The sequence below is a fragment of the Azospirillum sp. TSH64 genome, from assembly GCF_003116035.1.
GTDB lineage: Bacteria > Pseudomonadota > Alphaproteobacteria > Azospirillales > Azospirillaceae > Azospirillum.
On sequence record NZ_LGQW01000015.1, the window covers coordinates 6,654,599 to 6,712,269 of the forward strand.

The window sequence follows — 57,671 nt, forward strand, 5'->3', positions numbered from 1 at the left end:
TCGACCCAACCCCGCAAGAACTTTCTTCACTGGATGCCAAAAAAGTTTGGCGCCCTCAATGCGGGCTGCGGCCGTGCGTCCGGAAGAATCCGTTGAGCGCGTCGAACGGCTCGGCATCGGCCAGCGCATCGAAACGGCCGTGATCGGCCAGCATCCGCGCCGCCCGGAGGAAGCCGCCCCACGCGGCACGGCTCAGCGCGCTTCCAAGGCTGATCCGCCGCACGCCCAGCTCGGCAATCTGCGGCACCGACAAACCGATCGGCGAGGAAACCAGCAGGTTGAGCGGCTTGGGGCTTACCGCATCGACCGCCGCCTTGATCTCGTCCGGCGTCCGCAGGCCCGGCGCGTAGAGGACGTCGGCGCCCGCCGCCGCATAGGCCGGCAGCCGGCGCAACACCTCCTCGACAGCCGCCGGCCGATCGACGAGCACGGCTTCGCAGCGGGCCGTCAGGAGAATGCCCGTTCCCCGCAATGCTTCCGCCGCCGCCGCGATCCGCTCGACCGCGTGGTCGAAATCATACAGGGGCTTCGACGGATCGCCGGTGGCGTCTTCCACCGACAGCCCGGCCACGCCGGTGTCGGCACAGAGCCGCACATTCCGGGTCAGCCCTTCGACGTCATGGGCATAGCCGGACTCGAAGTCCGCGTTCACCGGCAGATCGGTTGCCCGGACGATGTCGGCGATATGGGACAGCATGTCCGCGCACGGCACCGCCCAGTCGGCATCGGGCAACCCGCGCGAGAAGGCGAACCCCGCCGAGGTGGACGCCAGCGCGCGGAACCCGAGAGACTTCAGCATCAGGGCGCTGCCGGCATCCCACGGATTGGGGATGACGAAGCAGCCGTCCTTGTGAAGGTCGGAAAAGGCAGCACGGGCATTGAGGTGGTCGGCCATCACGATCTCTTTCTGGGGCGGCTGCCCGGCCCTGGCGGACCGTCCCTCTCAAGGTATGGCAGAGCCCCCGCCCAGTCCATGGTCCGAAGTCCATCGTCCGACCGGGCGGGAGCCGCCGGTCAGACCATCGAGTCCAGTTCGCGGCGGCGGGCGTCCGTCAGGCCGAGGCGGGAGGCGAGGTAGGCCAGATACTGGCGGTCGACCTCGCTGCCGCCGCGCACGGCCAGTTCGGACGCGAGATAGACCTGTTCGGCGGTTTCGGGATCGTGGACGTCGCGGACGATCTGGTCCAGCGGCCGCGGGGACCGCAGTTCGGCCTCGACGATGCGCCGGTCCTCCGGCTCGGCCTGGGCGGCATCGAGGCTGTCGAGGATGCGCCGCTGCTCGTCGGGCGAGATGTGGCCGTCGGCATTGGCCGCCGCGATCATGGCGCGGATCAGCAGCAGCGCCTTGGCGTCGCCGAGATCGGGTTCCGGCTGGCCGCCACGCAGCACCCCGGCCAGACGGTCGCCCAGACCGCCGGCAACACCGGCCGCGCCGGCCCCTCCCAGCACACCGCCCAGCACGCTGCCGAGCGCACCGCCCCCGGAACCGGCAATCGGTCCGCCGCCGGCCACACCGCCAAGGCCGAGCCGGTCGAGAATCCCTCCCAGCGGTCCACCCGCAGCGGGAGCCGAGGTCGGAGCCGGTCCCGACGGCGGATGGCCGGGCGCAGCGGGTGCCTTGCCGTCCTGGTAAGCCCGGTAGGCGAGATAGGCGAGCGAGGCGAGGCCCGCCTTCTGCAGCAACCCCGAACCGGCGGCCGGGACATGGGGCATGCCATGGCCGTGGCCGTGATAGCCCTTCATCTTTTTTTTGCCCTTCTTGCCGAGGAGCAGGGGCATGGCGGCGGCGAAGGCCGGCCCGCGACCGGTGCGGCCGGCCAGACCGTTGGCCAGGATGACGCCGAGGACTTTGCTCAGGTTGCTCATCGTTCCCTTCCCTACCGGCTGCGGATGACACGCCCCGGCTGCGGCCTGGAACTGCGGCCTTGAGCCGCGGCCGGGAGCCGTAGACATGGGGACGGTGCCGGCCATTGAAACCGGCGTTACCCGCAAGAGCGGCGGGAAGGCCAAGGGCCGCCGTCCGGACAGCCCGTGGCATCACCATTCTTTGCCGGGCGTCACTTGACGAGCGGGCAGCCGCTGTCCTTCGGGTCGATGTAGGCCTGCGCGCCGGGAACGGTCTTCAGGATCTTGAAGTAGTCCCAGGCGTATTTCGACTCCGCCGGCGTCTTCACCTGCGCCAGATACATGTCGTCGAAGACCCGGCCGTTGGCGGCGATCTTCACCTCCTTCATCATCATGTCGGTGACCGGCATGGCGCGCATCTTCGCCGCCACCTTGTCGGGATCGTCGGTGCCCAGCTCCTGCACCGCCTTCAGGTAATGGCGGACCGACGAATAGACACCGGCCTGGTTCATCGACGGCTTGCGGCCGGTCCGCTCCTCGAACTTCTTCGACCAGCCGCGGGTTTCCTCGGTCATGTCCCAGTAGAAGGAGTTCGCCAGCATCAGGCCCTGCGAGGTCTCCAGCCCGAGCGCCTGGATGTCGTTGATGTTCAGCAGCAGCCCCGCCAGCGTCTGGCCGCCCTGGGGAATGCCGAATTCGGCCGCCTGCTTGACGCCGTTGATGGTGTCGCCGCCGGCATTGGCGAAGGCGACCACCTCGGCCCCCGATGCCTGCGCCTGCAACAGGTAGGAGGAGAAGTCGGACGCCCCCAGCGGATGGCGCACGCTGCCCTTGATGGTGCCGCCCAGTTGCTTGACCGTGTTGGCCGCCTCGGCTTCCAGCGAATGGCCGAAGGCGTAGTCGGCGGTGATGAAGAACCAGCTCTTGCGGCCCTGCTCGACCAGGGCGCGGGCGGTGGCGGAGGCCACGGCGTGGTTGTCCCAGGTCCACTGGAAGCCGTAGGGGCTGCATTCCTTGCCGGTGAGGTCGGTCGAGCCGGGGCCGGACATCAGGAACAGGCGCTTCTTGTCGCGCGTGATCGCCTGCACCGCCAGCGCCGCAGCGGAGTTCGGCACGTCGGCGACGACATCGACCTTTTCGGTGTCGATCCACTGGCGGGCCAGGTTGGCGGCGATGTCCGCCTTGTTCTGGTGGTCGCCGACGATGATCTCGATCTTCGTGCCATTTATGGCATTGCCGAATTCCTCGGCGGCCATCCGGGCCGCCACCGCCGATCCCTCGCCGTTGATGTCGGCATAGATGCCGGAGCGGTCGGACAGCATGCCGATCTTGATGACGCTGTCGGACATCTGGGCCTGGGCGGCGCCGGAGGCCAGGATGGTGCCGGCGAGAAGTCCGGCAACAAGCGGTTTACGCATGGTTCGCTCCCCAATATGACGGTTTTTGGTGTTTTGGTTCTGCTGTTTTGGACCCCGGCCGGCGGGCCGGGAGGCGGAAATCAGTGGGTGGTATAGCCGCCATCGACGGGAAGGGCCGCTCCGGTGATCGACCCCGCGGCGTCGGAACACAGGAAGGCGATGGCGGACGCGACCTCCTCCGGCGCGATCAGCCGGCCGGTCGGCATTCTCTCCAGGAACACCGCCCGCAGCACCTGATCCTCCGGCAGGCCGGTGACCTGCGCCTGCTGGGCGATCTGGCGCTCGATGATCGGCGTCAGCACCGTTCCCGGGCAGATCGCGTTGCAGGTGATGCCGTGGGGCGCCACCTCGATCGACACCGACTTGGTCAGGCCGATGAGGCCGTGCTTGGCGGCGACATAGGCCGGCTTGTGCGGCGCGCCGACCATGCCGAGCACCGACGCGGTGTTGACGATGCGCCCCCAGCCCCGCTCCCGCATCGACGGCACCGCCGCCTTGATGGCGTGGAAGGCGGCGCTGAGGTTGACCGCCAGCAGCAGGTCCCACTTGTCGTCGGGGAACTCGTCGAGTGCCGCGACATGCTGGACGCCGGCATTGTTCACCAGGATGTCGACCGGTCCCAGCCGGTCGGCGACGTCGGCCATCATGGCGCGCACCTCCTCCGGCCGGCTGAGGTCGGCGGCGGAATAGACGATGCGGCTGCCGCTCTGTTCCGCGATCGCGGCGCAGTTGCGGTCGATCTCCGCGCGGTCGCCGAAGCCATTGACCATCACGTCGCAGCCCCGGTCGGCAAGCGCCCGCACCGTCGCCAGCCCGATGCCGCTGGTGGAGCCGGTGACGACAGCAATTCTGTTCTGCATGTCTCTTCGTTCCTCGGTCGGATGATTGCGCGTCAGAACGCCACCTGATCGGCACCCTTGAGGTCGAGCATGGCGCGCGCCTCTTCCGGGGTGGCAACCTCCAGCGACAGCTCCTCCAGGATGCGGCGGATCTTCGCCACCTGCTCGGCGCTGTTGCGGGCCAGCCGGCCCTTGGCGAGATAGAGGCTGTCCTCCAGCCCGACGCGGACGTTGCCGCCCATCACCGCGGCCATGGTGGTGAAGGGGATCTGGTGGCGGCCGGCGGCCAGCACCGACCATTCGTAATCCTTGCCGAACAGGCGGTCGGCGGTCTCGCGCATGAAGACGAGGTTGCGCTCCTCCGCCCCGATGCCGCCGAGGATCCCGAAGATGGTCTGGATGAACAGCGGCGTCTTCACCAGCCCGCGGTCGAGGAAATGCGCGAGATTGTAGAGGTGCCCGACATCGTAGCACTCGAACTCGAAACGGGTGCCGCAGCCCTCGCCGAGATGTTCGAGGATATAGGCGATGTCGCGGAAGGTGTTGCGGAAGATGAAGTCGTCGGTGCTGCGCAGATAGGGCTCCTCCCAATCGTGCTTCCAGTTCTTGTAGCGGTCGGCCAGCGGGAAGATGCCGAAATTCATCGACCCCATGTTGAGCGAGCACATCTCCGGCTTGGCCAGCAGCGGGGCGGCGAGGCGTTCCTGCACCGTCATGTTGAGCGAACCGCCGGTGGTGATGTTCAGCACCGCGTCGGTCGACTGCTTCAGCCGCGGCAGGAACTCCATGAACACCGCCGGGTCGGGCGTCGGCTGGCCGGTGCGGGGGTCGCGGGCGTGCAGATGCAGGATCGCCGCCCCGGCCTCCGCCGCGCCGACGCCCTGCTCGACGATCTCGTCGGGCGTGACCGGCAGGGCGTCCGACATGGTGGGGGTGTGGATCGATCCGGTCAGCGCGCAGCTGATGATGACCTTTTTCTTCGATGCGGCCATGCAAGGCCCTCCTGTGCTGGTCCGGGCGGGAAGGCCCGGACGGTTCGGGTTTGGCTTGGCGGCTATCCGCGTTCGGGGAGGTCGAGGCGCCGGAGATGGGCGGCGAGGCGGGCGGCGACCTCCTCCCGCTGCCCTTCGCTCCAGACCCGGAAGCCGGCGCCGGACTTCATGCCGAGCCGCCCGGAGGCGACCAGTTCGCTGAGAAGGGGCTGCGGGCCCGGCGTGCGGTCGAGATCGGGCAGGACATGGCCGTGGACCGCCAGCGTCAGGTCGGTGCCGACCAGATCGGCGTTCTCCAGCGGCCCCAGCACGGCGAGCCGCCGGCCGAAGCTGGCCTTGACCACGGTGTCGACCGTCTCCGCGTCGCACACGCCGGCCTGGACCAGCGCGATGGCCTCGCGCCACAGCGCATGCTGCAGGCGGTTGCCGATGAAGCCGGGCACATCCTTGCGGACCTCCACCGGCAGCTTGCCGACGGACCTCAGCAGGCCGGTCATCGCGGCGACCGCCGCATCGGCGGTATCGCGCGTCCGCACGACCTCGACCAGCGGGATCAGGTGGGCCGGATTCCACCAGTGGGTGCCGAGCGCACGGGTGCGGTCGCGCAGCGGCTCCATGATCCGGGTGATCGGGATGACCGACGTGTTGCTGGCAAGGAGCGCATGGGACGGCGCCGCCGCTTCCGCCGCCGCCAGGACGCGCTGCTTGAGGGCGAGATCCTCCGGCACCGCCTCGATGACGATGTCGGCGGCGGCGACGGCCTCCTCCAGCGTCTCTTGCGGCCGGATGCGGTCGACGATGGCGATGTCCTTGCCCGGATCGCCGAGGGCCTGTTCGCCGAGGGTTTGGCGGATGCGGTCGAGGATGCCGGCCCGGCGAACGGCATCGGGCTCCTGGATCTCGACGCGATGGCCGGCGGCGGCGAAAGCCTGCGCGATCCCCTGCCCCATCATCCCAGCGCCGATGATGGCGATGCGCTGCTGTGTCATGGTCTGTGCATTCCCTCGTCCCGCGTGACCGGAGCCCATTGAGCGTTGCTCTGATTGTTCGTTATGGACGCTGTTTGGAAAGCTTGGTAAGCAACGGCTGTGCCAGACAGCCAAGCGCTTGTTAAGTCACGATTTTATTGAAAGCCTGCTCAAGCATGCTGGCCCGGTGTTTGCGAGTGCGCACAGTCCGGCCCGCCGGGAAGCCCGGTTTCCCAGGAAATCAGCCCTTCCATCGTGTTCATTTTTCTGACAGATAATGTGCGTAATATTGACAGTCCGTATTGGGGAGGACTGGGAATGCCGACGGATCGACGCGAGCAGTTCGCGGCGGCGTGCGCGCTGATGGCGATGGTCGACGAGATGATCGACGGTGCGCTGCTGGTCGACCGTGACGCCCGCATCGTCTGGTCGAACGACAAGCATGTCTGGTTCACTGAAAAGCTGATGGCGCAGCTGGGGCTCCAGTCGCGGGCGGACGCCATCGGCCAGCCGGTGGAGCGCGTCATCCCGCACAGCCGGATGCGCGAGGTGGTGGAAACCGGCCGGTCGATGCCGCTCGACATCATGCGCTATGGCGAACACACGCTGCTGGTCAGCCGCTTGCCGCTGCGCGACGAGACCGGCGAGGTCATCGGCGCCCTCGCCTTCGCCCTGAAGAACAGCCTGACCTATCTGCGGCCCATCGCCGACCGCTTCAACAAGCTGCAATCCCGGCTGACCCGGGTCGAGCAGGAGCTGGCCGCCAGCCGGGCATCGAAATACACGGTCGAGAACCTGATCGGCTTCAGCCCGGCGATGCTCCAGGTCAAGCGGCTGGTGCGCCGCGCCGGCCAGATCAATTCGGCGGTGCTGCTGCTGGGCGAGACCGGGACCGGCAAGGAGCTGGTGGCGCAGTCGATCCATGCCTGCTCCGACCGCGCCCACCGCCCCTTCGTCGGCGTCAACACCGCCGCCATTCCTGAAAACCTGCTGGAGGCGGAGTTCTTCGGCGTGGCCCCCGGCGCCTACACCGGCGCCGGCCGCCAGCCACGCCCCGGCAAGTTCCAACTGGCCGACGGCGGCACCCTGTTCCTCGACGAGATCGGCGACATGCCGCTGCCGTTGCAGGCCAAGCTGCTGCGCGCCCTGCAGGAACGCGAGGTCGAGCCGCTGGGATCCAACCAGGTGGTCAAGGTCGATGTCCGCATCATCGCGGCGACCAGCCGGCCGCTGGCCGAAATGGTGCGCAACGGTGCCTTCCGGCCGGACCTCTATTACCGGCTGAACGTCTTCCCGATCCAGCTGCCGGCGCTGCGCGACCGCCGGGACGATCTGGAGATCCTCGCCTCGCTGTTTTCGGAGAAGGTCGCGCTCAGCCTCGACCAGCCGATGCGCGACCTCACGCCCTCGGCGCTCGACGCGCTGCGGCGCCATGACTGGCCCGGCAACATCCGCGAACTGGCGAATGTCATCGAACAGGTCTATGTGCGCACCGAAGGCGACCGCATCCTCGCCGACGATTTCGCCGACATCCTGCCGGACGCTCCCCTCGACCGTCCCGCTGCGGTGGAGGGGAAACGCCCGCTGGCCGCGGCGATGGACGATCTGGAACGGTCGCTGATCCAGGAGGCGCTCGCCGACTGCCGGGGCAACAAGCTGGAGGCCGCCCGCAGCCTCGGCCTGTCGCGCACCAACCTCTATGCGAAACTGCGCAAGCACGGCATTCCGGTGCAGCCGGACGACTGAGGCCGGCGGTCCGGGCGACGGCAGTCTGGCACCCAGGCCACGAAGCCCTTACACTCGCCCCGCGACCGAGCGGCCGGAGGAACAGTGGCGGGGGAGCGGAGGCGGGCGACCGCAGTGGATGTGGCGCGGCTGGCGGGGGTATCGCAGTCCGCCGTGTCACGGTGCTTTACCGAGGGGGCCAGCGTTTCGGCGGAAACGCGCAGCCGCGTGCTGGAGGCGGCACGGCGGCTGTCCTACCGCCCGAACGCCATCGCGCGCAGCCTGACCACCCGGCGCACCAACCTGATCGGCGTCGTCATGGGCGATCTGGACGGGCCATTCCAGCCCTATCTGTTCGAGACGCTCACCCGCGGCCTGGCCTCGCGCGGCAGGCAGCCGCTGCTGGTACGCGGCGACCCGGCTGATGCGCTGGACGGCACGGCGATGGCCGCTCTCGACTATCAGGTGGATGCGGTGGTGGTGACGGCCGGCAGCGTGTCCCCGGCGGCGGTCCGCGGCCTGATGGCGCTCGGCGTTCCCTTGCTCCTCTACGGCCGGGCGGTGGAGGCGGACGGGGTGGACAGCATCTGCTGCGACAACCCGCTCGGCGCAAGGCTGGTGGCGCAGGCGCTGGTCGCGGCCGGCCATCGCCGCATCGCCTATCTCGGCGGACGCCCCACCGCCTTTTCCGAGCAGGAACGCGGCAGCGCCTTCCGGGCGGCTTTGGCGGAACTGGGGATGCCGCTGGCCGCCGTGGGAGAGGGCGACTACAGCTACGACAGCGGCCATCGCGAGGCGCTGCGGCTGCTGGCCGGTCCCGACCGTCCGGACGCCCTGTTCTGCGGCAACGACGCCATGGCCTTCGGCGCGCTCGACGCCGCCCGCACCGCCCTCGGCCTTCGGGTGCCGGACGAGCTGTCCATCGTCGGCTTCGACGATGTGCCGATGGCCGGCTGGCCGAGCTTCTCCCTGACCACCATCCGCAATCCGGTCGACGAGATCGTGGCGACCCTGCTCGACATGCTGGAGCGCCGGCTGGCGGATCCCGACGCCCCGCCGGTCCTGCACCGCCCGCCCCCGCTGCTGGTCAGGCGCGGATCGGCCTGCCTCTGACAGTCGGCGGAGCCGCATTCACCCCAAGCGGCAGAGCCGCATTCACCAAAGCATCACAATTCCATCATTCGGGCTTCACGCTTCCCGCCTAAACCCTGGGTCAGCGGCTTTGCATACGCATGCAACGACGCTGACCATTTCGGGAAATGCGGGAAGTCTGCGGCGATGTCGGAATTGCATGTCGAGAATCTGACCGTCGCCTATGGCGGCTCGCGCGTGCTGAACGGCGTCAGCCTGCATGTCCGCCCCGGCGAGTTCGTGGCGCTGCTGGGCTCGTCGGGCTGCGGCAAGACCACGCTGCTGCGGGCGGTGTCGGGCTTCGTGCCGGTGGATGGCGGGCGCATCGCCATCGCCGGGCGCGACGTGACCAAGGCGCCGCCGGAGCGCCGCGACACCGCGATGGTCTTCCAGTCCTATGCGCTGTGGCCGCACATGACCACCGCCCAGAACATCGGCTACGGGCTGAAGCTGCGGCGCTGGACCCGCCCGCGCATCGCCGAGCGGGTGGCCGAGATGCTGCGGCTGCTGAAGCTCGACGGGCTGGCCGACCGCAACGTCACCCAGCTGTCGGGCGGCCAGCGCCAGCGCGTGGCGCTCGGCCGGGCGCTGGCGATCGATCCCGACATCCTGCTGCTGGACGAACCGCTGTCCAATCTGGACGCCCGCATCCGTCTCGAACTGCGCCACGAAATCCGCGCGCTGCAACAGCGGCTCGGCATCACCGCCGTCCATGTGACGCATGACCGCGAGGAGGCGATGGTGATGGCCGACCGCATCGTCATCCTGAACGCCGGCGTCATTGCCCAGATCGGCACGCCCGAGGAGATCTACCGCCGTCCGGCCAGCGCCTTCGTCGCCAGCTTCCTCGGCGCCGACAATGTGGTGCCCTTGCAGGCGACACGGACGGAGCGGACGCTGGAGATCGCCGCCGGCCCGGACCACGACGCCGTCAGCCTGCCGCTCGGCGGCGATGGCGCACAGGACGGCGCACAGGTCGAGATGCCCGGCAGCGGCCCGGTCGCCGCGCATTTCCGCACCGAATCCGTGCGGCTGGCGTCAGCCGGCCACACCCCGCCCGACGCGCTGGTCCTGCGCGGCCGCATCACGCAGGCCGCCTATCCCGGCGGCCGCTGGCGCTACGGCGTCGCGGTCGGCGGCACGGTCTTTCTGGTCGACGACGACGACCGCCGCACGGTCGGCGACGCCGTCGCCATCGTCATCCCGCCTTCGGCCCTGCATTGCTTCCCGCTCCGCCGGGAGGCGGCGGGAACGGCCTGAGGCGATCTCAACCATCCGGTCCACCATCGGGAAAGAAGGGGGATTTTTCCATGACGCTCACGACGCTGAGGACGCTGCTCGCCGGGGCCGCCGGTCTGGCGCTCGCCGCCGGTCTTTCCGCCGCGCCGCTGAAGGCCGAGACGGTGCTGACCGTGCTCACCGCCGGCGACCAGAACATGGTCGATTACGTCAACGAGTATCTGGCGCCCAAGTTCGAGGCGCAGAATCCGGGCGTCAAGGTGCGCGCCGCCGGCACCGGGCCGGGCGACGGCGGATCGCAGAAGATCTACGAGAAGCTGAGCGCCGAGGCCGCCGCCGGGGCCGCGAGGTGGGACGTCGACGTCGCCGTCATCCACCAGAAGATGGCCGGCCAGATGGTGCAGGAGAAGATGCTCTCGGCCTATGTCGGCGACGTCAAGACCGGCACGCTCGCCAGCCGCGACAGCGCCCGCAACGCGCTCGGTACCGACGTCACCGGCTATGTCCTGCCGATGTTCCACAGCCAGATCGCGCTGGCCTACAACCCGGAGCTGGTGAAGGCGCCGCCCAGGACCTACGCCGAGCTGGCGGAGTGGGTGAAGGCCAACCCGAAATCCTTCGGCTACAACGGCATCAAGGGCGGCATGTCGGGCGTCGGCTTTGTCACCGGCTGGACCGCCGCCAACATCGGCGACGCCGCCCGGCTGGAGAAGGGCCCCTACGACGCGGCGATGAAGCCGGCGATCGAGAAGGCGCTGTCGGGCCTGAAGGAGTTCAACAGGAGCGTCACGCTGACTCCCGGCAATGCCGGCACGCTCGACATGCTGAACCGCGGCGAGATCGCCATGGGTCCGGTGTGGGTCGACATGTTCTACAGCTGGCAGGCCGACGGCCGCCTCAACCCGGCGATGAAGCTCCAGCTGATCGGTCCGGGCATGCCCGGCCAGCCGATGTACTACACGGTCCCGGCCAAGGCCGCCAACCAGGACGCCGCCCGCAGGTTCATCGAACTGGCGACCAGCCCCGAGGTGCAGGCCGACGGCATCGTCAAGCGCTTCAACTGGTATCCGGGCATCGACGCCGCCTATGTGCAGCCGAAGCTGGATGCCCAGACCTGGGCCAGGCTGTTCACCGACGTGAAGCCGGACGAGCTGGCGAGCAAGGGCAAGCCCTTCCCGCTGTCGGGCTATTTCACCGACATCATGGAAGCCTATGAGCGCACCGTTGCCAACTGAGGCCAACCGGCCAGCCCCCTTCCTCCGCAAAGGCGGGGGAAGGGACGCCACCGCCCTGCCCGTCACCGCGGCCTTGCCCGACTGGGTCTGGGGCGTGCTTCTGGTCCTGCCGGCGCTGGCGATGGTGGCGCTGTTCTTCCTCTATCCGCTCGGCCTGTCGGCGGTCAGCGCCTTCCAGGGCCGCGACGGCGGCTGGACGCTGGCGAACATCGCCAAGGCGTTCGAGCTGTACAGCCTCGACATGGCCTTCACGCTGGCCATCGTGCTGCTGTCCTCGGCGCTGGTGGCGGTGCTGTCGGTCGCCATCGGCGGCTATCTGACGCTCGGCGAGAACCGGCTGGCGGTCACAATGCTGCGCTGGCTCTACCGCTGGCCGCTGTTCATCCCCTTCATCGTCGCCGCCCAGATGATGCGCTCCTTCCTCGCCAAGAACGGGTTGATGAACAATTTGCTGATCGGCGGCGGCATCATCGAGCCGTTGCAGGCGGCGAGCCTGCTCGACTGGCGCGGCGTGGTGGTGACCTTCGTCTGGAAGCAGACGCCCTTCGTGGCGCTGATGGTGGCGGGCGCCATGGCCTCGCTCGACCGCTCGACCATCGAGGCGGCGCGCGACCTCGGCGCCGGCCGGCTGCGCATCCTGGCCGAGATCGTCGTTCCCCAGGTCCGGCCGACGCTGGTCGTCGGGCTGATCCTCAGCTTCGTGACCATGCTGTCGGTGATGTCGGTGCCGATGATGATCAACCCCAACAGCCCGACGATGATCACCGTGGACATGGCCTACCGCATCAACGCCCATGGCGACTACGGCGTCGCCAATGCTCTCGGCTTCGTCTCCTACGCCATGGCCGGTCTGGTCGGCTGGGTCTACCTGCGGCACGGCGTGCGCCAGGGCGGTGCGCGATGATCACCACTCTTGCACCGGCGCGGGCCCTCGCCTGGATTCCGCGCGGACTGGCCCTTGGGCTGCTGGCCTTCGTCATCTTCGGGCCGCTGACCAATCTCGGCCTGTGGGCGGTGGCGGAGAAATGGTACTTCCCCCACACCCTGCCGCTGCAATACGGCTTCTCCTTCTGGGAGCGGGTGTTCGCCCCGCGCTCCAACGCCATGGCGTCGCTGGCGACCAGCGTCACCATCGCGCTGCTGACGGTGGCGGCCTGCCTCGCCGTGTCGGTTCCCGCCGGCTATGCGCTGGCCAGGCTGCGGCTGCCCTGGCGGGGCGCGATCCTGCTGGCCTTCCTGCTGCCCCAGGCCTTTCCCAGCGTCGCCGTCTACATCAACGTGGCGCGCATCTTCTACACGCTGGGGCTGAACGGCACGGTGGCCGGCGTGGTGCTGGTCCACACCGTCCATGGGCTGGTCTTCTCCGTCTGGATCACCGCCGCCGCCTTCGCCGCCGTCGACCGCTCGCTGGAGGAGGCGGCGCGCGACATGGGTGCCGGTCCCTTGCGCACCTTCTTCGGCATCACCCTGCCGCTGGCGGCGCCGGGGGTGATGGCAAGCTCCATCTTCGTCTTCCTGGAATCGCTGGACGAGTTCACCGGCACCTATTTCGTCGGGGTGCCCGACATCTCCACCCTGCCGCTGCTCATGTTCAACGCCGGCATGGGCGGCAATTTCCAGATCGCCGCCATCACCGCCCTGATCCTGCTGGTTCCCTCGGTGGGCTTCATGCTGGTGATCGAACGTTTCCTCAAGGCCGACGTGCTGGCCAAAGTCGGACATTGACCCTCATGGACATCCAGGTTCTGGGCGTCGGCGAAGCGGCCGACCCCTCCTTCGCCAATTCCTCGCTGATCGTCGCCGCCAACGGCTTCCGCCTGATGATCGACTGCGGCCATTCGGTGCCGCCGGTGCTGTGGCGCGAAATGCCGGACCCCGACGCCATCGACGCGCTCTATTTCACCCACCATCACCCCGACCATTGCTTCGGCCTGATCCCCACGCTGATCCGCTGGACCGACGACCGCCGCAGCAAGCCGCTGGACATCGTCACCACCGTCGGCGGGTGGAAGCAGCTGGCCCTGCTGTTCCAGGCCGGCGCCACCGATCCCGAGCGGTCACTCTCCTTTCCGCTGCGCTGGATCGAAACCCCGGAAGACGGCACGCTCGGCCCCTTCCGCCTGCGCACCGCGCTGACCCGCCATTCCATGCCCAACCGCGCCATCCGGCTGGAGGCGGGCGGCGTCGCCTTCGCCCATTCCGGCGACGGCCGTGCCACGGCGGACTCCGAAGCGCTGTTCCGCGGCGCCGACCTGCTGTTCCACGAGTGCCTGACGGTGGAGCCGGATCCGCTCCAGCCCTTCCACGCCGCCTTCAGCCAGCTGTCCGATTTCCCCGAGCGGCTCGGCGTCGGCGAGATGCGCCTCTACCATGTCCGCATGGGCGAACGCGACCGGCTGGCCGCCGCCTGCGCCGCCGACACACGCATGCGTCTCGCCCAGCCGGGGGAGCGGATCGTCCTCCAACCCCAGTCACCTGCAGCCTGAGCATCCGCCTTGCCGGGCGGTCCGCGGCAAGGCCGGTCAGGCCAGCTGCGGAATCGCTCCCGCCTGCCAGCGGCGGCGGATGACCGCGGTGCGCTTCTTGCCGCTGGAGGTCTTCTCGATGGTTCCCTTGGGCACGACGGCGATGTCGGTCGGCACGAAGCCGAAGCCGTCGAGGATGCAGCGCCGGATCGCCGTCAGCCGTCCACTGACGACCGGCGGCGGCGACGCGGCGTTGCCCTCGACCAGCAGCACCTGACGCGGCCCGCCGGGCTCGTCGGCACCGAACAGCACCGCGCGTCCGGGACCGACGAACGGCAGGGATTCGACCTCCAGCTCGACATCGGCGGGGATGACGTTGCGGCCGCCCACCACCAGCATCTCGTCCTTGCGGGCGACGAAGAACAGCTCGCCATCGTGCAGGAAGCCCAGATCGCCGGAGCGCATCCATCCCCGGCCAAGTGCCCGCTGCGTCATCGCCTCGTCCCGCCAGTAGCCGGGGGTGAGGCAGGGGCCGGCGACCGTGATCTCGCCCAGCCTCATCTCGCCGAGCGGACATCCCGCCTCGTCGCGCACGATGAGGTCGCAGGCGTCGTTGGGCTTGCCGACCGAGACGAGTTCCAGCGCTTCGCCGTCCCCGTCTTCGGTCAGAACCCGGCCCCCTGGAGCGATGCGCACGCGCAGCCGGCGCAGCCCCGGTTGGCGGCTGTGGGTGCAGCCCAGCGTGTATTCCGCCATGCCATAGCCGGCGCGCAGCTGCGACGGCGGCATCCCCAGCGGCGCCAGCACCGCCGCCGCCTCGTCCAGCACCGCCGGGCTGATCTTCTCGGCGGCGACATAGAGGATCAGCGCCGACAGGTCGCAGCCGCGGCCATGCAGGCGGCGCACCCCGCGCAGCGTCGCCGCCAGCACCGAACTGGTGGAGAAAGTCAGATCGCTGCCCCGCGCGGCCATCGCGGCGAACCAGCGTGCCGGATTGCGCATGTACCAGGCGGGGGGTGCGGCCATGGCATCGGCGCCGGTGAACAGCGGCAGCAGGATGCCGATGAACAGCCCCATGTCGTGATAGAAGGGCAGCCAGGACGCAATCGAGCGCGGCGGCCGGCCGCTGCCGGCGGCCGCATAATTGTCGGCAAGCTGGCGGAGCTGCGCCATCACCATGGCGTGGGTAACCATCACGCCCTTGGGCTGCCCGGTGCTGCCCGAACTGAACTGGATCAGCGCCAGCCCGTCGGCCCTGCACTCGCCATCGCCGCCGGCCGGAGGCGACCGCTCGAGCGGCGCCTCCAGCGCCTCCACACTGGTCAGCAAAGGGTCGAGCTGCGGAACGGCGGCGGGACGGTCGGTCACCACCAGCCGGGCATCGCTTCGCCGCGTCACCTCCAGCAGGAAGCGCAGGAAGCCGCCCGCCCGGTCGCTGCCGCCGACCGCATCTGAAGCCGTTCCCGAAGCCGTTCCCGACCAGGGCCGCAGCGGCACCGGCACGGCTTGCAGCCGCCACAGCGCCAGCAGCAGGCAGACCGCGGCCGATCCGGTGTCGAGCAGCATCACCACGCGGTCGCCCGGCCGGATGCCGCGGGCCGCCAGCCCGGCGGCGATGGCGCCGGAGCGGGTCCGCAGCTCCGAAAGCCGCCGCTCCATCCCTTCGGCGGGAAAATGCCACAGCGGGTCGCCTGCCGCCCCGCCATGGTCGAGCCAGTTCAGAAGCCCCGCCATCGCCGCCTCACACCGCCCGCACGGCGATGGCCGCATTGACGCCGCCGAAGGCGAAGGATTGCGAGACGGCGGCGCCGAAGCGATGGGCGCGCGCCTCGTTCGGCACGCAGTCGATGTCGCAGTCGGGGTCGGCCCCCTGGTAATTGACGGTCGGCGGCGCCACGCCGCGGGTGAGGCCGAGGATGGTGGCGATCAGCTCCAGCGCGCCGGCGGCGCCGAAGGTGTGGCCGATCTGCGATTTGGTGGAGGACATCATCAGCCGCGCCGCATGGGGACCGAACACCGCATGGGCCACCTGCGTTTCCACCCGGTCGTTCAGCGGCGTCCCGGTGCCGTGGGCATTGAGATAGCCGATCTCGTCGGTGCGCAGTCCGGCATCGGCCAGGGCCTGCATCACCGCCCGGACCGGGCCGCGGATCGTCGGCTGGACGGTGTCGGTGGCGTCGCTCGACATGCCGAAGCCGGCGATCTCGGCCAGCACCGGGGCGCCGCGCCGATCGGCGGACTCCATCGTCTCGATGACCAGGATGCCGGAGCCCTCGCCCAGCGCCAGCCCGGAGCGGCCGGAGGAGAAGGGGCGGCAGGTGTCGGAGGCGATGGTCCGGGCCGCGTCGAAGCAGCGCATCACCGCATAGATGACGTTGGCCTCGGTCCCGCCGGTCAGCGCGCGTTCGGCATAGCCGTGGCGCACCATCATCGCCGCCTGCGAGATGGCGTGCGACCCGGAGGCGCAGCCGGTGGCGACGACGAAGGACGGCCCGAGGATGCCGTGCTCGATGGCGATCATGCCGCAGGCGGCCTGGTGGTTGGTGCGCGGCACCGTGGTCGGATGGGCGCGCGGCCGGCGGTTGGCGAACAGGTGGATGGCCGTCTCCTGGCGCGACAGTTCGCCGCCGCCGCCGCAGCCGAGCACGATGGCCGCATCGGTCAGGTCGGCGGAGGTCAGGCCGGCGGCGGCGATGGCCTCCCGTGCCGCCAGCAGCGCATACTGCACGAAGGGTTCGCAGGTCAGCAGCTGCGCCTCGCTGAAATGATCCAGCGGCCGGTAGCCGGCGACGGTCGCGGCGGGACGGATCACCTCCATCCCCTCGAAGGTCCGGCGGGTGGGCTGGATGGCCGTGCGCGCCTCGGTCACGCCCTGCCAGAAGGCGGGAAGGCCGACGCCGAAGCCGGTGACGGCGCCCACGCCGGTCACCACCACCCGGTGCGAGCCGTCGGGGCGGCGGTACCGACCGCCTGTCATGCCGTCACCTCTCTGGTGGCGGCCAGACGCCGGACCAGCACCTCCAGCTCGCCGCAGGTCTCGAAGACGTCCAGCCCCTCGTCGACGATGCCGACGCCGAACATCTCCTCGATCTCGAAGGTGATGGTGATGACCTGGATCGACGCCAGCCCCAGCCGGTCGAAACGGGTGTCGGGCGTGAACTCGGTCTCGCGCAGGCTGGGCACGACCTTGACGATACAGTCCTTGATACCGCCCCAGACCGGGCTGTCGGCGAAGGGGGTGGAGTCGGGCATCGGCGTTCCTTCGGTTGAGGTCGATTGGGTGGCGGGACGGCGGCGGCGCGGGGCCGGGTCAGCCGGTGGTGACCGGCAGGTCCAGCTCGCTGGAGACCGGCGCCTGCCCGTTACCGGAGATGGTCAATGTTAGCACAGTCGATGCCGATGGCGCTGTAATGGTTGCCTGTCCCGTCTGTTTTGTCGTGTCGAGTGGAACAGATATCGCGGTTTGGTTGCCAACTGCCAGGGTCGCCGACGTCGCGTTCAATGTCTGGTAGCTGACCGTCACGCTGGCGCCCGGAGCGGCGGGGCTCGGCGTCGCGCTGAGGAGCTGGACCTGGAGATACGGCCCCGGACCGAGATGGGCGACCAGCGGCCCGCTTCCCGCACCCGGACCATAGGCGGTCAGCGTGTAGTCCTGGCCGCTGGTGCTCAGGGTCGGCGATCCCGGAGAGGGATTGGCCACATTGTAGCTGACCTGGGTCAGGGTGGAGTCGGTGTAGCGGAACCAGCGGATCCGCACCGGATTGAAGGTGACCGTCGCCGTCCGGTCGACCGGCCCCTGATAGCCCAGCGCCTGCAACGAAAAGGTCACGCTGGATTGGTTGCCGGTCAGGTAGCTGCCGGGCACCACGGTCTGCTGCCCCTGGGCGCCGACGCGCTGCGCGCCGCTGGGGCTGGACAGATAGAGCGGGGTGACGGCGTAGCTGCTGCTCCAGCTCAACACCGCGCTGGCGTCGGTGTCGATCGGGCCGGTCGGATCGCAGGACAGCGTGGCGCTGACCGGCCCGAGATAGGCGGTGGCGACGGCCTGCTTGAACTGACGGTCGTCGGTGTAGAGCTGGAGCGTGTAGATCGTCTGCGCCTGCGACACCGGCATTTGCAGGCTGTCGGTGAAGCTGCTGCCCTGCACCGGGCGCTTGATGCCGCCGGGCTGGATCAGCACGTAGCTGCCGCCCGAAACCGTCCAGTTCAGCGTCGTCGACTGTCCCTGCGCGACGGTGATCGGGTTGGCGTAGAATTGCTGGATCGCCAGCGGCTGGTTGGTCTTGACGATGGTGACGGCCGTGGTTCCGCCGCTTGTGAAGCTCTCCTGGATCGGGAAGGCGGCGGTTCCGACCGTATCGTTGACCACCAGGCTGTTGAAGTAGAGCGACAGGCTGCCACCCGCCGCCAGGGCCGGGCCGGTCAGCTTGATGTAGGGCGGGTTGGTGCTGAAGAAGGGCAGTGCCAGCCACGTCGGCGTGCTGGTGGTCACCGAAACCCCGCCCAGGCTGGTGGCGATGGCGTCGGCGCCGGTGCCGACCGGAATCTTGACGTAGATGGTCTGGGTGCCCGTCAGCGCGGACGACGCGTTGGGGTTGGTGATCGTCAGCGTCGGCGCGGTCGTCGCGCCGATGATCAGGCTGTTGGGGTCGAACCGGTACTGGTAATAGGCCGGCGTGGTCGCCGTCGGGGCCGCTGCTGCCATGGTCTTGTACCTCTCATGGAACTGCATGTGGGCGAGCGTCCGGTCGGCGACGGGCCGGGCCGCCGCGAGCGGGCCGCCGGATTGGCCGCTGGATGGGGTGGGCACCAGCCCCAGCCAGCCTTCGCGCGCCGACGGTATGGCCGTCGGCAGGAGCGCCTGGGGCTGGCTGCTCTTCAGGTTCGCGACCGTCTCCCACAGGGTGACGCCGGTCCTGGCGATCCACGACCAGGTGCCGGAGACGTTGCCGGGCAGCGGCATCTGCACCTCGCGCGGGTCGATCAGGAGCGGGCCGACGCGGAAGGTGGCCAGCAGGGTGTTCATCGCCGAAACGACCCCCGGCGGCAGCGAGACCGTCTCCACCGGCAGGATGCCCGAGACGGCGGGGATGGAGCCGCGCGGGTCCATCAGCACCGTCAGCCGGTGGACCGGCCCGTCGGGCAGCAGGGTGAAGGACGGGTCGGGGTTCAGATAGCCCGAGGCGGTGGCCGGGCTGTCCCCCGCCAGCAGGGCCGGCAGCCGCGCCATCGCCCGGCCGAGGTTGCCGCGCGGGTTGCCGGTCCGCGACGACAGGGCGCGGCGCACGGTGCCGAAGGCGGTGTCGAAGCCGCGCAACGGGTTCAGCAGCGAGTAATCGTCGTCGAGGAAGAAGCCGAGCGCGCCGTTGCCGTCATAGGCGATGTCGCCGACATAGACGGGGAAGGGCATGGCGGTGACGCCGCCGTCGTCGTTCTGGCCGGTGGCCGCCCAGGACTGGTCGTAGGCCGGGTCGCCGTCGAGATGAAGCGCGATGTCCGCCCGCACCACCGCCACCGGCTGCCCGATCAGCACCGCGAGATTGTCGCCGTCCGGCTGCGGCGTCGCCGTGGTGCGCCACAGCGTGACGTCGATGACGTCCAGCAGATCCTGCAAGGCCTGATCGCCGGAGACCGGCCCCTGGGCCAGCAGCCCTTGCACGAAGCCGAGAAGATGGGCGTTGCCGATGGCCGGCGGCGACCCCAGCGGCAGGTTCAGCCCCGGCGCCGGATCCCAGCGGATGCCGCGGCCGGTGTCGGTCTCCACCGGCAGGATCTCGCCCAGCGGCGTCCCGTCGGCGGCGAACACCTGCACGCTGTTGTCCAGATGGTTGGGCAGCAGCCAGCCGGCGACCGGGCTGGTCAGGTTGGACGAGTTGGTGGGGATCTCGTCGTCCTCGGCGTCCAGCAGGCTCAGCGCCACGCGGGCGGGCTGCTGGATGCGCGGCGCCACCTGGACGAAGCGCTTGTTGTCCTGGCCGCCGGCGTCGGGAGTGGTGACGCTCTTGGAGCGGATCGGCAGCACGTCCTGGCCGGGGTTGGTGGTGCGCAGGATCTGTCCGAAGGCGTCCACCACCCAAAGCTGGTTGATGACGTAATGGCCGGACCGCACCGGGTAGAAGCCCGGCGCACTGCCGTCGGTCCCGCTGCCCGGCAGCGGCACGACGGACGGCGCCAGCTCCAGCCAGTTCTCGATGGCCGGATCGTCGCTGGTCAGCTCCGTCATCTGGCCCTGCTGCATCAGCATGAAGCCGCCGAAGCCGCTCAGCGCCTCGGTGACGATGTCATACTCGGCGATGTCGGCGGCGGCCTGGGTCAGGGCGTCCTGCTGGTACTGCGGCAACTCGTCGAAGTTGGGGTTGAGCGTGACCAGATCGTTCAGCTTCTCCGCCAGCCCGGCGGCGATCTGGGTTCCCACCAGCGACCGGCCGCTGATGACCTCGCTCTTGGCGCCGATGGCTGTGCCGGTCCAGCTGTAGTCGAATCCCTCCAGCGTCCAGCCGTCGAGCATGCCGGATGCGGTGTCCGCGGTCGGATACCAGGTGACCTGCCAGTCGATGTAGAGCGGCGTCCAGGGCGGCGACCAGGGCAGCACCGACCGCTTCAGCGGCACGACGCCGGTGAAGCCGACGGCGGCGCCCACCGTCTCCTCGTTGTAGGGGGTGGCGGGGGTGGCGTTCCACGGTGCGGTCTGCTGGGCGGCGATGGTGGCGGCCAGCGTGTCCAGCTGCGCGGATGTCGGCGTGACCCCGGCCTTCTGATAGGCGATGGCGGCCAGGAAGCGGGCGTTCGACGTGTCGAACAGCATCACCTCGACCAGATAGTCGGTCATCTCCTTCGGCACGCCGGAGTTGGCCGGCGGCAGGGTGGGGACGCGGCTGGTGAGGTCAGTGGCGTCGATGGTCTGGGTGGTGCCGCCGACCGGCTCGATCACCGTCAGCGCCGACACCGTCTGGCCGGTGAAGCGGCTGAACAGGCTGTCCTCGGGGCCGCCGTCGGTTCCGGGCGGCAGCAGGCGGGTGTCCTGCTGGGCGCCGGCCACCATGACCGTCGTCGCCGCCGGGGCGTGGAACCGCGTGTCGCCGTTGCTGGACAGCACGAACGCGGTGCCGAGCAGGCCCAGCAGGGCCGTCTTGTCGGTCTCGACGGCGGCGGCCTGGGCGGTGCGTTGGGCATCGAGCGTCGTCAGGGTGGCCATGACCGCGTCGATGGCGTCCTGGACCGCCTGGCTATCCGGCGAGAAGGGACCGAGCTGCTGGAGCTTGTAGACCAGCGCGAAGAGCTGCCAGACATTCGAGGCGATCAGCTGGCTGGTGCCGTCGAGCGCCGCCTGATCGTCGTTCAGCGCGGTCAGCGCCTGGGTCTGGGCCGGAGACAAATCCACCGTCTGCAAGGTCCGGCCGCGGTCGGAGGGATCGTAGTCGGGCCGCGCCACCAGCCAGACGGTGCCGCCGTCGGCCTTGGCGAAGCGCGCCTCCAGCGTCCGGGTGGCGAACACCGACGGCTGCTGGAGATAGTCGAACACCAGATCCTGCTGCACCGCGAGGATCAAATCCTCCAGATCGGGCTGCTTCAGGATATTCGCCATCCAGGCGGCGATCGCCTCGACGCCGGTGCCGCCGACGGCGACCGACACCGGATTCTGGCCGTTCAGCACCGGGTCGCGCGGGTAGCTCTGCTGCGGTCCGTTCCACGCCATGCCGAACACCATGCCGTGGCACAGCGTCTGGCTGGCGAGCTGCATCTGGATCGCCGGGATGGTCGCACCCCCGCTGATCGGATTGGCTGCCTGCCAGTCCTGCCAAGCCGCCTCCGCCGCCGCCAGCCCGGACTCGCCATGGACGTTGAGCAGCAGGGTGTTCAGGATCGACTGCCACTCGTCCTGGGTGGTGAAGCCCTGCGGGTCGGCGTCGGTGACGCCCAGCAGCGGATCGAAGCCCGAGGGGTTGTACCAGCCGAGCATGGCATAGGTGACGGTGCCCGCGGACACGTCCGACAGGCTGTCGTAGAAGCTCAGCACGTTCAGCGTGTTGTCGTAGGTGACCACCCAGCTGACGGAGCCCGGCCCGACCGACCGCAGCAGCGGCTGCGCCGGACCGGCGGGATTGGTCCAGGCCTCGAACGCGAAGGCGCGCCCGACCCACTGGGTGTTGCCGGTCTGGACGGGATCGGGGTAGGTGTTGCTGCCCTCCCCCATGTCGCCCAGGAAATCGCCCTGCAACACCCACACGGTGAACACCGGAGCGGCGCCGGGCGTGGCGACCACCGAGCGGGCCACCAGCCAGCGGTTCGGGATCGGCGGGAACAGGACCGAGCCGTCGGGCTGCTGGTGCCCCTGGCGGTAACCCATCGGCAGGGTCGCCTGCAAATGGGCGCCGGTGCCGGGCGGGGCGTTGGCGGGACGGAGCTGGAAGGGCTGCGGCTCGGGATCGACGTTCGCCGGAACCTTGCGGTAGTCGATGGCGAGGTCGGCCCAGCTGCCCTGCTGGTTGGGAACGCCGACCAGCAAACATTCGATACTGATCGGCACGAACAGGCAGGGACCGGGCCACAGCGGGTCGACGATGGTGTCGGACGCGGCGGAGGCGGTGTTGGGTTGGGTATCCGTCATGGTCTGCGCTCCGATCAACCCGCGATCCGGCCCACAACGGGGGCGGTGGATTCAGCCGGGGCGCTGGCGCCCCATTGGCCCGTCGGGGCGGTAACGCCCCACTGGAAGGACTGCATGCCGGCCGCCCGCACCATCTGCACGGCGAACTCGGCGGCGGTGAAGGTACCGGCGCTGTCCAGCGCGCCCAGCGTCTTCATGGCCGTCTGAAGCGACGTGGCCGAGGCGGCGACGTCGAGCACGCCGGCCGCAGCACCGCTCCGCATGGCGACCGCCGCCTGCTGGCCCTGGATCTGCTGGCCGGCGGGATAGCCGCCATAGCCGAGGCCGCGCAGGAAACTCATGTAGCCGCTGGCGAAGCTGGTGGTCGGGCGGACGCCGAAATGCAGGCTTTCCGGCGGCTGGAGGAAGTTCACCACCCGGGGCAGCCCGTCGAACAGGGCGATCAGCACATCGTCCGACAGGCGGTCGAGCCGAAGGAGCGGCAGCTTCTGGGTGGCGGCATCGTCGGCATAGGCGCTGACCTCCACCCCCGGCCAGCCGGAAACCGCGGCCGAGCGGATCAGCAGCCCGGTGATCGGGCCGGTCGCCGTTCCGCCCGCGGCAGTGGATTGGGCCGCCGCGGCCTTCAGCGCGGCACCGGCGCGGCTGTGGCCGCTGGTCGCCTTGGCGCGCAAGGACGGGCGCACCGTCGAGCTGTGCGACAGCGCCTGATCGACCAGCTGTTCGATGGTCGCCATCATCTGCACGGAATCGGCGCTGGTCGACAGCCCGATGCTCACCGCGCCCTCCAGCAGCCGGTGGATCCAGTTGAGGTCGACGTAGAAGAAGCGGATCGACTCCTTGGGCAGCATCCGCCCGTCGGGCGTGATGTACTCGAACGGCACGCCGTAGAGCAGCGCCGCGCGGGCCAGCCAGTCGATGACGGCGGGCGGCGGGGCCGGCAGCTCGACGGTGGGCTGCGTGGCCGCCGCACCGGAGGCGGCGGGAGCGACGGCGGCCGGCAGGGCGACGCGGGCATGCGCCGGGCCGGAGCGCAGCGCGGCCAGCGCCGGGGCGGTCGCCGTGTCGATGAGCGCCTGCAAGGTGGCGGCGCGGTTGCTGATGGCACGGTCCATGACGATCACTCCGCGGAAGGGCCGAATACGTGGTCGAGCAGCGCCTCCAGCGGATCGGCGGCGGCCTGGCTGTCGGTACTCCGCAGGCCGGCACTCCGCAGGCCGGGAGCCGCCGCGACCGGCGGCCGGTCCTCGCGGCGGATCCGGCGGGGAATGCCGGACAGGCTTCCGCCATCGGCGGCAGGGACCGTGGCCTCCCGCCCCGCCAGCCCGGCGAACGCCTCGGCCAGCGCCACGGCGGCGGTCTGGTGCGAGAGGGCCAGCGTGCGCCCGCCGCTCCCCGGCCCGGCGGCCGGCAGAGCCCGCATCGTCTCCGCCGTGACCGGCAGCGCATCGGCGATCTGCCCGAGCACCACATTGGCGGCGACCGCCTGGTGGAACTCCTTGCGCCACAGGAACATCAGCCGGGCGAAGGTGGAGTCCGACAGGGCGAGCAGCCGGCCGATCTGCCAGGCGGCGGCCTGCGACACGTCGAACAGCGCCGTGGTCGGGTCGTAGCGGATCGCCTGGTCGCTGAAGACGAACGGTCCCAGCCCATCGGCCTTGGTCGGCACGGCACTGGCCGGGCCGCGATACCAGGCCGTCGCCTGTTCACCCACCCGCATGCGGTAGGTCAGCGGCACATAGCCCATCCCGAGCCCCATGGCGGCGATGGCGGACGGTTCGCTGGTGTCCCCGGAGCCGTTGCCGGAAGCCGGGATCGGCAGGTGGGGCATCTGCACCAGATCGACGCCGCCATTGTCGGGCAGGGCCTGCATGATCTCGATGAAGTCGCCCTTCGACACATCGGCCTGCACCTTCCACCACGCCAGCGATGCGAAGCGGATGGTGGTGTAGGAGGCGGGAATGGTGCTGCCCGCCAGATGGTCCTGGTGCCCCTCCAGCGAGACCAGGAACAGGTAGTTCACCGCCCCCGGCTGAAGCGTCCGGTTGCCGACGACGATGGAGAAGGTGCCGTCCTCGTCGAGCCCCAGGATCTCCTTGTGATCGGTGTTGACCTCGCGCACATGGGCCAGCCAGGACAGGTCGGCCAGCGTCGGCGCCACCGACTGGAACAGCGTCACCGGCAAGTCCAGCAGCAGCAGCCCCGTCTGCATGTCGGCCTGCGAGACGCCCGACAGCTGCGGTCCCAGCACCGCCGGGTTCGTCGGCTGGACCAGATCGGACACCGTTCCGCTGTGTACGGGCGAGGGTGCGGCGACCGCGCCGGCCTCGCCGCCCAGTTCGGCGGCGGTCACCGTGAGCAGGCCGATCCACGGCGCCGGAACGCTGTCCGCGGGCGGGACGCTGCCGTCCAGCGTGCGCTCCCACGGCAGCGTGCGCCGGCGCAGCACCACATTGGGCAGCGTGTTCTCCCAGGAGCCCGTCTGGTTGGCCGGCGGCATCACCGATTGCAGGTCGCCGGGCGCCAGGGCGAAGCGCGGCCCCTGGATCTGCAACGTCTGCACCGCCGTGTAGGTGGGGGGCGTGTCCTGATCCTTGATGCCATCCACGGTCTGGGTGGCGCTCAGCCGATAGGTCCCGGCGGGCAGCGGCGGCAGGGCCGCCTGGCTGAACCGGATCTGGCCGGGTTGCAGCGCGTCGCCGTCACCGGCCAGCGCGATCGCGTTCGACATGTGGGATCCCCTTCCTCACGAACCTGTCCTGCCAATCGCCCCCACCCCGCCGGGGCGGGGGCACCCGCACCGCTACGCCGCCTCGCTGCGGACGAACCGCAACAGGGTCGGGCCGCCGGCCTTCACCGATGCAACCCGTCCCAGGCCCTGGCCCGGACGCGGCGTCACGCTGCGCCCCAGCGCCGGGAGCGACAGCCCGTCCCAGCCGGCCTCGACCTCGGCCGGCGTGCCGGCCAGCCCGTAGACGCCGGCCAGCCCCTCGACGCCGCGCACCAGGACGGCATGCCGCTCCCCGTCACCGGCGACTTCGGCGGCCCCCGTCGCGGCCAGAGCCGCGGCGTCGTAGAGCAGGATGGTGCCGTCACCGGCGGCGATCCGGGCCGCCGGGGTCGCCGCGACGCCGTACTCGACCGTCCAGGGGGAACCGGTCGCGGCGATCTTCACCGTCGCCGCGTCGGCGTCCGCCCCGCGGTCCAGCACCACCGCGACGGTTCCGACGGTGTGGCCGAAGACCGTCTCCACCCAGCCCGGCGCGGTGCTGCCGACGCCGGTCTGGACGCGGTTGCGGGTCAGCATCGCCGCACCTTCCACCGGCCCCCGTGTCCCGATGGGCGCTGCAACCGGTGCCGCATCGCGCGAGCCGCGCTGCGGGCGCGGTCCGGCCTGGGGCCGCACGGTGCAGCCGCTGCCGAGCAGGGTGTAGCGGCCGACCTGGACCAGCGTGCTGTGCCGGTTCCAGCCCGCGACCGGCGCCGTCCCGGCACTGTCCATCCCGACCAGCGTCACCTGGGCGGTGTCGGTCGGCAGAGGTTCGGCAGCGCTGCCGGCCGGCGAGACCAGACGGCTGGACAGGATGCGGCCGGCCTTGTCGAAGGCATGCACCATCACCGGGGTTCCGCCCGTCAGTTCCAGCATCGGCGCCCCCGCACCCCGTCCGGCATCGAACACCGCGACGGATCCGGGCTGGAGGCTCAGGCCAGCCTCGATCGCGGACGGCGCAGTTCCCGCACCGGCGAGCGTCCGGGCACCGCCGCGCGTCGGGCGGACGTCGGCGTCGGCCCAGCGCATCGCCACCCGCGGCGCCGGCAGCAGCACCGATGCCTTACCGGCCGCAGCGCCGGCCAACTGGATGCGCCGGGGCGCCGTTGCGGGCAGCGCATAGGCCTGCGAGGAACCGAGCAGCCGCGGAGCGAGCGGCCCCTCAACCGCCGCAACCCTGGCGGCGCGCTTGGGCTGCGGCGCCGCCAGCGCCTGCGGACCGGAGGTCGCAAGGTCGAAGCCGAGCTTGGCGAGGCTGGGGGCGGCCTGGAAGATCTGGTCGGCGAAGCTGGCCATCACCGACAGGTTCTGGTCGACGATGACCGCGACCTGGGCGTCCTCCAGCGCCTGCATCACCTGGCCCCGCAGGGTCGAGGGCGTCGGCGCCATGATGCTTCCCATCAGCACGGCGAAACGGCCGTCCTGCGACAGCGCCGCCGGTGCGGTGTAGACGGGGGTGACGGCGAAGGGCAGCGGCAGCGGGTCGGCCTGCTCGTAGCCGAAGGAGGTGAGCAGGTCCATCGGCGCCAGCGTGTCGACCACATGGTCGCCGGTGGCGGCCAGGGTCATGCCGAAGGCGGCACCGGCGATGAAGTCGGAGGACGGCTTGCCCACCGGGTCGAAGGCCTGCGTCGACCACATCGCCGCCGCCGCACCGCCCGACAGGGTTGCCGGCGTCAGGCCGGGCCGGTCGATGGACAGGGTGCTCCAGGCCCCCTGGTCGTCCTGCGATTCCAGCGTCACCGCCATCCCGGTCGCGATGTCCGGCAAATCCATCGGCGGGATGCCCAGCGACGGGCTGGAGGCCTGATAGCTGGACTCCGCCACGGTGACGGTGGAGGCCGGCATCACCGACCGCAAATCGATGGCGAAGGGGGCGGACTGGACCGTCGGCCCGAACTCCCCGGTTTCGCTCAGCAGGCCGCTGCTGACCTGGATGTTGACGACCACCTGGGTGGCGTCCGCACCGTCCGTGTTGCCGGAGGATGTGCCGTCCCCCGCCGCCGCCAGCATCATCGACGCCGTCCGGGCATTCGCCAGGGGAGCCGTCTGCGAGTCCGGCTGCGGCAGCATGCGCGCCTCGAACTCCTCCCAGCTCAGCGGCTGGGTGCTGGACAGATCCTGATCCTGGTCGCCGAAGGGGATGGTGAAGGAGATGACGTACCAGCTGACCTTGACCTTGCCGGCGGTGGGCGGACCCCACAGTTCCAGCCCGGCCCCCAGCTCCGCGGTCAGCGTCACCTTGACGCCTGCGACCTCGAAGCCGAAGGACACGCCGACCGACACCTGCACCCCGGCATAGTAATAGAAGGGCTGCCAGGCGATCAGGAAGTCGGCCCCGGCGTTGAACCAGGCCTTCAGCGGCCCGGCCTTGAACAGCGCCTTCAGATAGCCGCCGGCCATGATCATCGACGGCGTCAGGGCGAAATAGGTGCCGCCCGACACGCCGACCGTCATCGCCGACGTGCTCAGCACCGGCCAGTCGAAGCCCAGGCGCGGCACGTTGGGGTAATGGTCCGGCGGCTGGAAGGACGGGTTGTAGCCGCCCAGCGTGATGACGAAGTCGCCGGCATAGGGGTTCGAGCCGAACCAGTATTTCGCGGCGAAGCCGCCGGTCAGCTTGCAGTCCTTCGCCAGCAGGAACGAGCTGGGGGTCAGCTGGGCGGTGACCGAGATCTCGCCCTCGTCCGGCTTGAACGAGGCGACCAGCGCCAGCTCGATGTAGGCCAGCGCCGAGGAGGGTGTGACCTGCGGCGGCAGGGTGGCGGTGGCGACGCCGATGACGTCGATCTCGAACTCCCGCCCGAACTTCACCAGCAGCATGGCGAAGACATCGAGGATCTGGAAGCTGGAGAATTTCAGGCCGGCGGCGACCCAATAGCTGCCGATCTGCGGATAGACGTCCTGCGACAGCACGGCGAGCGCGCTGGCCGGCGTCGGGTCGCTGCCGAAGGTCGCCTGGGAAATGGCGCCCTGGATCAGCGGGAAGGACATGATGTTCCCGGCATCGGGAACGATGATGTTGCGGTTGACCGAGAAGCCGCCGGCCACGCCGTTGACGAAGAAGGCCGGCACGCCGCCCAGCGGCGCGTTCAGGTTCAGGAAGACGAAGAAGGACACCGCCTTGTCGCCGTCGGGCTTGTCCGGATCGACCGGGATCAGCGCGAAGGAGCCGACGGCGTAGAGCGAGAAGCGGCCCGCCTTGACCAGAAGCTGGCCGTCGTAGCGCAGCGGGTCGTTCTGCTTCAGCAGCCCGCCCGACACGCTGACCGAGCCGCCGCTGAAGGACACCGACAATCCCGCCAGATCCAGGCTGTACTGGCTGTAGTCGGTGATCTGGGTGACGTTGACGCTGACCGACAGGTCGATCAACTCGACGTCCAGCCCGGCCAGCGTCAGGCCGCCGTCGAACAGCACGCTGCCGATCTTCGTCGGGTTGTCCCAGCCGATGCCGACCTTGTTGGCATGGACCGGGCCGAAGCTGCGCTGCACCGGCAGCCAGATGCGGGTCTGGCTGCCGCCGTTGCTGTCGTACAGCTCGACGCCCAGATCCTCGCCGGACATCCAGCCGGCGCGCATCGAGAAGCCGGGGTTCGCCGCCGGATTGCCGGCCGAGGCGGCATCGCCCGATCCCAGCAAATTCTGCGCGACCGGGTTGGTGTTGGCGCCCGGCGTCAGCGTGTCGGGGGCCAGCGAGATGGCGATGTCCTCGACATCGACGCCGCCGCCATAGGCGGTGATGGGATCGGACTGGGCGAAGTCGAAGGTCAGCAGGCCGCGCGGCTTGATCTTGGCCAGCTGGAAGCGGCTGAAATCGACCAGCGGGGCGCCCGCCTTGCCCTGGAAATCGACGCCGATGTTGATCAGGCGCAGCTTGACCGCGCTGAAGTCGGGGATCAGCCCGTCGACCGGCAGATAGGCCGCGACGCCCGGCTGGTACTGCGACGGGTCCGCCCCGGTCAGCGCGATCCATTCGGTGTCGGTGGCGCCCAGCTGGAAGACCAGATAGGGCACCTGCTTCAAGGACAGGCCGGTGGCGGCGAAGCGCACGCCATAGCTGCCGTCCGGTCCGGGCTCCAGCCAGATGCCGCCGCCGTCGGGGAAGGACAGCACCTGGATCTGCGTCTGGGTCAGCGCCTTGAGGAAGCCGGCCAGGAAGCCCTCGACGCCGAGCGACTGCAACGAGGCCAGATCGTTCAGCGCATAGGCCCCGTTCTCGCTGACCAGAAGCTGCGAGGCGGTCAGCACCTGTCCCGCCGTCAGGGTCGATCCGGTGAACAGCGGGGCGTTCAGCCAGCTGACCACCGTCTGCGTGTTCAGCACCACCACCGAGACGTAGCGCGGCAGCGCCTGCACCATCACCCCTTCCAGCCAGACGGCGAGCGCCGCCTCAAGCCGGCCGGCATAGCCGTCGCCCGTCGCCACCCCGAACGGCAGCGGCAGCAGCTCGGCGTTCAGGCTGCTGGAGACGCCGGCCGTCATCAGCGGATCGACCGCCGCGGAGACGCCGCCGCCGGCACTGTCGTAGGTCACCGTCAGGCCCGGCCCCTGGCCGAGCGCGATGATCGCCTGGGCCGACAGCCCGAACTGCACGCGCGCCTCGGGCGTGCCGGTCAGCGGCACGCCGACGCCGGTCGGGGTCAGCGCCACCACCACGCTGTCGGCGGCGGTGACAGACAGGGTCGCCCAGATGCCGGCGAGCGTCTCGGCGCCCACGGTGCGCACGCCGGCCATGACGGTGACCGGCACCGATCTGGAGGGTGCGTAAACCAGCAGGCCGCCGTCGCTCGTCACGCCGCTCAGCGCCAGCTGCAACAGGCTGGCGACGGCCGACGCGGTGGCGGCCGCCTGCTCCGGCTGCAATCTTTCGCGCAGCCATGCCAGCGCCGCCGCCTCCAGCGCCGCCGCGTCGGGCTGTGCCGCGATGAGGGACTGCACCAGCCCGGTGATGTCCAGCGAGGCCGCGGTGCTGCGCAGGGCCGTGACGAACTGCGTCAGCGTCGTGTCGCCCTCGGCGGCGAGCTGGTCGAGCAGCTTCTGGGTCAGCGTCTGCAACAGCGTCTGCGCCACCTCGGCGGCGACCTGGAGGACGAAGGTCTGCCAGCCGCCGAACGGTATCAGGTCGAGCACCGGCTTGCCGTCGCCCTCTTCGCCGACCGTCAGCGTGAAGCCCTTGTCGTAGCCGCCCTGCAGGAACAGCGGCTGGTCCAGGCCGGGGATGGCGGCGGTCAGCCGGCCGCTGCCGCTCAGGCCCGGCTGGTAGTTGGCAGTCAGCGACAGGCCGAAGCCCATCGACTGCAATTCCGCCCCGGCCAGCAGCGGCATCGCCTCGCTCAGGGACGGCGCCACCGTGAACAGGCCGGTCGCCGGGTCAGCGGTCACCGTCACCTGCAAGCCATAGGGCAGGCCGGACAGCAGCACGCCGCCGGGCGCCTGCGCCAGGGTCAGCCCCCCGGCGGTTCCGGACGGCAGGCTGCCCAGCACCTTCTGGATCTGCGCGATGTTCAGCAGCCCGTCCTGGCCGACCACCGCGTCGGACAGCAGCCAGTCCACCGGATCCTCGAACAGCCCGAGCGCCGACTTCATCTGCCAGACGCCGGTGTCGGGATCGGGGTCCGCCAGCCCGAACGCCTGGAACAGGCTGCGCGCCAGCGGATATTTGGCGAGCAGCATGTCGTCGACCGCTTCGGCGACGAAGGTCGCCAGCACATAGGCCGGGCCGACGGCGGCGAGCTGGTCGATGAAGGCGCTCTGGTCGAAGGGCCAGATCACCAGCGGCGTGGGCTGCGGGACCGAACCGTCGCCCCAGACCAGCGAGACCGTCACCGTGGGCGCGCTGCCGCCGACCGTGTAGGTCAGGGTGGACAGGACGCTGAACCCGGCATCGGGCAGGAAGCAGTCCAGCGTGGCGGTGATGGTGCCGGTCTGCAGATCGATGCGCACGGTCATCGAGGGGTCGAGGAACGACCCCACCGTGAAGCCGCCGCGCGGCAGCGTCAGCGTCATGATCCGGCCGTTGGCCGTGGTCAGCGTGCAGGGGCCGACGGTGAAGCTCTGCGAGCCGTGCGTCATCGCCGCGATGACCGACGAGCGGGCATCCGGATCGGACAGCAGGGCGGTCAGGCGCTGCGACAGCTGGGACGCAGGCGCGCGGGCGACCGCCAGGATCGCCTCGGCATTGGCGGCATAGCCGTGATCCGCGTCGGTCACCAGCCCGAGCCCGGCCAGCATCGCCAGCAGCGGCTCCGGCATCTCCGGCAGCGAGAAGCCCAGCGTCGCGTCGATGGCCTGGAACAGCAGCGGCTGCACCGTCGCGTCGGCCAGAGCCGCCATCAGCCGGTCGGTCAGGAAGCCCAGCGGACTGGACACCAGCGCCGTGAAGCCGCCGGGGTCGATGCCGTAGGGGCCGTCGGCGCCGGCCGCCGGCACCGCCAGCCCGAGGTCGGCGAGGACCCCATAGACCAATTGGAAGGTGTCGTCGCCCTTGAACGCCGCGGCGGCCACGCCGATGGCGGCGTTGACGATGGACAGCAGGGCGCTGTTGGCCGACGGATCGAGCGTGCCGTCCAGCACGATCACCGTGCCGTCGGTCTGCTTCGCCGCCAGGACCGGGGTCGCGGCGAAGCTTCCGCCCGACAGGTCCATCGTCAGCACGACGCCCAGCGTCACGCTCTCGACGGCGACGCCGTCGACCGTGACCAGGGTGCCATTGGTGCCGCTCAGCACGGTCTGCACCGACAGGCCCGGCACGCCGGACGCGGCGACCGGCTCGCCGGTGCTCCAGGAGATGCCCATCGGGTCCAGCCGCACGCTGGTCACCGCGGTGACGTCGCCCGCCGTGTAGGACAGCAGGGTCGACAGGCCGGGGACCGCCATGGTCTGGCCGGAATCCTGCCACAGCGTGCCTTGCAGGTTCCACGGCACGTCGAGCGGCACCCGGTAGGGATCCAGCTGGGTGCCCGTGCCGGCGACGGCTGCCGCGGCCTCCGCCGTGCCGTCGATTGCCCAGCCCAGCAGGCCAAGCACCGCGGCGGCCCGCTCCGGGGTGGACAGCACCGCCTTCAGCTGAGCCCGGACCTGAGCGATGGGATCCGTGAAGCTGGTGGGGGCCAGCACCGGCATGCCGTCGGGCCAGTCGATGCCCTGCGGCATGAACGGCCCCAGGTTGGGCAGCAGCCCCAGCCAGCCGTCGAGCGCCAGTCCGCCGCGGCGCTGCGCGCGGTAGAGCGCCACGCCCAGCACCCCGGTCAGGATGGCGCCGAAGGTGGCGGCCTGATCGGTGACCAGCTGCGACAGCGCCGTGGCGTCGGAATAGTTCATGTCGGTGCCGACCGGCTCGGCCACGCCGTCGACCACCAGGGTCGGGGCGGCCACCGACATCGACCAGTGCCAGCCGTCGTAGGGGCTCCAGTAGAGCGACAGCCCGCCCTTGTCGATCTGCAACGAGGCTCCGGCCACCGCGGGCGTCGAGACGCCGGACGGCAGCGCGCCGTAGACGCCGATGCCCGGCAGGATCTGCGCCGACCGGATGCCCTGGCCGGCGGAGGTGCCGGCATCGAGCCCCAGCGCCTCGATGCGGAAGGCGAGGTCCAGCGTGTTGCCGGCAATCGGCAGGGTCGCCCCGACGCCGAGCCCCAGCACCAGCCTCTTGGCCGCACCGTTGCCGGCATTGTTGGGGGTCTGGGCGTCGGCGATGTAGGCGACCAGCGCCGCCGGGCTGCCCGCCGGCCCGAGCGTCATGCTCCAAGGGTCGCTGTTGGTGCCGGACCCGGTCACGCCGCCGCTGCCGCCGCCGACCTGCCGCAGCACGGTGCCCAGAGCTTCGACCATGAAGGAGAAGGGCGGCTGGCCGTCGACCTCGACGTCGCCGCGGATCAGCGCCGCCCAATAGCGGCTCAGCGCCTCGACGGGAAACTGGATGGAGTTGGGCAGCCCGGACAGGCTGAAGGGCGGGGTCAGCGACGACGGCCAGGCGGTGGCGCCCGGCGGTGGAGCGACGCCGAGCAGGGCTGCCAGCGACGGTCCGACCTGACTGTCGGTGCCCAGGCCGAACAGCGCATTGAAGGCATCGCCGATGGCGGCGTTCAGCTCGGCCTCGGCCGCCGCGACGAGGTCGCCGGGCTGGGTCAGGTCGATGGTGGGATAGCTGCCGGTGGGCGTCGTCACCGACAGCAGCGAGAAGGCGGGCTGAACGGTGGCGCCGCCGTCGGCGACGAGGACCGACATGCCGCCGGCCAGCGCGCCGAAGCTGTAGGTGCCGCCGAGGATGGTCCCGCTGTAGAGCGGCTGGGTCAGGTCCTTGTTGGCCAGCAGGATGCCGGCCTTGAACCGGCCGGGAGCGACGCCCTGCACCCCGCCGCCGGTGGCCAGCGTGAAATCGAGGATTTCCAGCCCGGCGCTGCCGGTCACCGCCGCGCTGGAACTGCCCAGCACCAGGGCTGTGGAGGCGAAGGCCAGACCGGGATAGAAATGGCGCAACCCCGCCGTGTCGGTTCCGGTTGCCGCGGTCAGCCGCAGGGTGCCGACGCTGCTCACGCTGAGGACGGGGACGGCGAAGGGATCGTCGCGCGTTCCGCTTCCCGACACGGTGGCGTCGGTGCCGGTCAGCCCGCCGACGGCGCCGCCCACCGCCTTCATCCAGGCGGACAGGGTCGGCCCGTCGGTGGCAAGTGCGGTGAACCAGTCGACGAAGGGGCGCGCCACGTCGCCGCCGCTCACCGCCAGGGCGATGAAGCTGTCCCAGCGCAGGATCGGCAGCAGCACATTGTCGACGCCGGGGACGCTGGCGCCCAGCCCCAGCGCCGGCAGCAGGTAGGACAGCGACGGCTGGTCGCCGACCAGCTTGCCCAGCGCCGTCACCGCCAGCGCCGCGGCCGTCGCCAGGATCTCGGCGCCGCTGATCGCCTGGAGGTCGGCCAGCGTGAAGTCGCGCGCACCCGGCGCGGTGGGCAGGGTCAGCTGCGTGATGACCAGCGAGACGGTCACCGCCGGGTCGGTCGCGGGCGACAGATCGACCGTCAGGCGCACGCCGGTGAAGGAGAAGCCGGCCGCGTCGATCAGCGGCCCGTCGCCGCCGGTGACCTCGAAGCCCATGGTGAAGGGATGGCCGGCCTGCCCGACCACCACCTCGACGCCGCCGTTGCCGAGCAGGGCGACCGGCACCATGCCCCAGACCTTCAGGTCGATGCTGGAGGGGCCGTCGGCCACCAGATCCAGCTCCGCCTTCTCGGTCGTCCCCAGCGTCACCGTGGTGGTGTACATGACGCCGAGGCCGAACACCGTCGGCGGCTCGCCGCTGCCGTTGCTGTCGGACGACACCGGCTGGGTCGCCAGATAGAGCCCGCTCGGCGTGTCGGTGCCGGGCTTGTTGATCGGATACCAGGTGCCCAGCGCCCCCGGCTCCCGCACCGGAATGCCGAGCGAACTGCCCGAGGCCTGGCCGATCAGCTGGGCGATCACCAGGGCCAGCGTGACGGCGTTCTCGCTCATGCCCTGGCCGGTCTTGCCCACCGGATCGGTGAACCAGTCGGGGTTGAGCTGATAGACGCCCTCCTGCCCGTCCACCGGCAGCAGCAGCCCGCAGGCGACCGCAAGCTGGATGGCCGGGGCCTCGACGCCCGCCGCCTCGATCAGGATGGGGCTGGAAGCACTGGTCAGGTCGACGGCCAGAAGATTATCGGCCATAAGTTCCGCGGCCGCAGCTCCCCGCAGCGCGTTGGAGCGCGCCGGAACGATGCCGGTGCGCGCGGTCTCTGTGGTCTCGGGCTCTATGGTCACGGGTGTCACTCCCCTGTGCGAAGCCATTGCACCAGCGCCGGCCGGCCCGGCCGGCCCGGCGCTCCGTCGCGTCCGGCATGTCCTGTCAGTCCGTCGGGAAGGCCGATCCCCCCGGCCCCGCCGCCGCCGCCCTCGCCACCGGCGCCGGGCGCGCCGTCCGCGACGTCGAGGTCGAAGGCGGATCCCGGCTGGCGGACATGCAGGTCGAGCCGCAGCAGCCCGGCATCGCCGCCGGCCCCGCCCTCGCCGCCGTCGCCGCCATGGCCACCGTCGCCGCCCCGGCCCATCCGGTGGAAGGCGACGGCATGGCCGTAGGCCCCCGGCCCGCCGCTGCCGCCGCTGCCGCCATTGCCGCCGCGGCCCGGCCGCACCAGCAGCCGGGACCGGCCGGTCACCGTGTGGATGGTGACCGCCATGTCCCGCAGCGGCATGCCGTTCAGACCCGGCTCGCCGGCCTGTCCGCCGCTGCCCCCTCCGCCGTCCGGCTGGTCGGTGTCGCCCATCGGACCCGCACCGCCCCGCGCGCCGGGATCGCCGTCGCGGCCGTCGGCGCTGGCCAGCAGCAGCGTCGCCGGTTCGACGCTGTCCAGCGTTTCCGGCCGCGCGCCGACCAGCTGCCCGACCACCAGCCGGGCCGCCCCGCCCTGCACCGTCAGCCGCGCGCCCTCCATCAGCGTCAGCCGATGCACATACAGCTCCACCGGGTCGCCGAACGGCGTTTCCAGCGTCAGTTCGGCGCCGGGGCGCAGGATGATGCTGTCCAGCGCATAGCGCACCCAGGTGTGGCGGAAGGTCTGCGCCGGTTCGACGAAGGAGCGTTCCGGCACCCAGGAGATCCGGATCGCCCGTCCGTGCCGGGCGCTGTCGAGCCAGCGCCGCCGGAAGCTCTCCGGGTCGATGCCGTGGAAGGACAGCTGGCGGTCCATGAAGGCGCGGGCGTCCGCCGGCATCTCCTCGTGGGCGACGGTCTGCGGCCCGGAATAGCGCGGCAGGGGCGGGTTGAAGGGATCGATCACCCGGTTCCCCGCCGGCCTGGGCCAGCTGGAGACCACGCCGGCCTTCACGGCGGGCCTGTCGGGCAGGGCGGCAGGCATGTCGGTGGACGCCTCGGCTGCGCCGGGCAGGGTCTTGGTGGGCATGGCAGCGCTCCGGACCGGCCGTCAGGACGAGGAGGGGACGAATTGCAGGGTCGACGGGGTGCCGGGTTGCCCCGGCAGGCCCGGATTGCCCGAAATTCCCGATGTGCCGGGGGGCTGCCCGGCACCGCCCTGCCCGCCTGCGCCACTGGCTCCGCCGGCCCCCCGCAGCCCGCCGAAATCCTGGAACACGACGGTGGTTCCCGGATCCATGCTGTCGTATCTGATGAGGATCGTGGTGCCGTTGCCGCCGTTGCCGCCCTGGCCGCCATTGCCGCCGGTGCCGCCCCTGCCGCCGGCCGCACCCGAGCCGCCGGTGCCGCCGGCACCTCCGGCCCCGCCCTGACCGCCGTTGCCGCCCTGCCCGCCGGTCACGCGGACGACGAACGTGCCGCTGATGGAGCCGACCAGGAAGGTCAGGGACGAGGGCATGATGCCGTTGGCCCCCCACGACCCGTTGCCTCCCGAACTGCCGCTCCCGCCCGGAATGCCGGGGGCCCCCGAGGCACCTGCGGCACCCGGCCATCCCGCGGCGCCGTCGGCTCCGTTGGTTCCCAGCACGGTGATGTTGGGGATGGCGGCGGCGCTCGCCGCCAGGGAGGTCATCGAGCCGACGGCAAGTTGCACCGGGCTTTCGACCGACAGGGTCGCACCCGGCTCCAGCAGGATGGAGCGGGCGAGCAGGCGGAAGGCCGGGCTGCCGGGCGAGCCGATATGCAGGGCCTGTCCGGCCCGGACCAGGATCGCGTTGGTGGCGAAAACCCGGCTTCCTCCGGCGAAGACCTGCGCCGGGGCAAGCGTGCTGACCCTCGGGTCGGCCGACAGCACGATGCGGCCCTGGTGAGCGGCGGTGTCGAGGACCGGACCGGCCAGATGCCCGGGATGGAGCCCGTGGAACTCCAGCATCCGGGACAGGAAGGGCGTCAGCTCCGGCTCGGTCGCCGCGACGATGCGCGGCGCGGCGGTGGCGGGGAGCAGGCCGAGCCGGCGCGCGTTCGCCGGCAAGGCGGCCGCCGGTCCGGCGGCGGCCTGCATGGCGAAGGATTCCGCGTTCGCCGATATCCGGGGGTTCAGCAGCGAGGTGTAGAGGGCGAGCGCATGGCCGGTGGTGCTGTTGACCGTGCTCAGCATTCCTCCCGAAAGCTTCATGGTCGTCGGCAGCGGAGCCATCAGCGACAGTCCCTGATTGGCCGCGATCACGTCGTTCGGCCGCAGAATCTGGTAGCTGACGCTGCCGAGCGCCGACTGGTAGGCGCCCTGGAAGCTGTAGTCGCCGAAGCGGACGGTGCCGAAGCCGTAGACCGCGGCGGCGGCGGGGAGCCCGCCATAGGGAACCAGCGCCAGATTGTAGGCGGCGAGCGCGGCCAGGGCGCCGCCGAAGTCATGGCCGGCGAACACCAGCGGCTTGCCCGCCACGCCGGGAACGCCCGACAGGGCGGCGAACAGCGCCGTTGCATAGCTCGGATAGAAGCTGGACAGCCCCTGCAGGATACGGCCGCCGGAGGTGAACCAGGGCAACGGCATCAGGGACCCGTTGCCCATGAAGGCCAGAAGCTCGATCCACGAGCAGGCCCCGCGCGACGCCACCACCGTGCGGTCCAGGGAGGTGTAGATCGACGCCCAGGTGACGCCGCCGACCACGACGTCGGCCGCCCGCGAGTAGCCCGACGGCAGCGGCTGCGACAGATCCGGATGCTGGAAGCGTCCATAGGCCGCCGTCGTCAGCAGAGCCAGCGTGTAGGCGAGGTCGCCGCTGTAGCCCGTGGGAACGGGCGTCACCGTCCCGCCGTGGGACAGCTGCGGCTGCGGCGCGCCGTAGGCGGTCTGGTAGAAGGCCGGCGTGCGTTCCAGCCAGGGCGTGTCGGAGGGAGGGACCGACGCGGTCAGCGTCTGGGCCGCTCCGCTGAACGCGAAGCCGTCGGGAGCCCCGGCGATCGACGGATAGAAATCGATGCCATCGAGGTTGCACAGGAAGACCGACGCCAACGCCGCCGTCACCGCCGCCGCATAGGGGGCGTTGCCGTAGGCCGGGGTCGAGAAGGAGTAGCAGCCGGCCGCGCCGACCGGGCTGGTCATCGAGCCGCCGCTGCCGTCCGGGCCGGTCTGTCCCGGCCGCAGGTCGAGGGCGGCCATCTGCGCCAGCGGCCCGGCCGGCCCCATGCCGACCACCAGCAGCGGCACGTTCGAGGCGTATCCGGGCACCAGCTTCAGCTTGGCGACGGCGCTCCAGATCTGCGTGTGGATGGCGTTGTAGGCCAGGTAATAGCCCTGGGCGATCAGGGAGTCGTTGCCGCCGGCATTCAGATAGGGCGGCGGCGTGGTGGTGGTGGCGAGGAAGGACTGCTCGAAGAACGAGATGAAGGTGGGCCAATTGACCCCCACCGCCAGCACCGCGACGGGCCCGTCGATGCCGGCCACCGTGCCGGTGGCGAGCAATCCCTGGCCGCCGCCCGATGTGACGGAGCCGTTCGCGAAGGTGGTCACGAGATTCAGGGTCGCCGGGAGATAGGCCTGGCTGAGGTCGCCGCCCGCGATGTCGACCAGATCGAGCAGGGCGTTGGCGGTGGTCGAGGAATACTGGCTGACGGTTCCCATGGCACCAGGGCTCCCGGCGTGAGGATGTGGGCGGAGGAATGGGGAAAGGGGGGCGGCGGGACTCCGCCGGGAGGCGTCGGGCGCGCCGGTCACGGCGTCCCGATGCCTCCCGGCCCCCAAATCAGGCAGCCGATCAGGCAGCCGAAGCCGCGGTGGGATACTTGACGATGGTCTGGGTGCCGGACTGGCCCGGATTGCCGGGGGTTCCCGCACGGCCGCCGCCGGCGTTCGCACCGGACACGGCGTTGCCGCCGGCCTCGTTCGCGCCACCGGCGCCACCGGCGCCGCCCATGCCGGCAGAGCCACCGGCCCCACCGCTGCCGCCGGGCGTCAGCACCAGGATGTCGCCCGGATCGGTGTCCCAATAGACGGTCACCGATCCGCCATTGCCGCCATTGCCGCCGTTCGCACCGTCACCCCCGGTGCCGCCATTGCCGCCGGCACCGCCCTGGGAGGTGGGGCATTGCGGATTCTTGCCGCTGCTGTCGGTGCAGACGGCCTGGTTCTTCCCGCCGTCGCCGCCGGTGCCGCCGGTGCCGCCGACACCGCCGTCGCCGCCATTGCCGCCATTGCCGCCCTGCGCCAGGACGGTGAGCGAGCCGGACAGGCTGCCATAGTGGAGGATGAAGGGCGGCGGCGCCCCTCCGGAGGAGCCGGCGGTGCCGGAGCCCCCGACCGCGCCGCTGCCGCCGGCCGTGCCGTTGGTGGCGCAGGTGCAGGTGTAGGTGGTGCCGCAGCAGCCCTTCTTGGGAGTGGCGCTTCCGGGGCTGCCGGGCACGCCCGAAGGTCCGGCGCCGCCGGGCGTTCCGGCTGCCCCGTTGGTTCCGCTGGATCCGCTGATCAGGATCTGAGCGTTGATCGAGTTCGTCATGTCAGGAGTCCGTTCTCGACGATGGTCGTGGGGTGGCGTCAGCCGTTGTTGGGCCGCATGGTCATCGTCGGTCCCTGGCCGGCCGGCGTGTTCTTGCCGGTGGCGCCGGGCGATCCCGGGCTGCCGCCGGCACCGCCGGCATAGCCGCCGGACCCGCCGGAGCCGGCCTGGCCGAACGTCGTCGCGTTGAGGCTGTAGGTCGGCGAGCCGACGATCTCGTCGTACAGGACGACGATGGCGGTGCCGATGGACGCGCCGTTGCCGCCCGCGCCGCCATTGGCGCCGTTGCCGCCGTTGCCGGTCTGGCCGGCCGGCATGTTGGACCCGTACTGGCCCTGGCAGCAGCCGACCACGCTGGCGCCGGCACCGCCGCTGCCGCCGGCACCGCCATTGCCGCCATTGCCGCCGGTTCCACCGTTGCCGCCGGTGACCAGGGCATTGAAGGCGCCGGAGACGGTCCCGACCAGGAAGGTCAGGCTTGCCGGGCAGCTGCCGTCGCTACCGGGCGAGCCGGACGTCCCGTTGCCGCCGGTGTAGCCGTTGGTCGCGCTGGTCGGCGCCGTGACGCAGGACGCGTTGTTCTTGCCGCCGCAGACGCCTCCGGTCGCATTTCCGCCCGAGGCGCCCTGTCCGCCGGGGCTGCCGCTGGTGCCGGTCGTCCCATTGGTGCCGGTCACGGTGATGTTGTAGATGACACCCATTGGGCAGCCCTCACAGCATATTGATCTGGGCGGCCTTGAAGGTCACCGGGATGAGGATCTGGATCTGTCCGCCCTGCTGCACGGTGACGGTGCCGAAGATGGCGACCGCGCCGAGGACCGGGTCCTGCGTGACGTACGGGCTGTTGGGGCCGATGACCAGGGGGTTGCCCGGCGTGACGGTGATGTCCTGGCCGGTGGTCAGCAGAACCTGGTTGGGGAAGCGCAGGGCGTTGATCACCGGCTCGAAGGCCTTGACCTTCTGGCTGTTGCCGTGGATGAACGCCATCATCGCCTGGCCGATGGTCTTCTGGTCGGCGGGATGGATCAGGCTCTCCAGCGCGCAGTTGTCGTTGCGCGCCCGTTCGATCGCCTTGTCGAAATCGGTCTGCACCGGCTCGGTCGGATAGCGGACGCTGCGGTCGGCATGCGGGTTCGCCGCGAAGTGATCGTCGGAAATCCCCGCGATGTCCTTCAGCTGCTGGACCGACTGCAGGGTGACCAGCTTGGAGCCCAGATTGTCCTCCGACGGGTCGGAGGAGATCACCATCGGGCCCTTGTGGGTCTCCGGGCCGTAAGACCGGCCTTCGAGTTGATCGAGGGTCAGGTCGACGGGCTTCACCGCCTTGTTCAGAAATGCGACGTGCTGCTCGCGGTACGAGGCAAAGCTCACGATTATTCTCCCATTCGTATATGGATGTTTGTCCGACACACGCCGATGCTTCGCGATTCGGCAAGCCTGTGCTTGACGATCGGTTTTCGGCTCTCGTGGGAAAGTATTTGTTCTTATGTGCAGGCGAATTGTGCAATTGATGCTCTTATTGTGTCAATAACAAACAAACATAATTTTTCGATTATCAGAACTGTGACAACAATTTGAAATTCAAAATTCATTTACACGCACATGTACCATTTTAAAATCACACCAATGTGGGCAAATTAATGAAATTAATGCCTGTGTATGCTTACGAAATTCTCCCACACCCCATGGACATCGAAGCGAAACATATGTCTATATAGTGGAGAGGAGCGCGCAACCCGGCCGGTCAGGAGGCCGCGAGGGGCGGTGTTTCGGCCGCCCGCCTCCCACACATCCTTGTTTCCAAGGGGACTCCAGTATGCTGACCCTGCAGAAGACCGATCCCAACGGGCTGATCCCGACCCTGCGGCGCTGGCGCCGCAACATGTCGCTCTACAAATCGGGAGCGCTGTTCAACCCGCTGTTCGACCTGCACACCGGCGGCGCGTCCCGTCCGGTGTTTCACGACATCGACCGGGAAATGCCCGCTCTGCGCCGGATCGATGCGGCCTACGACACCATCCGCGCGGAATTCGACCAGGTGCTGGCCGCCTACGAGCGGCTGCCCTCCTACCACAGCATCGACACCGACGTGATCCACTCCTCGGGCCGGCTGCAGCGCGACCGGCGGTGGAGCGTGTTCATGCTGACCTGTTTCGGCCGCGTGCCGCGGGCCGCCCGGACGCTGGCGCCGCGCACGCTGGAGCTGGTCCGGGATATTCCCGGCGTCTATCAGGCGATGTTCTCGATTCTGGAGCCGGGCAAGAGCGTCCGCGCCCATGAAGGGCCGTCGCGCATGTATCTGCGCTATCACCTGGCATTGCGCGTGCCGACGGTCCGGCCGCCGCACATCCGGGTGAAGGACCGGATCCATCAGTGGAAGGAGCGCGAAAGCGTGCTGTTCGACGATTCCTGGGATCACGAGGTGGTCAACGACAGCCCGGAACTGCGCGCGATCCTCATGATCGACGTCGCGCGCCCGATGCCGGCCCCCTTGCGGATGGTGGCCAAGGGCATGGCCACGATGGCCTCGCTGCACTATGCGCCCCGCATCGTCCGCAGCATGGATGCGCTGGTGCCGCCGCCCAGCCGCTGAATGGGCCGCTGAATGGGACGTTGAATAGGAGGAGGCCGCCCTGGACGGGCTTGCGCCCGAATTTCGACCCGCATCCGAAAAAATGAGAATCCTTCGCATTTCATCCTGAGGCTCGGGGCCCGCCCGTTCGTCTGAGGGGAAAGGGCGAGGATGTCCCGTGCGGAGAGGATCGAGATGAGCGCTGGCAAGTCGCGCACGCGGCTGTGGTTCCTGTGGCATTCCTGGCTGGCGATGCCGATCTGGGCCTTCCTGTTTTTCATCTGCGTCACCGGCACCATCGCCGTGGTCAGCACCGAGATCACCTGGCTGGTCGATCCGTCGATGCGGGCGTCGGGCGGGGGACAGCCGCTGCCGCCGGGCGCGCTGATCGCCGCGGCGGAAGCGGCAGCACCCGGCGGGCGGGTCGAGTCGCTGAGCTGGGGCGGTTCCCACATGGCGGTGGGCGCCGAGATGGCTCTGCCCGACGGCACCGTCACCACCGCCTGGGTCAACCCGGTGACCGGCGTGGTCCAGGGCCTGTCCCCCGGCACCTCGTTCCGCCAGTTCATCCGGGCGCTGCACGGCTGGCTGATGACCTTTCCGACCGGCTGGTATCTGGTGACGGCGCTGGCCATCCCGCTGGCCGGCTCGCTCGTCACCGGGCTGGTGGTCTACAAGCGCTTCTGGAAATCCTTCTACCAGCCGCGCATCCGCTGGAAGCAGGCGCCCCGCGTGCTGTGGGGCGACCTGCACCGCGTCGCCGGCACCTGGTCGATCTGGTTCATCGCCGTGATCGCCGTCACCAGCCTGTGGTTCCTGATCTACATCGCCCTGTTCCATCTCGGCATCGGTCTGGGCGGCGGCAAGGCGCCGGTGATGGTCGCCCGCGACCGGATCCCCGTGTCGGCGGTCCGGCCGAAGATCGACGCCGACGCCGTGGTGGCCGCGGCCATGACCGCCCTGCCCGACATGCGGCTGCGCTACCTGCGGCTGCCCGACACCGCCTATGACACGGCGTCGGTGATCGGCTCCAGCGGGCAGGTGCCGCTGCTGCCGGACATCGTGCGCGTCAACCCCTACACCGCCGAGGTGATCGTGGTGGAGGGCGGGCTGGAGGGCGCGTCGGGCGTCGAGCTGACCCGCACCATCATGCGGGCGCTCCACACCGGCGATTTCGGCGGCCTGCCGGTCAAGCTGATCTGGTTCGCCTTCGGCTCGCTGATGAGCCTGCTGGTGTTCAGCGGCATGCTGATCTGGACCAAGCGGACGGCGCGCGCCACGGTCGAGGCGGTGCGCGGGCTGAGGACGGCGAGGGCATCCTCCAATGCGTAAACTCTGGCATCGCGGCAAATTCCATCTCAGCGCGCTGATGATGCTGGTGCCGCTTCCCTTCCTGCCGAACTATTTCAGCCCGAAGCCGATCTTCGCCCCGCCCGAGATCCGGCGGGACATCGGCGCCGGCCCCTTCCCGATCACGCTCGTCACCTACGACGAGTCGCCGCATTGGGCCGGCAACGGCGAGTGGATGAAGGAATACCGCATCCATCTCCGCCCGGCCGACATCGACAAGGTGCGCGGCGTCTTCCTGCGCGTCGGCAAGCCGCGGAACCTGCGCGCCGCGGGCGCGCTGGGATTCGGCAACCCGTACGAGCGCGAGGCCGAGGTGGCGGTGCCGGCCGAGCCGTCCGGAACCGAGGAGCTGTGGGTGACGGTCGAGGACTGGAGCGGACGCATCCATCAGACCTCGACCCCGCTGGCCGGTTTTCTGGGAGGAAAGCGATGACTGCCCGTGACTCGATTCTGGCGGTCGCCGCCGCCCTGTCGGCCCTGTGCGCCGCCACCGCCGCCCACGCCCATTACCCGGTCTGCGACTGCAGGATGGCGGACGGCCAGACGGTGGTTTGCACCGGCGGCTTCTCCGACGGCTCGAAGGCGCCCGGCGTGGTGCTGGATGTGATCGGCTACGACGAGCAGGTGCTGGTTAAGGGCAGGCTGGGCGCGGATTCCACCCTGTCCTTCCCGCGCCCGGCCCAGGATTTCTACGTGCTGTTCGATGCCGGCCCCGGCCACACGGTCGAGATCGAGCACGGCGCCATCAAATAGGGCTCCCCACCCCATGCATCGCCAGATCGTCCGCCGCGCCGGCGCCGAGCGCGAGACCCTGTGGGTCCTGCTCGCCGCCGGCCTGATCCTCGCCACCGCCACGGCGGCGGTCGGGCTGCGGCCGGCACCGGAGGCGGAGGCCGCCCCGGCCGCCCACCAGATCGACTCCCGCACCGCCCTGACCGCCGCCGAACAGGGACTGCACGCCGACCTGAAGATGGCCGCCGCCGAGATCGCCGTCCAGATCGCTGACGAGATCGCCGCCCTGCGTGAGGCTGACGGCAAATCCAAGGGCCGGGCGCCGTCCCCGGCCGAGCTGGCGGCCCAGGCTTTGCCGCCCTTCGCCGCCGACGCCAGCGCCGCGGCGCGCGGCGGCCATGCCTGGACCCTGGTGGAAGCCGGCGGGACGGTCGCCTATGCCGGCCTGTCCGCCGATCCCGGAAAAGCGGGGTCGCTGCTCCTGCTGCTGGACCGGCATGGCGACGGGGACGGCCATGGCCCCGGGATCTGGCTGAAGCGCGCCGCAGAAGCACCGCCCGCCCGCCTCGACGAGACGTCGCTGGCCGCCGCCGGCTGGAAGCGGATCACCTCCACCTTCACCGCCGGCGTGACCCGATGAGTGTGCCCTTATGAGCCTTTCCCTGAACCGCCGCCGCTTCCTCGCCGCCACCCTGACGGCCGGCGTTCTTCCCGCCGGCGCCGGCGCTGCCGCCGAGCGCAAGCGCTTCGGCATCACCCTGCACCCCTATTATTCCTATGTCGCCAACATCGTCGGCGACCGGGCCGAGGTGGTGCCGATCATCCCCGCCGGCTTCAACCCGCATGCCTACGAGCCGCGACCGGAGGACATCCAGCGCATCGGCAGCCTCGACGCCATCGTGCTGAACGGCATCGGCCACGACGATTTCGCCGGACGGATGATCGCCGCCTCGTCCAAGCCCGGCCTGCCGGTGGTCGAGGCCAACGCCGACGTGCCGCTGCTGCCCGCAGCCGGGTCCATGACACAGTCGGCGGCGCGGGGCGCAGGCAAGGTCGTCAACCCGCACAGCTTCCTGTCGATCACCGGCTCGGTTCTTCAGGTCGCCACCATCGCCCGCGAGCTGGGGCGGCTCGACCCGGCCAACGCCGACGCCTACACCGCCAACGCCCGGACCTACTCCCGCCGGCTGCGCCAGCTGCGGGCCGACGCGCTGGGCAGGCTGGCGAGCGCCGGCGACACCCGCCTCAGGGTCGCCACCATCCACGGCGCCTACGATTACCTGCTGCGCGAGTTCGGGCTGGAGGTCTCCGCCGTCGTCGAGCCGGCCCACGGCATCGAGCCGAGCCCGGCCCAGCTTGCCGAGACCATCGCGACGATGCGCAGGCTCGACGTGCAGGTGATCTTCTCGGAGCTGAACTTTCCCAGCGCCTATGTCGAGACGATCCGCCGCGAGACCGGCATCCGGCTCTACAGCTTCTCCCACATCTCGCATGGCGACTACGCCGCCGACCGGTTCGAGCGCGAGATGACCCGCAACATGGACACGCTGGTCCAGGCGATGCTGGAGGCCAAGCCATGAGCGGCAGGAGAGCGAACGGCCCCGCCATCCTGTTCGACCGGGTCGACCTGACGCTCGGCCGTACCGCCATCCTCGAACAGGTCTCGCTCGCCGTGGCTCCCGGTGCCGTCCATGCCGTGGTCGGCCCCAACGGCGGCGGCAAGTCGTCGCTGATCCGCGCCCTGCTGGGACAGGCGCCGCACCGCGGCACCATCCGGCTCGACTGGCCGGGCGATGGCGGACGGGATGCGCCTGGCACCATCGCCTACGTCCCGCAGGCGGTCGAGTTCGACCGCGGCCTGCCGCTGACGGTGGAGGATTTCCTGGCCGTGCTGTGCCAGCGCCGCCCCGCCTTCCTCGGGCCGGACCGCCGGCAGGGCTACGATGAGGCGCTGGCCCGCGTCGGCATGGCCGGCAAGGGCCGCCGCCGCTTCGGCGCCCTGTCGGGCGGCGAGCGCCAGCGCGTGCTGCTCGCCCAGGCGCTGATCCCGGCGCCCGACCTGATCGTCCTCGACGAGCCGATGACCGCACTCGACGAGGCCGGCGTCGCCATCTTCGAAACCCTGCTGGCCGAGCTGACCGCCGCCGGCACCACCATCCTGTGGGTCGAGCACGACCTCGCCCAGGTGCGGCGGCTGGCGACGCGGGTGTCGGGGCTGAACCGGCGCGTGCTGTTCGACGGCCCGCCGCCGGAGATGCTGTCGCCCGACCGGGTGCTCGGCCTGTTCTCCGCCGCTCCCCGAAAGATGGCATCATGAGCTTCGAGACCCTGCGCGCCCTGATCCAGGGCTGGGCCGCGGCCGGGTGGCTGCCCGCCGGGCTGACCCATGGCTTCCTGGTCAACGCGCTGCTCTCCGGCCTGGTCATCGGCCCGGTGTTGGGCGGGCTCGGCACGCTGGTGGTGACCAAGCGGCTGGCCTTCTTCTCCGAGGCGGTCGGCCACGCCGCCCTGACCGGGGTCGCCATCGGCATTCTGGTGGGGGAGCCCTACACCGGCCCCTATGCCAGCCTGTTCGGCTACTGCCTGCTGTTCGCGCTGCTGGTCAACTACACCCGCAACCGCAGCAACCTGACCTCCGACACGCTGATCGGCGTCTTCCTGTCGGTGTCGCTGGCGCTCGGCGCCAGCCTGCTGCTGGTCCTGGCCAGCCGGGTCAACATCCACATTCTGGAAAACGTGCTGTTCGGCTCGGTGCTGACGGTGGACGACCGCGACCTGACGGTGCTGCTGGCGGTGGCGCTGGGCGTCGCCCTGCCGATGCTGGCGCTGTTCAACCGTCTGCTGCTGGCCAGCTTCAACCCGGCGCTGGCGCGGGTGCGCGGCGTGCCGGTGAAGGGGCTCGACTATCTCTTCATCGTGCTGGTGACGGTGGTCACCGTCGCCTCGGTCAAGATCATCGGCGCCATCCTGGTCGGCGCCCTGCTGGTGATCCCGGCCGCCGCCGCCCGCGTCGTCGCCACGTCGCTGCGCGGCTTCTTCCTGCTGTCGGTCGCCTTCGCCAGCATCGCGGCGGTGGCCGGCATCCTGCTGCCGGTGCAGTTCGCCCTGCCGGTGCCGTCGGGCGGCGCCATCATTCTGGCGGCCGGCCTGCTGTTCCTCGGCGCGCTGCTGGCGCGTCTGGTCATGAGAGGGGACGAGGGATGAGACGCATCACGCTCGCGGCGCTCCTGCTGCTGGCGGCGGCCCCGGTCGCACCGACCGCCGGCGCCGAAACCGTGCTGGCCGGGCATCCGGTCACCGCCGGACTGGCCCAGGCGCTGACCCGCGGCACGGCGGTGGAGGTCGAGGCGGCGGTGCCGCCCGCCATCCCGATGGGCCGCCAGCACTCCTTCCTCAGCGGGCGCGGCGAGGCCAAGTTCGCCGAGGCGGCGCGCAAGGCCGACGCGGTGCTGACCCTGCGCTCAGTCTGGGCGGAGGATCCGCTCTATCCGCTGGCGCGGCGCGCCAACATCCGGCTGGTCGAGATCGACGCCGCCCGGCCGGTGGACGGCGCCCTGCCCGGCATCGCGCTGCGCGACGGCGCCGCCTTCCCCTGGCTGGGCGTCGCCAATGCCGGACGGATGGCCGACATCCTGGCCGCCGATTTGCGGCGCCTCTACCCGGCCTCGGCCGCCGCCATCGACGCCAACCTCGCCACGATGAAGCGCAGCCTGCTGGCGCTGTCCTCGCGGACGGCGCAGAGCTTCGCCACGCTGCCCGACCCGTCGGTGGCGGCGCTGTCCGACCGCTTCGCCATGCTCGCCGCCGATTTCGGCCTCGACCTGCGCAAGGTCTGGACCCGCGACGACCGCGACTGGACGCCGGAGCGTCTGGCCGAACTGACCGCCTACCTCCGGGCCGAACGCATCCCGGCGGTGCTCCACCACCGCCGGCCCGCCCCGGAGATCGCCCAGGCCGTCGCCGACGGCGGTGCCCGCCTGATCGTGCTGGACAGCCTGGAAAGCGGCCCCCCCGCCGCCGTCGACACCGCCCTGGCGAAGATCGCCGAACAGCTGGAGGCGGGGCTGCGCTGAACTGAACGCCCCCGCCCTTCCCTTTCCCCCGCCCTACTCGCTCGACAGCGCCGCCACCGGGTCGAGGCGGGCGGCGCGGCGGGCGGGGATCAGGCCGAAGACCAGCCCGGTCACCACGGCGGAGGTCACCGCCCCGGCGATGGCGGTCGCGGTGAACAGCACCGGCATCACGAACAGCCCGACCAGCGCCCCGCTCGCCAGCCCCAGCGCCACCCCGACCAGCCCGCCCAGCCCGGCGACCAGCGCCGCCTCCATCAGGAACTGCCGCTCGATGTCGGCGGTCCGCGCCCCGGCGGCCATGCGGATGCCGATCTCGCGGGTCCGCTCGGTCACGCTGACCAGCATGATGTTCATCACCCCGATGCCGCCGACCAGCAGCGTCACCACCGCCGCACTGCCGAGCAGCAACGTCATGGTGTCCTGCGTCTCGGTCGCCGTCCTGATGCGGGCGGTCACGTCGCGGATCTGGAAATCCTCCTGCCCGTGCCGCTTGGTCATCAGCGCGCCGATGGCGTCCCGGGTCTCGGCGATGCGCCCGACAGTGTGGACCGACACCAGGATCAGTTGGAGGTCGGGCTTGCCGACCAGCCGCTGCACCCCGGTGGACAGCGGCACGAACACCCAGTCGTCGGTGTCCTGGCTGCCGGTGAGATCGCCCTTCTGCCCCATCACCCCGGTGACCTGGAAGGGAATGTTGTTGACCTGCACATGCCGGCCGAGCGGCGACTCCCCGTTCGGGAACAGCCGCTTCGCGACATTGTGGCCGAGCACGGCGACCGCCGCCCCGGCCCGCTCGTCGGCGGTGGTGAAGAAGGAGCCCGCCGCCACCGGCCAGCGGTGGGTCAGCGGCAGCGAGGCCGAGGTCGCCAGCCCGCTGGTGCGGTGGTCAATGTTGCCGTAGCGCACCATCACCGGCATGTCGAGATAGGGCATGACGCTCTCGACGTTGGGAAGCCGCAGGATGGCCTCGCCGTCCGCCTCGGTCAGCGGCGTGGTCGGCAGGCGGGGATCGCCGCTGCCGGCCAGCACATAGACCAGGTTCACCCCCAGCGCGCCGACCCGCGCCATCACCGCCCGCTTGGCGCCCTCGCCGATGGCGAGCAGCGCGATAACCGACGCCACGCCGATGACGATGCCGAGCAGGGTCAGCGCCGTCCGGAAGCCGTTCGCCCCCAGCGAGCGCAGCGCCGCCGTGAACGCCTCCCCGGCGCTGGTCCAGACGGACGCGGGAGTGTGATGCTCCGCCGTGGCCGCAGCGGAAACAGGGGCGGCGGGTCTGGACCGCCGGCCGCCATCGGTTGCGCTGTCGGAAACGATGCGCCCGTCCCGCATCTCCACCACCCGGTCGGCGGCCTCGGCCACCTTGCGGTCGTGGGTGATCAGGACGATGGTGCGGCCCTCGGCGGCCAGTTCGCGCAGCAGGGCCACCACCTCGGCGCCGCTGGCGCTGTCGAGCGCGCCGGTTGGCTCGTCGGCCAGGATCACCGGCGCGCCGTTCATCAGCGCCCGCGCGATCGACACGCGCTGCTGCTGGCCGCCGGAGAGCTGGTTGGGCCGGTGGTGGCGCCGCTCCCCCAGCCCGAGCCGGCCGAGCAGTGCCGCGGCGCGGCTTTCCCGCAAGGCGGCGGGCAGGCCGGCATAGCGGCCCGGCATCTCGACATTCTCCTGTGCCGAGGTGCCGGGGATCAGGTGATAGTGCTGGAAGACGAAGCCGAAGCCGTCTCGCCGCAACGCCGCCCGCTCGTCGCCCTCCAGCTCCGACACGTCGCGCCCGCCAACCCGGTAGCTGCCGGAGGTCGGGCGGTCGAGCCCGCCGAGGATGTTCATCAGCGTCGATTTGCCCGAGCCGGAGCTGCCGACGATGGCGACGAACTCCCCCGCCTCGACGGTCAGCGAGACGCCGCGCAGCACCTCCACCGCGACGCCGCCGCCGGTCGCGTAGGTCTTGCGGATGTCCTCCAGGACGAGGAGGGGGGCGCTCACAACCGGAACCCGATGCGGGGCGGCCGGCCGTCGTCGGTCCGCCAGCCCACCACGATCCGCTCGCCTTCGCTCAGCCCTTGCAGGATCTGGGCGTTGAAACGGTCGCGCACGCCGATGCGCACCTCGCGCGTCACGACGGCGCCGCCCTCCCCGATCATCGCGACGCTGTGCCGCCCCGACGCCTCGTCCGTCGCGGTAAGCGCCGCGACCGGGACGGTCAGCGCGTCCTTCGCCTCGGCGGCGACGAAGAAGACCTGGGCGGTCATCTCCGGGCGCAGATCGCCGCGCTCGTTGGCGACCTCGAACAGGGCGGTGTAGAGCACGACGGTGCTGGCCCCCGTCCCGCCGCCCGACGAGGCCGCGCCGTTGGCGGAGCCGCTCGTCACCGGCTTCGGCGGCGCCGGCAGGATCTGCTGCAACCGCGCCGTCCAGCGCCGGCCGGGATGGCCGAGCGTGGTGAAGTAGAGCGGCATGCCGTCGGTCAGCCGGGTGATGTCGGCCTCCGACACCTGGGTCCAGACGGTCATGGCCGACAGGTCGGCGATCCGCATCAGGACCGGCGCCTCGTAGGTCGAGTTGATGGTCTGGCCCTGGCGGGCATCCACCGCGATCAGCGTGCCGCTCATCGGCGCATAGATGCGGGTGTAGCCGAGCTGCGCCTCGTCGGCCTGGAGGGTCGAGTCGGTCTGGCGGATCTGGGCGAGCGTGGCGTCGACCTGGGCGGCAGCGGTCCGCGCCTCCATCCGTGCCTGATCGTAGGACTCGCCGCGCCCGGCCTCGACCCGACGCAGCGCGGTCTGGCGGGCAAGCTGGGCCTGGGCGAAATCGGCGCGCGCCCGCAGCTCGTCCAGCAGGGCGGTCAGGCGGGCGCGCTCGGCGCGGCCGGCCTCGACCTTGGCCTGTTGCAGGGCGGGGTCGATCTCGGCCAGCAGGTCGCCCTCGCGCACCATCTGCCCGACCTTGACATGCAGCCGCATCAGCTGGCCCGACACCTGGGCGCCGACATCGACATAGGCGCGCGGCTGGATCTTGCCGAGTGCGGTCACCGTGTCCTCGACCGTGCCGCGCCCGATCACCGCCAGCTCGGCGGAGGCGGCCGGGTCGCCGGGACGCAGCAGGGCGGCGGTGGCGAAGCCGGCGACGACCACCCCGACGGCGAGAACGGCCCTGTACCGGCGGCGGGCGGGCGGGGGTGATCTGGTCATGGCGGCGGTCGCTGTCCCTGGTGGAGATGAAGTGCGCGAATGCGTGTCGTTCTCAACCATAGACGTTTGGCGGATGCTCGATCCTCACCCCCGAAGCGACACCATCCAGCCGGCGGGAACCGGCGCACAGACCGCCTTCACGTCATGACGACCGCCGCCGGTCACCCCCTCACCCCCGTTTCGCAAAGTTTTTTGCAAAGGGCGATCTATAGATTGCGAATGATTCTCATTCATGGTTAGCACTGGATTTCCGATGGATCGCTGGAACGGGTGTCGCCGAGGTCATGGCTGAAAGAGACCGGTCTTCCCTGTTGGGTCTGCTGATCGTCCATTACGAGGAGATGACCGGCCATCTGGCCCGGCGCCTCGGATCGCTCTGCCTCGCCGAAGACGTCGTGCAGGACACCTACCTGCGCCTGCGCAGCCTGGCCGCCCTGCCGGAGATCGACAACCCGCGCTCCTACCTGTTCCGCATGGCCGACAACATCGCGCTCGACCGGCTGCGGGCGGAGACCCGGCGCGGACGCCGCTTCGCCCCGGCCGAGCTGGGGATGGAGCGCCCGCTGGAGGAGCCCGACGCCGAAACCGCCCTGGAGCACAAGCAGCGGCTGGAACGGCTGAGCCACGCGCTGGCCGAACTGCCGCCTCGCTGCCGGGAGGTGTTTCTGCTTCACAAATTCGACGGATTGAGCCATGCCGACATCGCCGCGCGCCTGGGCATTTCGCGCAGCATGGTGGAGAAGCACGTGATGAAGGCCTTGGCCCATTGCCGCGACCGGCTGGCTCTGTGACCGGTCGCGACGGCAGACCGCCGGAGCCGTCCGGCGACCCGCGCGAGGCGGCGCTGGCATGGTTCGTCCGGCTGGAGTCCGGCGATGCGGACGCCGCCGACCGGGCGGCCTTCGCCGACTGGCTGGCGCGGGATCCCGCCCATCGGCAGGAGTTCGACCGGCTGTCCGGGGTCTGGAGCGATCTCGGCCGCCTGCCGGACCCGCGCCTGCCGGACCCGCGTTTGCCCAACCAGGGCAGGGCCGTCCGCCCGCAGCCGACCCGGCGCCGCCTGCTGGCCTTCGGCGTGGGCGGGGCCGCGGCCTGCGCCGCCGGGATCGGGGGCACGGTGGTCCTGACCGGCTGGCCGGGCGAGATCCGCACCGGCACCGGCGAGCGCCGCTCGCTGGCGCTTGCCGACGGCTCGTCGGTCGAGCTTGACGCCGGCAGCGCGCTCGCCGTGGAGTTTTCCGCCGCGGAGCGCCGGGTCCGCCTGATCGACGGCCGGGCGCGCTTCGTCGCCGCCGCCGATCCAGGGCGCCCCTTCGCCGTGGCCTGCGCCGACGGCAGCGTGACCATGATGGACGCCACAATCACCGTGCACCGCCGGCCGGACGATGTGGTGGTCGCGGTCGAAAAGGGCACGGCCACGCTGGCGGCGGGGAACCGGCCGCCGGTCCATCTCGCCGCCGGCCATTGCCGCAGCTACGGTCCCGACGGACCCGGCCCGCTGCTGCGCGACGGGGTGGCGGCGGAGACCGCGTGGCGGCAGGGGCGGCTGGTCTTCCAGGCCCAGCCGCTCGATGCGGTGGTCGCCGACCTCAACCGCTACCATCCCGCCCGCATCCTGCTGTGGGACCGTCCGCTCGCCGCCCTGAAGGTCGACGGCAGCGTCGACATCGCTCGCCCGGACGCCGCACTCAACGCCATCGTCCGCACCTTGCCCGTGCGCACGATGCGGCCTTTTCCCGGACTGGTCATCATCCGTTCCGTCTAGCCGGTTCCGCAGAGTTTTTTTGCGAAGGGAGGTGAGGGACCGCCCTTCGGCCAGCGTCCTGTCTCACCGAATGGCAAATGCAACTCATTCGCATTTTTTGGGGGTCATGGCGATGGTTGGTACTGGGGGGCGCCCGGCGGGCTGGATGGACAGGAGACAAACGGGTGGCCGGATCGGTTGGAAGCCGGTCCTGATGGGGATGCTGCTGGCGTCGACCGCCCTGCATGGCGCACAGGCAGCGTCCACCGCCGCGACCGTTCCGCAGGTGGCGCAGCAGACCGGCACGCGCGCCTTCGCCATCGCCGGCGGTCCCCTGCCGGGCGTGCTCGCCGCCTACGGGCAGGCCGCCGGGCTTCAGGTCCTCTATCCGACCGACATCGCGCAGGGCCTCTCCTCCCCCGGCGTGACCGGAACCATGGCCCCGCGCGAGGCGCTGGTGCGTCTGCTGGCGGGGACCGGACTGACCGCGCGCTTCGTCGACGCCGACACGGTGACGCTGGAAAAGCCGGTCAGCGGCAGCGACGGCGCGACGATGCTCGACACCATGACGGTGCAGGGCGTCGCCTCCAGCGACCGCGGCCGCAGCGAGGGCAGCGGCTCCTATGCCGCCGCCGGCCCGTCGACCAGCGCCACCAAGCTCGACCTGACTCTGCGCGAGACGCCGCAGTCGGTCAGCGTGATGACCCGCCAGCGCATGGACGACCAGGGACTGAACGAGATCCGCGACGTTCTCAACCAGACCGTCGGCGTGTCGCGGCAGCAGTCCGGCGCACTCGGCGCCGACGGTTCCGAGATCTATGCCCGCGGCTTCGCCGTCAGCAATTATCAGGTCGACGGCATCCCGCGCTCGACGGTGTACGGCTTCGGCGACAGCATCTCCGACATGGCGCTGTTCGACCGTGTCGAGGTGGTGCGCGGGGCGGCCGGCCTGCTGAACGGCGTCGGCGATCCCTCCGCGGCGGTCAATCTGGTCCGCAAGCGTCCGACCCCGACCGTCCAGGGCTATGTCCAGGGACAGGGCGGCTCCTGGAACCGCTACCGCGGCGAAGCGGATCTGTCCGGCCCGCTGGTCGAGAACGGCCGCCTGCGCGGGCGCGTCGTCGGCGCCTATCAGGACGGCGACAGCTTCATCGACCGGCTGCACGAACGCAAGAAGGTGCTCTACGGCGTTCTGGAGGCCGACGTCAGCGACGACACGCTTTGGACCGTCGGGATCGAATACCAGAAGCACAGGTCGGACGACGCCTCGCGCGCCGGCTTTCCGCTGTTCTTCGCCGACGGCGGCAGGACGGACTTTTCGCGCTCCTTCAACAGTGGCGCCGACTGGGCCTATTTCACCCACGACAACCTGACCGTCTTCAGCGACGTGAAGCACCGCTTCGGCAATGGCTGGACGGCGACACTGAATGTCGAGCACAGCACGCGCGAGTATGACGGCCTGCTCGGCTACGGCGTGCGCGGCAGCCTCAACCGCGACGGCACCGGCATGGGGATCTGGCCCGGCCGCTGGAATTCGACCCTGCAGCAGACCTCGATCAACGCCGACGTGACCGGTCCCTACGAGCTGTTCGGGCGGACGCACGACCTGATGGCCGGCGTCGGCGGCTATTACGCCAAGCGCAGCGGGCTCGACCATCCGCTCTGGTACATCGACGGCTACGACACCTCGATTTCCAACTACTACAGCTGGAACGGCCACATCGCCCAACCGACGCTGAACCCGACAGGCTGGTCGCAGACCAACGAACGGCAGATGGCGGCCTATCTCGCCACGCGGCTGCGGCCGACCGACGCCCTGTCCGTCATCCTCGGCAGCCGCATCAGCCGCTGGGAGCAGAGCGAGGAGAGCCACCCATACGACGCTGCCGGCACCGCGGACAAGCGCTCGCAGAACGGCGTGCTCACCCCCTATGCCGGCATCGTCTTCGACGTGACCGACATCTGGTCGGTCTATGGCAGCTACACCAGCATCTTCAAGCCGCAGGACTACAAGGATGTCAGCGGCAAGAACCTCGACCCGATCGACGGCGACGCCTATGAGGCCGGCGTCAAGGCCGAGTTCTTCGGCGGCCGCCTGAACGCCAGCGCCGCCGTGTTCCTGATCCAGCAGGACAATCTGGCCGTCGCCGACAGCGGCCGCTTCACCCCGGACGGCGGGCAGGCCTACAAGGCGGCCAAGGGCGCCAAGAGCAAGGGCTTCGAGCTGGAGCTGACCGGCGAGATGCTGCCCGGCTGGCAGGTCGGCGGCGGCTTCGCCCACACCACCGTGAAGGACGCCAGCGGCCAGCGCCTGACGACCTATGTGCCGCGCGACACGTTGAAGATGTTCACCACCTACCGGCTGCCGGGCTCCTGGGACCGCCTGACCGTCGGCGGCAACGTCAAATGGCAGGGCGACATCTACAACGGCACCGGCAGCCGGCGCACCGAGCAGAGCAGCTACGCCGTGGTGGACCTGATGACCCGCTACCAGATCACCGAGAAGGTCTCGGCAACGCTGAACGTCAACAACCTGTTCGACAAGAAATACATGACCAGCATCCAGTCCTACGGCTATTACGGCGAGCCGCGCAACGCGATGCTGTCCCTGCGGGCGAGCTGGTAAGCCTGGGATGGGAACGGGGGATGTCCGGACCGGGCGTCTCCCGCTAATAAGAATGGTTCGCATTCTAAGCTCGGTGCGGCTATACCGGTGGGGCCGGCGTTCCGGGCGATGGCCCGATGGCTGCCGGCTTCCCCGCCCCCGGCAATCCGCGCATCCGTGACCGATACCCTCCGCCCTCCCCTCCTCGAAGACACCCGGCCCCGGCGCGCCCGATGACAGGCGCCGTCGGCACATGGGCGCGCAAGATCGCCGAGCTGTTCGATGCGCATCGGCTGCGGGTGGAGCGTGCCATCGCGCGGCGGACCGGCGATCCGCAGACGGCGGGCGATCTGGCGCAGGATGCCTTCCTGCGGCTGGCCCGCCTGCCCGACGGCGAGGAGGTCCAGAATCCGGCGGGCCTGCTCTATGTTGTGGCCGACCGCATCGCGCTCGACCATTGCCGGGCCGCCCGGCGCCAGCGCCTGCGCGAGGCCGGGCCGCCCGGCGACGATCTGCCGGCCGCCGGCCCCGCTGCCGACGCGCTGGTCGAGCGGACCCAGACCATGGCCCGGCTGCGCGGCGCCATCGATGCCCTGCCCCCCAAGACCCGCGAGGTGTTCCTGCTCTACCATGTCGAAGGGCTGCCCTACCGCGCCATCGGCGAGCGGCTGGGCATCTCGCCGCGCACGGTGGAGTACCATCTGCGCACCGCACTGGAGCAGTGCCGCGCCCACATGAAACGGCGTCCGCTGCGCTGACGGGCGGAGCCCGCGTCCCGTCGGGTCATTTTCTTTGAGGGATCGGGCTGCGCCGGTCGTCTTCCATCACACGAGGCAAACAGGAGCTTGCGGCAGGACGTGACGGATCATTGGGATGACCAGCGCAGGGGAGCGCCAGAGAATGGATCCGACATTGACGGATCCAATGAGGACCGGCTGTTCTCCGAAGCCAACGCGTGGTTCTTCCGCCTGCAATCCGACGACCACACCCCGGCCGAGCGTGCCGCCTTCGCCGAATGGCTGGCCCGCAGCCCCGCCCATGCCGATGCCTGGACCGGCCTGCAAAGCCTGCTGCACGACCTGAAGGAGCCGGCCCGTGCGGCCCACCGTGCCGCCTATGCCGGGTCGCGCCGCGCGCCGTCCCGCCGCCCGGCGGCATTTGGCGGTGTCCGGCGCTTCGCCGCGGCGCTGGCGGTCCTGCTGGTTGTCGGCGGGCTCGGCGTCTGGCGTGGACCGACGCTCTACCAGGATGCCGTCGCCGATCAGGTCACTGCGGCCGGACAGCGCCGGACAGTGGCCTTGCCGGACGGCTCCACCGCCGAGATGAACGGCGGCACCGCGCTGGCGCTCGATTTCCGGGACGGCGAGAGACGCGTCCGCATCCTGCGCGGGGAGGCGTGGTTCCACGTCACCCGCGACCCCGACCATCCCTTCGTCGTCGATGGCGGGGCCGGCGCCGCCCGCGTGCTGGGCACCCAGTTCAGCGTCCGGCGCGAGGACGGGCGCACGACCGTCACCGTCGGCGACGGGCTGGTGGAGGTCTCCGCCCATCCCGGCACCGACAGCCACGCCCCCTGGCCCGACAGCGTCCGCCTGCGCGCCGGCGAAAGTGCGGAGGCCGGTCCGCTCGGCCTGAGCGGGCCGCGGCCGGCCGATCCCGCCGTCGCCTTCGCCTGGCGCCAGGGGCAGATCGTCTTCCGCCAGCAGTCGCTGGCCTCCGTCATCGCCGCGCTGAACGCGCAATGGCCGGGCCGGGTGGTCCTGCTGAACGACGAGGCGGCGGAGCGCGTGGTC

Annotated in this window: 41 protein-coding genes (1 of these 41 cut by a window edge); 21 read left to right on the plus strand and 20 right to left on the minus strand. The window is 70.5% G+C overall.

All coding sequences use genetic code 11. The features are described 5' to 3' along the window. Nucleotides 1-55: 55 nt before the first annotated feature. The 6 genes from TSH64_RS31375 to TSH64_RS31400 all read right to left on the minus strand — a co-directional run bounded on the left by TSH64_RS31375 (nucleotide 56) and on the right by TSH64_RS31400 (nucleotide 6,083). On the minus strand, nucleotides 56-895 hold the full coding sequence (locus tag TSH64_RS31375; RefSeq protein ID WP_109451042.1) for an isocitrate lyase/phosphoenolpyruvate mutase family protein: 840 nt from the start codon (nucleotides 893-895) through the stop codon (nucleotides 56-58). Between the two features lie 119 nt (nucleotides 896-1,014). Further along, complete coding sequence (locus TSH64_RS31380; protein ID WP_109451043.1) at nucleotides 1,015-1,866, minus strand: DUF533 domain-containing protein; 852 nt, start codon at nucleotides 1,864-1,866, stop codon at nucleotides 1,015-1,017. Between the two features lie 191 nt (nucleotides 1,867-2,057). Further along, a complete protein-coding gene (locus TSH64_RS31385) occupies nucleotides 2,058-3,263 on the minus strand; it encodes an ABC transporter substrate-binding protein (RefSeq protein ID WP_109451045.1) in 1,206 nt (401 codons plus the stop codon). An 80-nt stretch (nucleotides 3,264-3,343) separates the two neighbouring features. Next, nucleotides 3,344-4,123 carry a 3-hydroxybutyrate dehydrogenase gene (locus TSH64_RS31390; protein WP_109451046.1) on the minus strand — a complete coding sequence of 260 codons (780 nt, stop codon included), beginning with the start codon at nucleotides 4,121-4,123 and terminating at the stop codon, nucleotides 3,344-3,346. A gap of 32 nt (nucleotides 4,124-4,155) precedes the next feature. Further along, nucleotides 4,156-5,094, minus strand: coding sequence for a 3-keto-5-aminohexanoate cleavage protein (locus tag TSH64_RS31395; protein WP_109451048.1), 939 nt, complete (start codon nucleotides 5,092-5,094; stop codon nucleotides 4,156-4,158). Nucleotides 5,095-5,156: 62 nt separating this feature from the next. Next, on the minus strand, nucleotides 5,157-6,083 hold the full coding sequence (locus tag TSH64_RS31400) for a 3-hydroxyacyl-CoA dehydrogenase NAD-binding domain-containing protein (RefSeq protein ID WP_109451050.1): 927 nt from the start codon (nucleotides 6,081-6,083) through the stop codon (nucleotides 5,157-5,159). Nucleotides 6,084-6,380: 297 nt separating this feature from the next. Here TSH64_RS31400 and TSH64_RS31405 point away from each other — a divergent pair, with 297 nt between their 5' ends. From TSH64_RS31405 to TSH64_RS31435, 7 genes are all read left to right on the plus strand, one after another. Continuing rightward, on the plus strand, nucleotides 6,381-7,808 hold the full coding sequence (locus TSH64_RS31405; RefSeq protein ID WP_109451052.1) for a sigma 54-interacting transcriptional regulator: 1,428 nt from the start codon (nucleotides 6,381-6,383) through the stop codon (nucleotides 7,806-7,808). A 120-nt stretch (nucleotides 7,809-7,928) separates the two neighbouring features. Continuing rightward, nucleotides 7,929-8,900: a LacI family DNA-binding transcriptional regulator gene (locus TSH64_RS31410; protein WP_282188152.1), complete on the plus strand. Its 972-nt coding sequence runs from the start codon at nucleotides 7,929-7,931 to the stop codon at nucleotides 8,898-8,900. A 165-nt stretch (nucleotides 8,901-9,065) separates the two neighbouring features. Beyond that, nucleotides 9,066-10,178, plus strand: a complete 1,113-nt coding sequence (locus TSH64_RS31415) for an ABC transporter ATP-binding protein (RefSeq protein ID WP_109451054.1) — start codon at nucleotides 9,066-9,068, stop codon at nucleotides 10,176-10,178. Between the two features lie 50 nt (nucleotides 10,179-10,228). Then, nucleotides 10,229-11,392 carry an extracellular solute-binding protein gene (locus TSH64_RS31420; protein WP_109451056.1) on the plus strand — a complete coding sequence of 388 codons (1,164 nt, stop codon included), beginning with the start codon at nucleotides 10,229-10,231 and terminating at the stop codon, nucleotides 11,390-11,392. Beyond that, nucleotides 11,370-12,296 (plus strand): ABC transporter permease subunit, encoded by a 927-nt coding sequence (locus TSH64_RS31425; protein WP_199237707.1) that lies wholly within the window; start codon nucleotides 11,370-11,372, stop codon nucleotides 12,294-12,296. Before TSH64_RS31420 ends, TSH64_RS31425 begins: the two co-directional genes overlap by 23 nt. Further along, the gene (locus TSH64_RS31430) at nucleotides 12,293-13,117 is read left to right on the plus strand and encodes an ABC transporter permease subunit (RefSeq protein ID WP_109451057.1); all 825 of its coding nucleotides are present in this window, start codon (nucleotides 12,293-12,295) and stop codon (nucleotides 13,115-13,117) included. Before TSH64_RS31425 ends, TSH64_RS31430 begins: the two co-directional genes overlap by 4 nt. 5 nt (nucleotides 13,118-13,122) lie before the next feature. Then, entirely contained in the window at nucleotides 13,123-13,878 is a 756-nt protein-coding gene (locus TSH64_RS31435) for a ribonuclease Z (RefSeq protein ID WP_109451058.1), read from the plus strand. A 36-nt stretch (nucleotides 13,879-13,914) separates the two neighbouring features. On the opposite strand, the gene TSH64_RS31440 is transcribed toward TSH64_RS31435, so the two are convergent. The 12 genes from TSH64_RS31440 to TSH64_RS31500 all read right to left on the minus strand — a co-directional run bounded on the left by TSH64_RS31440 (nucleotide 13,915) and on the right by TSH64_RS31500 (nucleotide 40,985). Next, nucleotides 13,915-15,591, minus strand: coding sequence for an AMP-binding protein (locus TSH64_RS31440; RefSeq protein ID WP_158285436.1), 1,677 nt, complete (start codon nucleotides 15,589-15,591; stop codon nucleotides 13,915-13,917). A gap of 7 nt (nucleotides 15,592-15,598) precedes the next feature. Next, a complete protein-coding gene (locus TSH64_RS31445) occupies nucleotides 15,599-16,834 on the minus strand; it encodes a beta-ketoacyl-[acyl-carrier-protein] synthase family protein (RefSeq protein WP_109451061.1) in 1,236 nt (411 codons plus the stop codon). Further along, entirely contained in the window at nucleotides 16,831-17,109 is a 279-nt protein-coding gene (locus TSH64_RS31450; protein WP_098736733.1) for an acyl carrier protein, read from the minus strand. The genes TSH64_RS31445 and TSH64_RS31450 overlap by 4 nt, the downstream gene beginning before the upstream one ends. 58 nt (nucleotides 17,110-17,167) lie before the next feature. Beyond that, nucleotides 17,168-22,465 carry a hypothetical protein gene (locus tag TSH64_RS31455; protein ID WP_146208087.1) on the minus strand — a complete coding sequence of 1,766 codons (5,298 nt, stop codon included), beginning with the start codon at nucleotides 22,463-22,465 and terminating at the stop codon, nucleotides 17,168-17,170. 14 nt (nucleotides 22,466-22,479) lie between these two features. Then, nucleotides 22,480-23,580: a hypothetical protein gene (locus tag TSH64_RS31460; RefSeq protein WP_146208088.1), complete on the minus strand. Its 1,101-nt coding sequence runs from the start codon at nucleotides 23,578-23,580 to the stop codon at nucleotides 22,480-22,482. Nucleotides 23,581-23,585: 5 nt separating this feature from the next. Then, a complete protein-coding gene (locus TSH64_RS31465) occupies nucleotides 23,586-25,196 on the minus strand; it encodes a hypothetical protein (protein ID WP_109451065.1) in 1,611 nt (536 codons plus the stop codon). Between the two features lie 72 nt (nucleotides 25,197-25,268). Continuing rightward, the gene (locus tag TSH64_RS31470; RefSeq protein WP_109451067.1) at nucleotides 25,269-35,012 is read right to left on the minus strand and encodes a DUF6603 domain-containing protein; all 9,744 of its coding nucleotides are present in this window, start codon (nucleotides 35,010-35,012) and stop codon (nucleotides 25,269-25,271) included. Between the two features lie 5 nt (nucleotides 35,013-35,017). Further along, entirely contained in the window at nucleotides 35,018-36,151 is a 1,134-nt protein-coding gene (locus TSH64_RS31475; protein ID WP_109451069.1) for a hypothetical protein, read from the minus strand. 21 nt (nucleotides 36,152-36,172) lie between these two features. Continuing rightward, the gene (locus TSH64_RS36680) at nucleotides 36,173-38,743 is read right to left on the minus strand and encodes a hypothetical protein (protein ID WP_109451070.1); all 2,571 of its coding nucleotides are present in this window, start codon (nucleotides 38,741-38,743) and stop codon (nucleotides 36,173-36,175) included. A 133-nt stretch (nucleotides 38,744-38,876) separates the two neighbouring features. Continuing rightward, a complete protein-coding gene (locus TSH64_RS36685; protein ID WP_109451071.1) occupies nucleotides 38,877-39,614 on the minus strand; it encodes a PE-PGRS family protein in 738 nt (245 codons plus the stop codon). A gap of 38 nt (nucleotides 39,615-39,652) precedes the next feature. After that, the gene (locus tag TSH64_RS35725; RefSeq protein WP_158285437.1) at nucleotides 39,653-40,315 is read right to left on the minus strand and encodes a hypothetical protein; all 663 of its coding nucleotides are present in this window, start codon (nucleotides 40,313-40,315) and stop codon (nucleotides 39,653-39,655) included. Nucleotides 40,316-40,325: 10 nt separating this feature from the next. Further along, on the minus strand, nucleotides 40,326-40,985 hold the full coding sequence (locus TSH64_RS31500; protein ID WP_109451075.1) for a hypothetical protein: 660 nt from the start codon (nucleotides 40,983-40,985) through the stop codon (nucleotides 40,326-40,328). A gap of 445 nt (nucleotides 40,986-41,430) precedes the next feature. Between TSH64_RS31500 and TSH64_RS31505 the strand changes: the two genes are divergently transcribed. The 9 genes from TSH64_RS31505 to TSH64_RS31545 all read left to right on the plus strand — a co-directional run bounded on the left by TSH64_RS31505 (nucleotide 41,431) and on the right by TSH64_RS31545 (nucleotide 48,341). Further along, entirely contained in the window at nucleotides 41,431-42,207 is a 777-nt protein-coding gene (locus tag TSH64_RS31505; RefSeq protein ID WP_109451077.1) for an aspartyl/asparaginyl beta-hydroxylase domain-containing protein, read from the plus strand. A gap of 174 nt (nucleotides 42,208-42,381) precedes the next feature. Continuing rightward, complete coding sequence (locus TSH64_RS31510) at nucleotides 42,382-43,518, plus strand: PepSY-associated TM helix domain-containing protein (RefSeq protein WP_109453217.1); 1,137 nt, start codon at nucleotides 42,382-42,384, stop codon at nucleotides 43,516-43,518. Further along, nucleotides 43,511-43,969, plus strand: a complete 459-nt coding sequence (locus TSH64_RS31515; protein ID WP_109451078.1) for a hypothetical protein — start codon at nucleotides 43,511-43,513, stop codon at nucleotides 43,967-43,969. Before TSH64_RS31510 ends, TSH64_RS31515 begins: the two co-directional genes overlap by 8 nt. Continuing rightward, the gene (locus tag TSH64_RS31520; RefSeq protein ID WP_109451080.1) at nucleotides 43,966-44,289 is read left to right on the plus strand and encodes a hypothetical protein; all 324 of its coding nucleotides are present in this window, start codon (nucleotides 43,966-43,968) and stop codon (nucleotides 44,287-44,289) included. The genes TSH64_RS31515 and TSH64_RS31520 overlap by 4 nt, the downstream gene beginning before the upstream one ends. A gap of 13 nt (nucleotides 44,290-44,302) precedes the next feature. After that, nucleotides 44,303-44,908: a DUF6162 family protein gene (locus TSH64_RS31525; RefSeq protein WP_109451082.1), complete on the plus strand. Its 606-nt coding sequence runs from the start codon at nucleotides 44,303-44,305 to the stop codon at nucleotides 44,906-44,908. A 10-nt stretch (nucleotides 44,909-44,918) separates the two neighbouring features. Further along, nucleotides 44,919-45,848 (plus strand): zinc ABC transporter substrate-binding protein, encoded by a 930-nt coding sequence (locus TSH64_RS31530; protein WP_109451084.1) that lies wholly within the window; start codon nucleotides 44,919-44,921, stop codon nucleotides 45,846-45,848. Beyond that, entirely contained in the window at nucleotides 45,845-46,585 is a 741-nt protein-coding gene (locus TSH64_RS31535) for a metal ABC transporter ATP-binding protein (protein WP_109451086.1), read from the plus strand. The genes TSH64_RS31530 and TSH64_RS31535 overlap by 4 nt, the downstream gene beginning before the upstream one ends. Further along, nucleotides 46,582-47,472 carry a metal ABC transporter permease gene (locus TSH64_RS31540; protein ID WP_109451087.1) on the plus strand — a complete coding sequence of 297 codons (891 nt, stop codon included), beginning with the start codon at nucleotides 46,582-46,584 and terminating at the stop codon, nucleotides 47,470-47,472. The genes TSH64_RS31535 and TSH64_RS31540 overlap by 4 nt, the downstream gene beginning before the upstream one ends. Then, a complete protein-coding gene (locus TSH64_RS31545) occupies nucleotides 47,469-48,341 on the plus strand; it encodes a zinc ABC transporter substrate-binding protein (RefSeq protein ID WP_109451089.1) in 873 nt (290 codons plus the stop codon). Before TSH64_RS31540 ends, TSH64_RS31545 begins: the two co-directional genes overlap by 4 nt. Nucleotides 48,342-48,374: 33 nt before the next feature. On the opposite strand, the gene TSH64_RS31550 is transcribed toward TSH64_RS31545, so the two are convergent. After that, nucleotides 48,375-50,324, minus strand: a complete 1,950-nt coding sequence (locus TSH64_RS31550) for a MacB family efflux pump subunit (RefSeq protein WP_109451090.1) — start codon at nucleotides 50,322-50,324, stop codon at nucleotides 48,375-48,377. Beyond that, nucleotides 50,321-51,529, minus strand: coding sequence for an efflux RND transporter periplasmic adaptor subunit (locus TSH64_RS31555; RefSeq protein ID WP_109451091.1), 1,209 nt, complete (start codon nucleotides 51,527-51,529; stop codon nucleotides 50,321-50,323). The genes TSH64_RS31550 and TSH64_RS31555 overlap by 4 nt, the downstream gene beginning before the upstream one ends. A gap of 284 nt (nucleotides 51,530-51,813) precedes the next feature. Between TSH64_RS31555 and TSH64_RS31560 the strand changes: the two genes are divergently transcribed. The 5 genes from TSH64_RS31560 to TSH64_RS31580 all read left to right on the plus strand — a co-directional run. Continuing rightward, nucleotides 51,814-52,320 carry a sigma-70 family RNA polymerase sigma factor gene (locus TSH64_RS31560; RefSeq protein WP_109451093.1) on the plus strand — a complete coding sequence of 169 codons (507 nt, stop codon included), beginning with the start codon at nucleotides 51,814-51,816 and terminating at the stop codon, nucleotides 52,318-52,320. Then, nucleotides 52,317-53,294, plus strand: coding sequence for a FecR domain-containing protein (locus TSH64_RS31565; RefSeq protein ID WP_158285438.1), 978 nt, complete (start codon nucleotides 52,317-52,319; stop codon nucleotides 53,292-53,294). Before TSH64_RS31560 ends, TSH64_RS31565 begins: the two co-directional genes overlap by 4 nt. Nucleotides 53,295-53,439: 145 nt before the next feature. Continuing rightward, complete coding sequence (locus TSH64_RS31570) at nucleotides 53,440-55,899, plus strand: TonB-dependent siderophore receptor (protein WP_247873252.1); 2,460 nt, start codon at nucleotides 53,440-53,442, stop codon at nucleotides 55,897-55,899. A 212-nt stretch (nucleotides 55,900-56,111) separates the two neighbouring features. Continuing rightward, nucleotides 56,112-56,636 carry a sigma-70 family RNA polymerase sigma factor gene (locus tag TSH64_RS31575; RefSeq protein WP_109451096.1) on the plus strand — a complete coding sequence of 175 codons (525 nt, stop codon included), beginning with the start codon at nucleotides 56,112-56,114 and terminating at the stop codon, nucleotides 56,634-56,636. A gap of 99 nt (nucleotides 56,637-56,735) precedes the next feature. Then, nucleotides 56,736-57,671, plus strand: the 5' portion of a protein-coding gene (locus TSH64_RS31580; protein WP_247873253.1) for a FecR family protein. The gene runs 108 nt beyond the window's last position; the window shows 936 of its 1,044 coding nt (coding positions 1-936); it begins with the start codon at nucleotides 56,736-56,738; the stop codon falls past the right edge of the window.

Bases quoted from the DNA above. Each gene is read 5' to 3' on its own strand.
- TSH64_RS31375 (WP_109451042.1), bottom strand. From the start codon at position 895: ATGGCCGACCACCTCAATGCCCGTGCTGCCTTTTCCGACCTTCACAAG.
- TSH64_RS31380 (WP_109451043.1), bottom strand. From the start codon at position 1,866: ATGAGCAACCTGAGCAAAGTCCTCGGCGTCATCCTGGCCAACGGTCTG.
- TSH64_RS31385 (WP_109451045.1), bottom strand. From the start codon at position 3,263: ATGCGTAAACCGCTTGTTGCCGGACTTCTCGCCGGCACCATCCTGGCC.
- TSH64_RS31390 (WP_109451046.1), bottom strand. From the start codon at position 4,123: ATGCAGAACAGAATTGCTGTCGTCACCGGCTCCACCAGCGGCATCGGG.
- TSH64_RS31395 (WP_109451048.1), bottom strand. From the start codon at position 5,094: ATGGCCGCATCGAAGAAAAAGGTCATCATCAGCTGCGCGCTGACCGGA.
- TSH64_RS31400 (WP_109451050.1), bottom strand. From the start codon at position 6,083: ATGACACAGCAGCGCATCGCCATCATCGGCGCTGGGATGATGGGGCAG.
- TSH64_RS31405 (WP_109451052.1), top strand. From the start codon at position 6,381: ATGCCGACGGATCGACGCGAGCAGTTCGCGGCGGCGTGCGCGCTGATG.
- TSH64_RS31415 (WP_109451054.1), top strand. From the start codon at position 9,066: ATGTCGGAATTGCATGTCGAGAATCTGACCGTCGCCTATGGCGGCTCG.
- TSH64_RS31420 (WP_109451056.1), top strand. From the start codon at position 10,229: ATGACGCTCACGACGCTGAGGACGCTGCTCGCCGGGGCCGCCGGTCTG.
- TSH64_RS31425 (WP_199237707.1), top strand. From the start codon at position 11,370: ATGAGCGCACCGTTGCCAACTGAGGCCAACCGGCCAGCCCCCTTCCTC.
- TSH64_RS31430 (WP_109451057.1), top strand. From the start codon at position 12,293: ATGATCACCACTCTTGCACCGGCGCGGGCCCTCGCCTGGATTCCGCGC.
- TSH64_RS31435 (WP_109451058.1), top strand. From the start codon at position 13,123: ATGGACATCCAGGTTCTGGGCGTCGGCGAAGCGGCCGACCCCTCCTTC.
- TSH64_RS31440 (WP_158285436.1), bottom strand. From the start codon at position 15,591: ATGGCGGGGCTTCTGAACTGGCTCGACCATGGCGGGGCGGCAGGCGAC.
- TSH64_RS31445 (WP_109451061.1), bottom strand. From the start codon at position 16,834: ATGACAGGCGGTCGGTACCGCCGCCCCGACGGCTCGCACCGGGTGGTG.
- TSH64_RS31450 (WP_098736733.1), bottom strand. From the start codon at position 17,109: ATGCCCGACTCCACCCCCTTCGCCGACAGCCCGGTCTGGGGCGGTATC.
- TSH64_RS31455 (WP_146208087.1), bottom strand. From the start codon at position 22,465: ATGACGGATACCCAACCCAACACCGCCTCCGCCGCGTCCGACACCATC.
- TSH64_RS31460 (WP_146208088.1), bottom strand. From the start codon at position 23,580: ATGGACCGTGCCATCAGCAACCGCGCCGCCACCTTGCAGGCGCTCATC.
- TSH64_RS31465 (WP_109451065.1), bottom strand. From the start codon at position 25,196: ATGTCGAACGCGATCGCGCTGGCCGGTGACGGCGACGCGCTGCAACCC.
- TSH64_RS31475 (WP_109451069.1), bottom strand. From the start codon at position 36,151: ATGCCCACCAAGACCCTGCCCGGCGCAGCCGAGGCGTCCACCGACATG.
- TSH64_RS36680 (WP_109451070.1), bottom strand. From the start codon at position 38,743: ATGGGAACCGTCAGCCAGTATTCCTCGACCACCGCCAACGCCCTGCTC.
- TSH64_RS36685 (WP_109451071.1), bottom strand. From the start codon at position 39,614: ATGACGAACTCGATCAACGCTCAGATCCTGATCAGCGGATCCAGCGGA.
- TSH64_RS35725 (WP_158285437.1), bottom strand. From the start codon at position 40,315: ATGGGTGTCATCTACAACATCACCGTGACCGGCACCAATGGGACGACC.
- TSH64_RS31505 (WP_109451077.1), top strand. From the start codon at position 41,431: ATGCTGACCCTGCAGAAGACCGATCCCAACGGGCTGATCCCGACCCTG.
- TSH64_RS31510 (WP_109453217.1), top strand. From the start codon at position 42,382: ATGAGCGCTGGCAAGTCGCGCACGCGGCTGTGGTTCCTGTGGCATTCC.
- TSH64_RS31515 (WP_109451078.1), top strand. From the start codon at position 43,511: ATGCGTAAACTCTGGCATCGCGGCAAATTCCATCTCAGCGCGCTGATG.
- TSH64_RS31520 (WP_109451080.1), top strand. From the start codon at position 43,966: ATGACTGCCCGTGACTCGATTCTGGCGGTCGCCGCCGCCCTGTCGGCC.
- TSH64_RS31525 (WP_109451082.1), top strand. From the start codon at position 44,303: ATGCATCGCCAGATCGTCCGCCGCGCCGGCGCCGAGCGCGAGACCCTG.
- TSH64_RS31530 (WP_109451084.1), top strand. From the start codon at position 44,919: ATGAGCCTTTCCCTGAACCGCCGCCGCTTCCTCGCCGCCACCCTGACG.
- TSH64_RS31535 (WP_109451086.1), top strand. From the start codon at position 45,845: ATGAGCGGCAGGAGAGCGAACGGCCCCGCCATCCTGTTCGACCGGGTC.
- TSH64_RS31540 (WP_109451087.1), top strand. From the start codon at position 46,582: ATGAGCTTCGAGACCCTGCGCGCCCTGATCCAGGGCTGGGCCGCGGCC.
- TSH64_RS31545 (WP_109451089.1), top strand. From the start codon at position 47,469: ATGAGACGCATCACGCTCGCGGCGCTCCTGCTGCTGGCGGCGGCCCCG.
- TSH64_RS31555 (WP_109451091.1), bottom strand. From the start codon at position 51,529: ATGACCAGATCACCCCCGCCCGCCCGCCGCCGGTACAGGGCCGTTCTC.
- TSH64_RS31560 (WP_109451093.1), top strand. From the start codon at position 51,814: ATGGCTGAAAGAGACCGGTCTTCCCTGTTGGGTCTGCTGATCGTCCAT.
- TSH64_RS31570 (WP_247873252.1), top strand. From the start codon at position 53,440: ATGGACAGGAGACAAACGGGTGGCCGGATCGGTTGGAAGCCGGTCCTG.
- TSH64_RS31575 (WP_109451096.1), top strand. From the start codon at position 56,112: ATGACAGGCGCCGTCGGCACATGGGCGCGCAAGATCGCCGAGCTGTTC.